We start from the raw sequence: 57,671 nt of genomic DNA, 5'->3' as shown, positions 1-57,671 counted from the left end.
ACAGATATTTTGGTTAGCGCTAAGCTATGTTCAAGGCATGGCAATCACCTACACACTGCTTGGATTGATTGTAGCGGCGGCGGGCCTACAATTTCAGGCCGCACTGCAACATCCGTATGTACTGATTGGCTTATCAGTCTTGTTTATTATGCTGGCACTGTCGATGTTCGGCCTCTATTCTCTGCAACTGCCTTCCTCTATTCAGACGCGCTTAGTCAACTGGAGCAACCAGCAAAAAAGCGGTTCACTCTTCGGTGTATTCGCTATGGGGGCATTAGCGGGATTAATTTGCTCCCCTTGTACTACCGCGCCGTTAAGCGCTATTTTGCTCTACATTGCTCAAAGTGGTAATACTGTGGCAGGCGGCCTAACCCTTTATCTTTACGCTTTGGGAATGGGATTACCTCTTATTGCCGTCACCCTATTTGGTCATAAACTCCTGCCACGTAGTGGGCCTTGGATGCAATATGTTAAAGAAGCTTTTGGCTTCATTATCCTCGCGTTACCCGTTTTCCTGCTGGAAAGGGTCATCGGTGATACCTGGGGAATACGATTATGGAGCCTGCTGGCAGTCAGTTTCCTGGGATGGGGATTTGCTCTGACGATTAGAAGCCAAAACGGTTGGGTACGAGTTATGCAACTGATATTGTTGATTCTAATGCTGATAGCTACCCGTCCATTGCAGGATTGGTTTTGGGGTACAACAGTTACACAACAGTCGCAACACAGCCTAAATTTCCGTCAGATAAATAACTGGCAAGAATTAGAACAAATAATGACACAAAACAGCCATAAAACCATTATGCTTGATTTCTATGCTGACTGGTGTACCGCTTGTAAAGAATTTGAAAAATATACATTCAGCGATCCACAAGTTCAGTCACAACTGCGGGATACCTTACTGTTACAGGCCAATGTCACGAATAACAACCCGCAACAGAAACAGCTGCTAGAAAAACTTAACGTTCGGGGATTACCGACTATTCTGTTTTTTGATTCTCAGGGAAAAGAGATCCCTGATTCACAGGTAAATGGTTTTATGGATGCAACCCGCTTTAACGAGCATTTGCAACATCTGCCAAAATGATTCAGAAGGAGAACACCGTGCAACGAGAACAAGTTCTTAGTCATGCCTTAAACTTACTGGAGCAACATGGCTTATCCATCACAACTGAGATACTTTTCGGCTCGCTTAACATGGATATCGAATATCTCAAGCAGTTCTGGCCTGATCGGGAAGCACTGCTTTATGACTGCCTACGTTATCACGGCCAACAAATTGAAGTCTGGCAGCGACAAATATTACTGGATGAAAACCTGACACCAGAAGTGAAACTATTGGCTCGTTATGCCGCCCTCGATGAAAAAGTAAAAGAGAAACGTTACCCAGGTTGCCTATTTATCGCGGCCTGTGGTGAATTCCCTGAATCTGACCACCCTATCCATCAATTAGCTGAATTACAAAAACAGAGCTCTTCCCGTTACACCACCGAGCTACTACATCAACTGGATATTGAAGATTGCAAACTCGTCGCTAAACAGATGGAACTGATTCTGGAAGGCTGCTTGAGTAAACTACTGATCAAACGGGATATTGATGATATCGCTACGGCAAAATTGCTGGCAGAAGATGTTTTAGCTATTGCCTTATGTCGCAAAAATGGAGCGTTAAGTTAACAAAAATCAACCTAAAATGAACAACCTCACAAATTCCGGGCAAAAAGAGAGCAAACAATCAGCTTTTTTCATTTTTTATCAGAAAGGCATTGACGACTTAGGCTGAATACGGTTTAATGCGCCCCGTTGCCCGGATAGCTCAGTCGGTAGAGCAGAGGATTGAAAATCCTCGTGTCGGTGGTTCGATTCCGCCTCCGGGCACCAATTCAAAATACGCTAGTTGAGGACAAACTCCAACTGGCGGCCAATAAAATAGCCTAAGTGTATAACTTTAATTAGCTTGGCTTTACAGTGTATAGATACCGGGTAGATGATAAAGGATACATAATAAATCATGTGTCACTTTTTCCTTTAACGAAATGCTTACAAGCTCTGTTTCGGCTATCAATCCCCAAAATCAGTAAATTAATTAACACGATATTGTTTATTGGTTATTCAGCTTTCTTATTACTAATCAAAATAGTGTTAGTTATAAAAAATTGTATCAGTTCAAAAAAATTCCCTATCTTGCAATCATTTGACCACAATCCTTCGGTGGGTTTGCTCATGATCTATTTCTACAGAAGAATGATTCAACCAAGCCCAAAGACAGTGAAAGCACCAATACCGCCTGTCAGCTCACCGGTTTTGCGGCAGGCTCTCGCGAACACCGTCTCCCCCGCTCAACTTAGCCAGGAACGCTCGGCCAACATCTCACCCATCATAGCGGTAGTTCTCGACCACCACGTACTGACCGTGTAGCTCGGGGTATCGACATATTCATTATGATACGCCAGCAAGGCCAGCTCAGTGAAATCAAACTGAGGATACGCGGACTCATTAGTGACTATAAGGGGGGAATGCATGATGGCAAGGATTGAACAGCTAAGGGAAGTACATTTGAGCCACGAAGAAACGCTGGCCTATCATGGGTTTTCGTCACGGTAACAAAGAACAAAGCCGGAAGATCACGAAAATCTTCCGGCTTTTTGATGTTTATTCTCTACTCAGAAGTAATTCCTTCCACTTCTCAAGATAACCTTTGAATTCATCTATGGTTGCAATCTGTAGGCTTTCTTCTGCGTATTCGTTAAAAATTTCGACACCATCCGGTTTGATGGTTACAGTATGGGCGTTACCTGTACCTTTCCACTGTGGTAATTCTCCATTTTTAACCGATTCACATAAATCAAGATACTCATTTACACCATATAAACTACCTTGAATATCATCTTTCAAAAACCATGCGATTAGATGATGCTCTGTCTCAGCTTCAGCACAAGAATAACCATGCTTATCAATATAGTATTTCATTTGTTATTTAACGCTCATAAACAGGGAATGCTGTATTAATATTTCCATTATTATCTAGGTAACCACCAATTGTTACACCACTTGGTGAAACCCCTTTCCATTTGGTTGTATGCAAGGTCAGGGATCTGACATATTATGCTGCGTAATTAGCTGATTTCTTTACCCTCTTATTCTTCATTCTTTGCTTTGCCAATTGGCTAGTCGAAGTACGATGTTGTGATGACACCGCTGCATTTTCTTGAGTGTGATTCAACTTAGATGCCACCGCATTTTCTAGTTTCGACACGGTGCTGTAGGTAAACATCATTGATATAGGAATATCATGATAGATACGCTGTTTGAGCCTTTCATTGATTTGAACGATATCCAATGATGTGGCACCCAGTGCAAAGAAGCTGCAATGTTCATCAATTTCAGAAAGCCCTAGCTGGTGTTGTACTTCTTCTGAAATTACCTGTTTAATCGAAATATTTTTTCCTACGATCTCACTTTTAGTCTCTGCCAAAGTATTGGCTTTTTCTCTATCCAGCGTATTGACTCTTTCCTCAATCGGTATTATAGAAACTAATAATCGTTGTTGCGTCACCTGTGAAAGTGCTTGTAGAAATACAGCTTCACCTTGCTGATTGGTTAACCCTGCTGTGGATGCGTCAATTTTCATATTTCTTGACGCCATGCCAACTTCCAGCCAGCGATCCCAAGCGAGAGAATAGATTTTGAATTTTAGATCTCGTCTATCAGCAATCGCATCGAGAAATGCATTAGCCGCAACATAAGCAGATTGCCCAGGGGCGCCACAGTAAGAGAGTAATGAAGAACATAAAATCATCGAATTTAGCGGTTTCCCTTCAAAGTACGATATCAGGTTCATTGCCCCTTCTACCTTAGCAGACATGATTTTGCGATGTGATGATATATCAGGTTGCATAATCAACGCCCCGGCATCCGAGCCTGCGCTATGGATCACCATGTTGATGGCCCCATAATTATTTTCCAGATACTGTAACGTGTCGAAAAGTTGGGGTTTATCTGTCACATCCAATTGTCGCAGTATCACTTCTCCACCGAGTTGTTCAATCTTCTCCACACACTCAATTTGTTTAATTAACGCCAATTGTTTCTCGTTTTCCTTGATACTTGCCCATTGTGAACGTTCAGGAATAGCTGTTCGAGAGGCAAGCACAATACGGGCCTTATAGTGTTGCGCCAAGCTTTGTGAGAGCTGCAAGGCGATTCCACCCAGTCCACCACTGATTAAGACTAAACATCTCTCATGCAACCCATTATATTGTTGATGAGTTTCAACGCTTTTATTCGGCAGTGCTTTGAACTCTGGCAACCAAATTTGGTTATGTCTTATTGCCACGCGATGATTAATATCAGAGCTGACTAAACGACGAAGTAAAGACTGGGTTGAATTATCCTGTGCTAATTCATCGAAAGAGATGTCAATTTGATAGCCATAGTGCTCTTGATGCTCGTGGTTAATTGACTGTATTAAGCCTTTCAGTAATGAGATAGCGGCATCGGTGATTTCATAGCCGAGCACATTCTCAATTTGAGGCGTTAACAGAATAAACCGAGAGGCCGCGAGTGACTTAATGGATAATATATTTTTGATACATGCGAGCCATTCAAGATAATGTGCTATTGGATCACAAACAAAGTCTTCTGCATTAGGCATTAATACAAACGAACAACAGCCCGTTAGATTTAACGAAGGTAATTTATCAACCTCCTCGACAAAGATAATATTTTGCATTGATAAAACGTTATCGACTAGCGCTCTATTGCGGTTAGCTCCACGATGTGTAGTTAGAGCATATACCTGCCCTTCATGTGCCATTTTCTTAATATCATCACATGAACTTCTATACCACACTGGTCGATACAAGATATTTTCTTTTATACCCGGTGATTTAATCTGTGGCGCTCGACCTTTTACCAACCTATCTCTGATCTTTGTGAACTCTTTTTCAGCAAACGCGTACACAGGTAAATGAATGAGACGACCAAATTGGCTATTCGGCACTTGCCAATTTCCTAATCCGACAATACACCACAACTTAGCAAGTTGGCTGTAGAAATAGGTGACATCACCCTCAGGTAAATTCGGATGCCTTAACATATTGGCAATATGTATTTGTTGATCTGGTTTTTGTTTAAAGAATTTCTGTACACAACTAGCAAGAGTGTTGCCAGGTCCTACTTCGATGAAAACAAGATGTTGCTGCGAAGAAAGCGTCTCTAAACACCCTAAAAAGTCAACTTTATCTCTTTGATGAGACAACCAATATGCCGGTCTTCTAATTTCATTATTATCATGCCAATCACCAGATAGGTTTGACAAAATTGGGATATTTACAGAATTAAACGCGACCGTTTGCAATGCCTGCTCATATTCATCCTGTATTTCATCGATGGTTTTAGAATGGAACGCGTGGGTAGTTTTTAGTTGACGCGAATGAATGCCCTGTAGTTGCAAATAAGATTTCAGGTTCTCGATATCTTCAATAGAACCAGACAATACTGTTGAATCTTTACCATTAACCGCCGCAATTTCTAAACTTCCCGCCAATAGTTCTACAACTTGCTCTTTTGACAAAGGTACACTCAACATGGCGCCTGGAGACATTTTCTCCATCAATTGCGCTCGTCTACCAACCAAAAATAGAGCATCTTTTAGCGCAAAAACCCCTGAAATAGTCGCCGCAACATATTCACCCAGACTATGACCTAATAATATATCAGGCTGAATACCCTTTGATTCCATTAATCGCGTTGTCGCGTATTCAACGATGAATATGGCAAGCTGTATGATTTCGGCAGGAAACGCATTAGAACTTTCCGGTTCCATTAAGTAATTTCTTATCTGTTCTCTTTTTTCATCGTTCAAAAGTGATAAACAGTGCTCTACTTGCTCTTTAAAAACCGATTCACGAAGATATAAACCTAGCCCCATAGTCTGATATTGCGAGCCTTGACCGGGATAGAGAAAAACAACACGTTTGTTTGCATGTTCACACCGACCACGAACAAAGTCGGCTGTAGAGTATGTCGCCCTGTCGTCTGAGCAAACCAATACAGATCGATAACCAAAATGCTCGCGACCATTTTGTAAGGTATGAGCGACGTCGGCTAATTTATTAGGATTAGAGGCTAACCACGCGATTAACCGGTTTTCCATTTCCCCCAAACTCCACTCAGATTTAGCCGACAGCGGGAGTAATTTTACTGCATCAGAAGTTTGATCATCGTGAGGTTCACAGACATATTCTTCCAGTATCACATGAGCATTGGTTCCCCCAATACCAAATGAGCTTACTCCTGCTCGCCTCACTGTTGCGCTATTCCAATCTTTACTGTCGGTATTTACATAAAAAGGTGAAGAAGAGAGTTTTGTTTTAGGATTCGGATTCGTAAAGTACCGATTAGCGCACAGCTTTTTGTGTTTTAACATCAGCGCCGTTTTTATTAACCCAGCCATTCCAGCCGCACTATCAAGGTGCCCAATAATCGACTTTACCGACCCAATAGCAATACTCTGCGGTAAGACGTTGGAGAAAACTTTATTCAGAGCGGTTATTTCTATTGGATCACCAAGCTTGGTCGCCGTGCCGTGGGCTTCAATATAAGAAATGGATTCAGCTTCAACCTTAGACATAGCCAAAGCCCCTTTAATCGCTTCGAATTGTCCATCAATGCTCGGCGCGGTGTAACCTACTTTTCTTGAACCATCGTTGCTAAGCGCTGATCCCTTAATCAAGGCCAAAATAGGCCGTCCTTGCTCCAATGCAATTTTGAGCGGCTGCAACACTATCGCACCAACGCCTTCGCCGCCGACAGTACCATTAGCCATTTCATCAAATGGTCGGCAAGTTCCATCTGGAGAGGTGATCATGCCATCTTGATATAAGTAACCTTGCTGATTGGGCGTCACTAAAGTCGCGGCGGCAACGAGAGCTGTCTGGCATTCACCTAATAACAAGGCTCTTGATGCCAGATGTATTGCGGTGAGAGATGAAGAGCACGCTGTCTGAATGGCAATTGCAGGCCCTGTTAAACCCAATTTGTACGCCAGTCGAGTTGCCGAAAAGTCTTTCTCTACTAAGTTAAATGCAGAAAAAAGACTGGCGCCATCTTGTTCACATTCGTCATAAGCGGCCATTTGCCAACCAAGTTGAGCGCTTGATGCTAAATAACAACCAACCGCCCCTTTGTATTCAGACGGAACAATACCGGCAGAACCTAACGCTTCAAAACCACATTCATGTAATTTACGAATTTGTGGTTCCAAAAACTCAGCTTCACGCTTGTTATAATCAAAAAAATCAGCATCAAACGTTAAAGGGTTATCAATAACACCCTTGGCGTTGACATAATTTTGGCTCTCATAATGCTGTTTAGGCACGCCATTTTTCGCCAATGTTTCATCAGAAAAACGAGAGATACAATCCTTGCCCTCTAGACAGTTTTTCCAAAAACTCTCTACTGTTTCACTATTAGGGAAGCGACAAGAAACACCGACAATAGCGATTTCTAGCCCCGTTAATTTTTGCCTGGTAAATTCGTGCATATGATTATCTTTTTTCATGATTTTCAATATTAGCAAGTGCTAAATTAGCCATTAAATTATTGAGAGACGTTTAATTAAAATATCAATATATTGCAATTGATATTTTTCAATTGATATTTTTAAAATGGATAAATTAACGAAATTAAGCTTAAAGACCGAATATCTTTAATGCTTCATCAAACTGTTCTGTTGAATTAGCGCCATTATCGGAACTGTCTAATGATTGTTCATTGCCATCTATATATTGTGCTTGTGACTGAATCGTAGTGTATTGAAATAAATCGACAATTTCTATTTCCCGCGCAAATACTTCACTTAATTTGAAACTAAGTTGCGCTAACTTAAATGATGAACCACCTAAATCAAAGAAGTTATCTGTTAAGCTGATATTCTCTTTCCGGGTAGTCAGTAAATCCGCCCAGATATCCAATATTTGCTGTTCCGTCTCGCTATTACATGCCACAATTTTTTTCTGCACCACGTCGCAACGAGGATCTGGTAATTTAGCGTTATCAATTTTACCACTACTATTTTGCGGGAATTTATCAACCGCAATGAAATATGCTGGTACCATATAATCAGGAAGATGGAACGCAATTTCCTTACGAATCGTACCAAAATCGATTTCTTCATTAGTACAAATATAAGCGATCAATAATTGATTACCAGACTCTTTATTTTTTACTGTCACATGGACGTCAACGACTGGTTTGATAGCATCCACGGAATATACTTTGAATATCACTTGTTGAATAACTTTCTCTGTTTCACCAAGCTCTATTCGATATCCATTTATTTTTACCTGGCTATCTATCCTTCCTAAATAAATCATACCGCCCTCGCCGATATATCTTGCCAGGTCACCCGTTCGATAATAACGCTTACCATTGATGAAAACGAAAGATTTTTGAGATAACTGAACATTATTAATATAGCCTTTTGCCAACCCTTTCCCAGATATAGCGATTTCTCCCACCGCCCCTTTAGGAAGAATTCGCATAAATTCATCAATCAGTACAATTTCCTCACCAGACATTGGCAGACCAATAGGAATCGTCTCAGTATTAATCTGGCTTGAAGCGTTAAATTCAAAAGAGAGTGATTGCACACAACATTCTGTAGGCCCATATGCGTTAGACGCGTTCGGAACCGACTCCCAGCAATCAGCGAAATTCAACCAATTTTGCCGATCTAATTTTTCGCCGCCAATCATCAGATGCTTTACCTGACAATCAATGGGCTGACCATGCATTTGTGACCTAATCATCCTTAAATGGGTTGGAGTGCAATCGGCAATATGGATTTCCCTGTCGCGCCAAAATTGACTGATTCTCCTGCCATCTTTTCTGATCTCGTCAGGAACGATATGAAGCGTATGGCCCAGTAAAAGCGCCGGATAAAGTTGCTGTACCGACGCGTCAAAACTGAGTGCCGACATCATTGAGACATTCAAATCCCACGGGTAATTGCAATAAACCTTTTGATATAACCCTTGGACTAAATTGACAACGGCACTGTGAGGAATTTCAACCCCTTTTGGATTACCCGTCGAGCCAGAGGTAAAAATAATGTAAGCGGAATCTTGACCATTAATTTCAGGCAGTTGAAGGTTTTGTTTTGCATCAAATCCATCTTGTTGCAGATTGTCATAGGTAATCTGGCGGTACTCTTCCAACGCCAACTGGGTATCAATTGACGATATCACTAATCGCATCTCTGCAATATCTAATACATATTTCTTTCTGCCAACAGGCCAATTTATATCGAAAGGACAATATTTTCCGCCGGCTTTAAGCACCGCGAACATTGCGACTATTGCTGAGCAAGATCGCGGCATATGTATACCAATCGTATCGCCTCTTTCGATACCTAACTCTATTAACCTGACGGCGCAGGTATCACTTAATTTATCCAGTTCAGCATAACTCAATTCCCCCACACTATCTGCGATAGCCGTTTTTCCCGGGTGCATACTGACTTGTCGCTTAAATAAAGCCAGTATCGACTGTTCAGTATCAATGCCATTTTCTGCTTCAACAGCATTTAAATAAAAGGGATTAGTGATTGGCAACTCAGAAATTTTACAATCAGAGCGTATTTTATTCGCCCAAGATTCTATTATATTCATCATAGTGATGACATAATCTGAACCGTATATCGAAGTCACTTCACAGGATATCAGCGCATCATCATGTTCAAAGAATAATTGCGATAAGGCGCGCTCAAAAAATTCATAAGACTCTTTTTGGCAATTTTTCAATATAACAGCTAAAGGGAAGGTAACTGTACTATCAAAAATATTTTGAAAAGATGCTACGGCATACGCAAACTTTTGCTGAATATTTGTTGAAGCCGCTACGATCACCTCTTTTAAGGTGCACTCACTATCGAAGTTAAACGGTAGGCATAATACCTTTGGTTCAGTTGAATCTTCGAGATAACTTCCAGTAACAACAGTCACCTCAGAACTCTTCAACATTATTGCCTGCGCATAAGCGGCCAAAGACACAAGCAATATGCTCAACCGTTTATTTGAACCATTTGCAATTGAGAGTAAGGTCTTTGAAGTTTCTTCAGAAAAGCTAAACTTTGTTGGTTTAGATGAGATATCTTTACAATAAGAAATCTCGTACTCTGGGCTACGATATTCAGATAAAAATCCCTTCCAATAACTTACCGTAGCTTCACTAATTACATTACTATTATCAACCATTTTAATATCTCATCTTTAAAGTTAATTAGCCATTCCACTTCATCGTAATTTCTAACTCACCAGTATGTTCATCCACACCTTCTTTTTCCTCGACAAAGCCATTCATTTTATAAAAATCTCTCGCCAGTTTATTTTTTGAATAAACGTTAAGAACCAAATCACTCCTTTTACCGAAGGCATCGAATAGTAATTTCTTTCCAATCCCTTTACCTTGAAAATCAGGATGCACAAATATTGACGCCAGAATGTTATCAACCAAACTGATAAATCCAACAATTTCATCATTATATTTGGCAACTACAGTTTCAGCGCCAGGAATATATATATTCATCATATCCTCCTTACATGAGTGCCAAAAACTCTCGCTAACAAAATGATGACACTTAATTGAAGCAAGATACCAAATATCTACAACTCTTCTTATCTCTTCCGCATCGCCATTCAACTCTGTTAAGACCACGTTTTTAATAGATTGTGAAGTCATTATTATTTATCTCCATATTTATTAATGAGTAAAACTGACTCTTTTCTTCATTTTTCCACGACGTTCCGCTAGTCGGTCTCGTCTCGACATAGCCTCTTCTTTATTGACCAAATTTATTTCCTGTTTTTCACCGGACTCAATATAGGAAATAAGAGTAGCCATATTCGTGTATGTGAAGAAATCGACAACTTTTAACGGGAAAGGCAAGAACTCATTCAAAACATTTGTGATTCTAAGCAGTTTTATTGAGTTAGCCCCCAAATCAAAGAAACTGGTTTTAAAGTCTATTTGATCTACCTCTAAAATTGAGGAGAATACCTCAAGTACTTTATCTTTATAGCTTGAACCCTCTAAATCAGCAATATTTTGGTTCGTTAAATCAAGATCAGGCAGGCTTGCTAAATCGACTTTCCCATTCGTTGTCAATTTAATTTCATCCACCGATTTAAATATGCCAGGCACCATGTAATTAGGAAGAGATTCAGATAAATAACGCCTCAGATTATTCTCTTCAATATTCTGACTAGAAACATAATAAGCAACTAGTTGATCTTCTCCATGAATCTTCTTAATAACCACAATGGCATTACGGCATGCGTCATATGACTTTATTTTTGTCGCTATTTCATCTAGCTCAATTCTATAGCCTCTCAATTTTATTTGATTGTCTACTCTACCGATATATTCAATGTCACCCTCAGTGTTAAAGAAAGCTAAATCACCGGTTTTATATAGTTTTGATTTATGATCAAAGGGACTATCAATAAATTTTTCAGCGGTTAAATCCGGCCGATTCAAATATCCTCTGGCAAGGACTCTTCCCCCGATATAAATCTCACCGGGAACACCTATTGGTTGCGGATGTAAATTTTTATCTAAGATATATATTTTCGCGTTATTTATCGGTCTACCTATGGGAACAACCGGGTTTTCTTGTCGATCTCGTTGATATCGATAGATCATACAACCAACGGTGGCTTCTGTCGGGCCATATTCGTTACAAATAGTTACGCCAGGTTTCAGTTTATCTGTTATCTCTTTACACAATTGACTTTCTAATTGTTCACCACCGAGAATAAACGTCTGTAATGAACTGTTATTATCACAGATTTGATTAAGTAGATTTAATTGCGAAGGTGTGATCTTGACATGACTTAGATTTTGGCTCTTAGCCACATCTTGCAACGCTTCAAATGACTCTTTATCGATAATTTCTATTTCTCCGCCAGAAATGAGCGGGCACCAAATAGAAGTCACGGTTAAGTCAAACGCAAGACTGGTAAACAAAGGATAAACCGAACGATAACCCTCTGAATGGTAGGCGCTAATAGCCCAGTAGATATAGTTCATAACCGTGTGGTGTTCTAGCATCACTCCCTTCGGTTCTCCGGTAGATCCTGAGGTAAATATAGTATATACAAGGTCATTTTCAGAGTATGCCAAATTTGGTCGTTGATTGCCACCTTCGTTTATCTTCGACAAACTGAGCAAATCATCATGATAAATAATATATTTAATACCATTAGATAAAATCTTGTTTACCCGTTCTTCCGGGGTAGATATATCGATTGGAACATAGGCAGCACCTAATTTATTTATCGCAATTAACAGCGCTATCGTATGAATGCTAGCACGACATTTAACTGCAACAAGCTCCTGATGCTTAACACCTTTTGAATAGAGATTGTTGGCAATTTGGTTAGATAGCTCATCAAGTTCCGCGTAAGTGACGCTAATACCTTGTTGTCTAATGGCGATATCATCTTGATATTTTTCTACCGCCGCCTGCCATGCGGAAGTTAAGTGAGCAGGCCCAGGTAATGGAACATCATTATTATTAAAATCAATAATTAACTGATTATACTCTTTCTCATCTAAGAAACAGAGTTCAGATAATGTCTTTTCTGCGTTATAAGCTATCGATTTTAATACTTTCGTGAACTGTTTCAGGATGCCATTAATAAAATATTGCTCGTATTTTTCGGAATTATAACTTAACTTCAAAATCGCTGAATCAAGTAAATTGACTTCTAAGCTCAGATTGAAATTTGTAGTTTCAGACGTTGTATAGGAAAGAATATCCAAACTGGTTGACATCTGTTGTAACCTTCTCGAAATTGGGTAATTTTCTATCACCACAATACTATCAAAAAGATTATGTTTTATTTTATTAACGCTTTGTATTTCAGATATTGGATACTCTTTATAAGCATCCCGCTCCAATATCGTGGTTTGTACGCTCTTCATGATGCTGAAAAGCGTCGTTTGACTGGAGAGATTATCAATTAACAAAGGCGGTGTTTGAATATATAAACCAATGCTATTTTCAATGCCAGAAATTAAATTATCTCTACCGGATACTGTGGTACCAAAGCAAATGGACTCAGAATCATTATACTTAGCTAAAATGATTGACCAAGCTGCGTATATTGCAATAGCCAGCGTAAATCCATTATTTTTACAATATAACTCGACTGCGTTTATTAGATTTTTATCTAATGTAGATTCAATTTTACCGATTCCTTTTGAGAGCAAGTTTTGTTTACTTGGTAAACTCATTGCCGCTCCCTGAGATATGACGCCAGTCCAGAACTCTCTGGCTTTATTACATTGCTTCACTTTATTTAAATGAATAATATAATCTTGATAATCAAAAATGTTGCCAACACATTTTAATTGAGGATGATCATAATAATCCCAAAGTTGGGTTATTAATAGTCCCAGACTCCAACCATCCATGCAAATGTGATGATATTGAACATGAAGTATATAATTATCTTCGCCTGCTTTATATAAGTTAATTTTGATTGGACAACGTTCTAAATCGATTTCAGTTTTCTGAGAGACTATTTGATTAATATTTTCTTGATCTGCCCTATAACTATTATTTTCAAATGTTCTGAAATCTATGTGAAGTGGTTTATTTTCAAAAATAACCTGAACAGGATGGCTCAATCCCCGCCAGCGATAAACCGTCCGTAATGCCTGATGTTCTGACACCACTCTGTTCCATGCAATTTCTAATTTCTTTTCATCAATCAAACCCGCAATGGTTAAGGTAAAGTTTGTCACGTAAACATCTTTGCCGCCCTCTTCAATGGAGTGATAAAGCATCCCTTCTTGCATTGGACTTAAAGCGACAATATTATAATTCACAGGCATTTTCTAATCCGTCCATTCCATTATATTTTATCTGACTTATATATTTCATGGGCATTTTCTATGCCCATTAATATATTGGAAATTTTCAAATACCCATCTGATATTACGGTTGTATTTCGCATATCCTGGAGCATACAGTAGTAATGTTCTAAGCTTTCCGTCTCAATAATAACAATATCTTGAAAATCAGCAGAAAACCCTTCCGAATCTACGGTTCTAAGACTAATAAAATCATGGTACTTCACCAGAATTTCAGGCAGCGATTCATTCTGTAATTGCTCTCTTTGAGAACGATTTAAAGCATTCCATTTATCACTAAAAACCAATGTCCAAATAATCACATATTTCATATAAATCACCGATTGAAATTCAGATCGCTTGCTATTTTATTTATCAAACTAGTTAGAAAACGATTAAGGTAGAAATGGTCCCCCTCAAAAGTACTATGAAGGAATTTACCATTTATATAATCTTGCCAAGAAGAGATCATTTGAGGAGTAACCGCAACGTCATACAGGCCGGAAAAACTATGCACTGCCGTTTTATCACTAATTTTCGCATCACTCATACGCCAGGATTCTATTATTCTAAAATCACTCCGCACAATATCTAACATCATTTTCATCACCACACGGTCTTCACAAAAGTCCTTCGAACCGCCCAATTTCTCAAGATATTCGGTTAACTGATCATCATTGAATGACGCACGAGATAAATTCTCTTTATTTTTTAAGTGCGGAGGTTTGAAAGCTGAAATACCTAACCAAACAGGGGATAGACCTAAATTCTGTAACCTTAGCGTTAATTCATACGCGATAAGGCCACCCATACTATGGCCGAAAATAGCAAATGGCTTATCCGTCTGAAGTTGATTCAGAAATAACTCGATAACCTGCTCCATCGATTCCGGGAGCGGCTCACCAAAACCCATGCCTCTTCCCGGTAACTCAAGAGCGATACACTTTATCCAGCCCGGCAATAAATGTGACCAAGGTCGATAAAGCATGTGCGAACCACCAGCATGGTGAATCAAATAGAGCCGAACATCAGCATTTTTACTATTATTAATATCTATAATATTTTTCATATTTTTAAAAACGTCAATAAAATGGAGCGGGTTTCACTCCATTATATCAATCCACTAAAAGTTAAATTCTAAAAGAGTCTCATCTTTAGGAATATCCAAATTCACTTCTGCATGTTTAACGTATTCAGAAACAGGAATATCCGGCTGATTTAAGAGATCATTGACCAAATCAATATATCGCTCTATGAAAAACTTAATCTTTTCACTGGTAAATAACGCACTCTTATACTCAAAGCTAAACTCGTATCCACCACCGACTTCTTTCACAAAGAACGCCAGATCAAATCTGGAACTTTCTTGTTCTATGTCATATCGGCTTAACTTCAAATTAGGCATTTCAAAATCAGCCATGCCAATATTCATATATGAAAATACGGTATCGAATATCGGCATTCTATTTTTCTTAGGTTTTATATTTATTGCTTTAACGATTTCTTCAAATTGAATATTAGCATTATCAAATGATGAGACAACAACATCAGCAACAGAGTTAACTAAATCTCTAAACGTCATCGTTTCATCAAAATTAAATGGAATTGGCAGAAGGTTGACAAACATACCTATGACATCTTGCAACTCACTTTGTGGCCTACCCAATATTGGCGTTCCAATACAGAATTTCGTCTGCTTTGTTAAATCAGCTAATAGCAAATAGTAGGTAGATATGAAGATCATGAAATTGGTCGCACCATCTCTACTGAACATATTAATTAGTCGTTCTGTAGTTTCATTTTCTAAATAAAAGTAAAGCCTCTCCCCACAATCATCAGTGATATGCTCCCTGTCAAAATCACAAGGGAGTTTAATTTCTGGTATGTTTTTCAGCTTTTCTAACCAAAAGTCTTTTTGCGCTAATACTCTACAATTATTTGCCATTTCACTTTGCCAAATAGTGTAATCTTTATACTGTATATTAAGAGGAGCTAATTCCACCCCCTGATAGATATCCAGAAAATCTCTCACAAAAATATCCTGAGACAAACCGTCAGATATAATGTGGTGAATATCCAAGAAAAATAGATATTCATATTGTTTTAATTCAATAAGAATTGGCCTAATTAACGCATCTTTATGTAAGTTGAATGGTTTTATTAACTGCTTTATCTGCTCTTTAACTTGCAGCGGATTTAATCCTGCTGTATTGAATTTAATATGCTTGAGTTCAACAGTGGGTTCTTTATGACACTTTTGTCTCGGCTCGCCATTAACTAATATTATCGAAGTTCTAAGAGATTCATGTCGTTGGATTAACTTCTGTAGCGTTTCACTGAATTTTACTATATCCAAGTGGCCGACAATATTAAAAACCGCGGTTTCATTATAAGCAACAGATCCTTTATCAAACATTTGTTGCAAATAGATACGTCTCTGACCGGGAGATAATGGATATGAATCCTGTTCAGCAACAGGTTGAATCGCCTGATATCCCGATGTTTCGGATTGATTTCCGGCAAATTCGGCAATTTCTTTGACCGTTGGATGTTTGAAGAAATAGGTCAATGGCACATCAATATTACAGCTCTTGTGTATCTGCGATAGTAAAGTGATCGCTTTAAGAGAGTTGCCGCCTAAATCGAAGAAATCATCTTCTATGCCTAGCGGCTTGATACGTAAAAACGCTTCCCATATTCCAATCAACTGAGTTTCAATTTCGTTACCAGCGGTAACAAAGTCACATTCAAGATCTGGCCTGCCTGAATACTCTTTATTGTTATTATCCTGCCCTTGTTCTTCAAGTTGGCTTGGTTTAGACCATTGTGCAATGCGGGCATTAATGTCAGCGGTCGAGATAATTAAAGCGTCTTTTTCTTGATAATTGAGTACATCAGCCAGTAGTAAAATACCTTCTTCTTTCGTTACCAATAAGTGTGACAAACTGGTGCCAATTTTTTCATTAATGTCACTCTTTACCGCGACCTCCCAACCATCCCAATTGATCAATGTCCAATTATTCTGGTTATATTGGTTGTGCTGAATGACAAACGCATCTAAATAAGCACTCGCGGCAGCGTAAGCATAGAAACCAAGTCCCCCCAAGATTGGGGCAAGTGATGAAATAACAACACAGAAATCATAATCAATTTCCGCTAACGCTTGCTCTAAGACTTCAATGCCTTTTTGTTTAGCTTCAAGATGCGCCTGAATATAAGCCTTATCAGTTTCAATAATAGATCTTAGCGACGCCTCTCCTGTAATTCCCGCCAGATAAAATACGCCATCTATCTTGCCATGATGTTTAATAACGTTTTGAACAAGCTCAGACATGGCATCCAACTCTTTCGCATCAGCTTGGATAAGCTGCAACGAAGAAGCCTGTTTATCTATTTGTTGCCAAGAATTATCCAAATAAGCACTAGAGCGCGACGTAATAATTAAATTAGCTTGATATTCTTTAGCGAGGTAATTTGAAAACGTTTTACCAATAAAGCCCGCGCCACCAATCAATAAATAAGTCCCTTCCTTTTTCAGACTGGCGTGATTTCGATCGGCTAAAGGCAAATAAGGAACGAAATCCTCACACCACCTTCTGTTATTGCGATACGCAACGGTCTCACTTCCACCATAGGCAATTTCAGCAAGTAACTTGGTCGCCCCGCAATCTGTTGCCATATTGCCAACATCTATCGCACGACAAGACAAATCTGGAAACTCTTGCCGGATCACGGTGCTGATTGCCATAACCGCCGCTGATGACGGATCAATGCTCTTTTCATTGCATACCACGACGGCATATTTCACCAGCAAAGTGATATTTTTAAGAGTACTGTTGGTTGTTTGCGCACGATATGACTTTAAGAGATGAAGAATTTGTGACAGCAATTCATCGACAGCCAGCGCTGAGTCAATGCAATCAATAACAATGTTCGATACAGAAACATGACTCTGTTCGAGCAACTTAAAGAATTGAGTAAAGTCTTCTTGGTTATCGAGTCTAATTTGGTTTTCGCCATCCAGATCAAACACCTTCTCGTTGCCCACATGAATCTTTATTAATTTCTTGTAGTAACGTTGTAAGCTACTCTCCATACAGTATGTTGGCGCCGATCGCTGTCCGAGTCGTAGCAAGAGCGTTGTTTCATCACTTGATAGCGCATTTGATGTGCTCAACGGCTGTTGTTTCCAGCCATGTTGATAAAACCAGTCAGACATCCGCCCTTTCCTTTCAACTTTTTTCTCTGCTTCTATTGCGCTTGGCGCGTTAGAGAAAATATTCAGGAAATTTGCTTCCCTGGGCCAAAAAACGCTTCTATCGAAGGCATATCCGGGCAATGGGATACGCCTGCAATTATCGGTAAATCGTACCTTATGCCAGTCAATCTGAATGCCTTGTTGCCACAGTTTACCTAACGCCCCCCAATATGAATAAGGCAGTTCTGGCGCTTTGATCTCTTCTGGAAGTAACTGGATCAGTACATTAGAACGATCCTCTTTAGAATCATCTTGAGAGAGATATCGCCGTGTGAGATTGATCAGATCGCGGCCAACACCCACTTCAATAAAAATAGAGGCTTTGTGTTTTTCAATCAGGTGCTCAAATCCCTTGACGAAGCAGACCGTGCGTTCAGCCTGTTCTGCCCAATATTCCGCTGACATTGCCTGCGAGGCGGTTAACGGCAGTCCCGTCACGGAAGAAATGAGCGGGATCTTTGGCGCACTGAGATTAAATTGAGCTATCACAGCCTGGAGTGCGCCATTAATTTGTTTCATCGCCGGCGAGTGCGCCGCATGTTTAGACTTGATTGGGGTGGTCAGAATACGTTTTTTCTTGAGTATCGCTGCAAATTCTTCGATGTTTGCTTCCGATCCCGATACGACACATGAGTCTTTATTGTCAATCGCCACAACTATCCCGGCAGGGCATATGGCGTTAACCTCTGCGACAGGCAACGGGATACTCAACATCGCCCCCGTCGGCAAATCTTGCATGAGTTTGCCACGAGCAATCACAAAATTAATGGCATCTTCCAAGGAAAACACCTCCGCAATCGTCGCGGCGACCAATTCACCAAAGCTGTAACCGAGTAAGCTTGAGGGTTGAACGCCAAGTTCCATCAAGCAACGAGCGAGCGCATATTCAACAATAAAAATGGCCGGTTGAGCATACTTCGTTTTCTGTAATTCATTTGCAACACTATCGGTAAACCATCTCTCTTTCAGAGATTCACCTAAATGGTGAGACGCTATCGCAAGGCAATGGTCAACAATATCCCGGAATTCTGTATGAGTGTCATACAAGGCACGCGCCATATTGGTATATTGCGCTCCCTGACCGGGCAGCAGAAACACAATTTGATGCTCTGTCCCAGAAGCTTTTGTCGGTTGGGAACTGGGTTTTCGCAGGGCTTTAATCAAATCGTCGCATGAGGAAGCAACCATTGATTTTCGATATTTATGATGTACTCGCCCCTCCTGCAATACATATGCAACGTCAGATAACCTGATGTCCTGCTTAGTCTGGAGCAAGTCAGCTAAATTATGTTGATTATTGGTGAGTGATTCAGGCGTTTCACCAGAAAGCAAGAACACATTCGGTAATATCTCGGCTTCTGTTTTCAGAACGGTCGATTCATCTGCTTCCGCTAAAATGATATGGGCATTTGTCCCGCCAATACCAAATGAACTGACGCCGGCAATACGTTTCTTATTTCCTGAAACTGCCCACTCCATTGGTCTATCTACAACTTTGAACGGCGTTTCTTCGATATGTAGCTTGTCGTTAGGCGCCTTATAGTGAAGGGTTGGCGCGAGTTGCTTATTTTTTAAAGACATCACCGTCTTTATGACACCGGCAACACCAGCCGCCTCATCCAGATGCCCGATATTACTTTTCACCGCACCAAGCATGCATAGATGATTCGAGTCGCCGAACACTTTAGACAGCGCCGATACCTCAATCGGATCACCTATCTCAGTAGCCGTACCATGACACTCGATATAGCTAATCTCCTCCGGTTCAACACCAGCCAACATTTGAGCGCTGGCTATCACTTCCGCCTGTCCTTGAACACTCGGAGCGGTAAATCCAACCTTGCGCTGACCATCATTGTTTATCGCGGAGCCTTTGATCACCGCATGAACATAGTCATTATCTTCGATGGCTCTATCCAAAGGCTTAAGCAACAAAATGCCGACCCCACTGCCGCCAACAGTCCCATTGGAGTTAATGTCGAAAGGTCGGCAGTGACCATCCGCTGAACGCACCATGCCTTGCTGATAAAGGTAGCCGGACTCTTGAGGCAGCGTTAAAGAAACCCCGCCAGCCAAAGCTAAGTCACAATCTCCACTCAAAATTGACTGACACGCCGTATGAATAGCAACCAGCGACGTTGAACAAGCGGTGTGGATAGCCACTACCGGTCCATTCAACCCCAGGCGATATCCGGTTCTTGTAATGATGGACTCAGGTAAATTCCAATTCACCACATCGAATGTTTCAGAGGGAGTGAGCTTGCTCTTTAATAAACTCGATATCCAAGGAATGTTTGAAGCCGCCCCGGCAAATAGACCTATTCTTTCATCACTATTTTGGCCTATATAAGCAGCGTCCTCCAATGCGTGCCAACAGCATTCGTGTAATAATCGACACTGCGGGTCCATCTTATCAACTTCGTCTTTTAAATATCCGAAAAGATGATTATCAAAGGATTTATAATCTGCAAGCGTCGCTTTAGCCGCTACAAAGTTGGGATTATTGATATCTTCTGCTTTATATCCATTAGCAAGGAGTTCATCTTGCGTGAATCTTTTAATGCTTTCTTTTCCTGATATTAAATTTTGCCAAAACTCCTCTGGGTTTTTAGCATCTGGAAATCGGCATGCCATGCCAACGATGGCAATATCAAATGAATCTGTCATAAGTTAATAACCCAAATTTAAATTGAAAGCAGAGATAATTCAGAGATCAGTTGTTCAAGTTCAGTACTTGATAATGAAATGGTAGGAAAATCACTGGGTATATAAAAGTCCTTGAAATCATAATTATTTAAATCGATAAGTTCCTTGAGCTTACTCTCCATGATATTAATGATATTTTCAATTTTAGGAATATCTATCAACTGCTCAATGTAACTCACACTCACTTTACACCCTTGCTCCCAATAAATATTGAAATCAAAAGCCTCCGTATAGATATTATCCACACTGGAAATCGCATGAGGGTAGATTGACTTGATGTTCACAGCCCCCTGATGAACCGATCCGGAAAAATCACCTAAATAATTGAACTTCGGTACGTTGAGAATATGGCCTAAGTGCTTTTCTGTCGAGCAATGGCGAATGGATTGATAGGCCATACCATTATCATTAACCCGACGCATGGCTATTTTTGTCTTTTTTACATGGGAAGATATATTATCTTCACAGTGGCATATGAGTGGATAGATTGACGTGAACCAACCGATATTATGACTTAAATCCACTTCACTCTGTTGTGAACTTCTTCCGATACCCTCAAGCTCAACGGTAAAATTATTCTTATTGAAAGTTTTAAATAATGAATAGGTAAACAGTGAGAAAAATAATTCATTGGGCTTGAGTTTCAATATTCCACATAATTTAGTAAATCTGTCAAAGTTAACACCGGCTATTTCACTGGTTAGCAAACCCACCGTTAATTTACGATTATATAAGTCTTGATACGTAAATAAAGAAGCGCCACTGATTTGCTGTTGCCAAAAATTGATCTCATCCTCGCTGACTGTTTTTGCATAATGTTCAGTAAAATCAATCCATCTGGCGTAATTGTTATTTTGTTGGCGTAATTTGAGCGGCTGATGATTTAAATGCTGCTCAACCAGTGTATTTAAGTCTGTTATCAAAATATGCCAAGACACACCATCAATAATCAAATGATGGGCAATTAGCAGTAATTCGGTCTCGTTACCATCATCAAGGATAATCGCCTGAAATAACTCAGATTCAGGCCAGCTTGACGCCTCCAGATACGTTCTCGCCACATATTCCCGTTGCTCAACCCCCGTCACATTCACTCTGCGTGTTTTAACATGCCTCATCTCCTCCCGTACTTGTAAAGTAAAGTGTTTATCTTTTACATAGCTATTCAGGATCGGATGAAATGCTACCAGCGCATCCAAGATCTTATCCAATTCGGTTTGAGCTAAACATGATGGGAAAGATAAAGAGAGCATTTGGTGGTATATCTCTTTCTTTCCTAACAACAGGCCGCTAAACCATTTCATAATTGGCGTGGGCGAGAAAGTCGATATCTTGACAGCTTCTTCTTGCTCTATAAATGTCGCCCGACTGTCAATATGGCGACACAATAATTTTGGCGTTGGTAACTGGAGCACTTCCTTCGCGACTACGCTAATGCCTTTTTTCTGGAGCAATGTGACCAATTGGATAGCTTTTATCGAATCACCGCCAGATTGATAAAAGTCACTGTGTATAGATAGCTCTGTGCAACCCAATACCCGTCTAAACTCTTCGAGCACCGATATTTCTAAGGCGCTCATTTTCTCATTATCATTAGTACCTATTTTATCATCTTCAAGCTCAAGCAATTTGGCGCTATCAACTTTACCGTTAAAGGTTAAAGGAATTTCACGAATACATTTAATCAATTGTGGAACCATATAGTGGAGTAAATGACTCGATAAATACTGTTTTAATTCTTCTCCACTGACAGCCGATCCCTCCGACAAAACAACAAACGCTTTTAAGATTGAGGCATCAGAATTCGCTTCATCGATCAATATAGCGACGTCCTGAACATCCTTATGTTCAAGTAATTTTGTCTCGATCTCTTCGATCTCAATCCGGTGTCCCCTGATCTTGACCTGTTTGTCGATACGGCCTAAATAAGTGACTTGCCCATATTCGTTGCGATAGGCGAGATCACCGGATAAATAGGCTCGTTGTCTTGGATAAAATCGATCAGTAATAAATCTGTTCTGAGTCAACTCCGAACGATTCCAATAACCGGCGGACACGCCATTTCCAGCAATAACCATTTCACCTTTCATGTAAGGAATACAATGGCGTCCATAACTATCGACAATATATATCTGCGTATTGTCGATAGGCTCGCCAATCGGCACGGAAACATCGCTATCTTTGGCGGGATCAAACTGGTGAATCATACAGCCAACCACGGTTTCTGTTGGTCCATATTCATTAAAAATGTCAGCTTTACCGCCAAATTGAAGGTATGTGTGATTTGCAACGCTGACTTTTAAGTTTTCTCCACCAACAATAAAGCGCTTAATTGTGCAGTGAGGGCCGATAATTTCATGTTGAATAGCGCGTAAATGTGACGGTGTACATTTCACGACGGTCGCCACGCCATCGTGAATAATATCGCTCAGGATAAAGTTTGATGTTTCTGTATATACCTTAATAGCCGAGCCGGAAATCAGCGCCGGGAACAGTGAAGTCACCGTTAAGTCAAAAGTCAGCGGTGTATAATATGCCGCGACATCAGATTTTTCAGGGTAATAAACCTGGGCGGCCCACCGGCAATAATTCACAAGCTCTGGTTGACGAATAATTGTCCCTTTCGGTAAACCTGTGGAACCAGAAGTATATATTAAATACGCCTCACTTGTAGGCTCACATCTGGCTAGTAATGGCAATAAGTCATCTTGTGGCAAAGTTTCAGATAAAGCCGCACTATCGCAATAAGCAACACCTGCCGGCAATAATGATGCCCAATCAGGGTTTGTAATAACTAATGCACATTCGCTATCAGCCAAAATATATTTTATTCTTTCTTTCGGTAAATCCTTTTCAAGTGGAATGTATGTCGCGCCAACGGTCATAATAGCCAGTAAAGTTGCGATTTGCTCCGCGCTTTTAGGAAGTAAAATAGCCACTCGAGATCCGCCAGAAACCCCGCGATTTAAAAGATTAATACTGATTGTGTTAACTAAGATCCGAAGCTCTTGGAAAGTCAGTGATCTATTTTCTTCAATGATTGCCAGCCGATCTTTATTACTTTCCACACTCTGTTCAAATAACGATATCACCGTTGCAGCGGTCGGTTCGGCATTGTTAGCCCCCGTTTCAATCAGTTTAAGATTATCTTCTCTTAATGGCGCAACCATCAGCAATTGGCGATGTGGATCAACACTAACTTCATCCAGAATCTCAATTAATAAATTGATTACTGCATCAATCTGCGGCGGCGTATATTCTTCTACTTTGTAGTCACAATATATTTTTGTCGTTCCCTCATTCAATAACTCTTTAAAAAGGAATTGAATTGAATATTGCTGTTCACCGGGGAATATATCCTCGACAATCAATGGGTATTCACCGAGAACCAACTCATATTTAGTGTTAGCATAGTTGTAGCTAACATCAAATAAATCATTAACCGATGCCCCGGCTCTCGTCTCTTTAACCAACTCGGTGTAATCATATTTTTGGTGTCGGTATATCCGATTATTATTCTCTAAAGCTGAGTTAATTAAACTGGAGAAATCGGTGTATTCATCCACGGCTATTTGTGTCGGCACAGTAGATACCGTCATTGAATTCCGCACAAGGTTGGTCTTTTTCCTACCATGAAGTGGTACACCAAAAGAGACTTGTTGACTTCCTGAAAGCCGGGATAACAAAAGAGCAATAACAGCATAGTAAAATACGTTTTCTGTGCATCCTAATGTTGCGCAGACATGCTTTATCCTCTTTGATACCTGACGAGGAATATCATAAATTTTCCGTATGGCTTTGGTTGAAAGCGTTCTATTGCCCAAAATAAAGTTGCTGTTTTCTCCTTTGCCAGCCAGAAAATCACGCCAAAATAACTTGTCCTTATCATATTGACGACTAGATGAATATTTCTCTTCTAATGCTAAAAAGTAACTTTGATCATCGCTAAACTCACAATGCACAATATCATTCAATGGATTATTATAACACTCACAAACCCTGGCGATAATATTTTGCATCGTCACGCCATCACAAACTAAGTGATGTATTTTGATTAAAAATCCACATTTTGAATCAGACTCTTTATACAAACAAAAATAATATAAGCATGTCCCTAAATCCATTTTCCGAGACATACACTCTTCGCGCCATTGTTCAAATTCTCTTTGTGGACTTTCTCTATTACGAAAATCAATAAAATCGATATTATTTTCCACTCGGCTATCTAAAATAAGTTTCGGTGGAATCTCATCATTTAAAGTGAAATTTAGACTTTGGGTTTCTTTAATAACTCTCTGTATCGCATTAGTTAACCTTGTGAAATCCAATTCCGTTTCAACACTACAAGTACCACCAATATTAAACATACTGGTCCCTTGGTGTTTCAACTCAGTTACCCAAACGCCTTTTTGAATCCCTGTCATTTCATATGATTTGTGACTAATAGACATAATTAAATCCGTATAAATTTAAATTCTGAACATTTTAAAACAATCAAACCTCTATCAAACTCAATGCACTGAGCGGCGACGATATAAAACCTGAGAGAACAGAGAGAGACAAAGGAGCAAAAGAAGCACAAGAGAACAATACAAAACCCAAAAGCTATTAGGCATCCAAACCATAAATGTCGCCCAAGACAATCCAAGCAACAAATTTGGCAAGGTCAATACGACCAACAGAGCAATAATGAATAAAGCAGATAATATTGTCGCTTTCACAACGCCAAAGTTTGCAAGCCAACTTATATTTTTTCCTTTTAAATTTAAATAGATTAACAAGAGGCAAGCCAAAATCACAAATATACTGACAATGAGAAAAGTTCTATCAAAAGTATCAAATAACTCAAGCTCTTTAACGGTACTTAGCCCGGTAAAATCACCGCCTTGAGCAAGCTGTTCCATTGCTTGCTTGCCAAGTTCAAAAGTAATATTGCTATTAACATTTGCCATCACAGCAACCGCAGCGCCAGAATCCAGATCAACGGCAACGTAACTAGAGAATGTTGGGTTCATTCCTGTATGAAATATCCGATTCCCCTGTTTATACCATCCCAAGGTATATAGCGTTTTTTCACTTTCGTTGGTATCAACACCCAACTTGCCTGAAAAGATCATTTTTTTGGCATTAAGGAGAGTTGAATCCGTATTGCTGCCTAGAAATCTCAACCAATTAAGCATATCGGATGCATTAGTTTGTATATATCCGGCGGGTACATTAGCCAAGACAAATGGCGCATCATATGGTCTGGCTTGCAAAAAACTGATTTGATGGCCGATTGCCTTTTTCGCCGCGTCTGGAAGAACGGAAGTCCCATTCATCTGTAGCGGCGCCAAAATATAGGTTCGCAGTAGCTGTTGATAAGAGCGCCCTGAAACTTTCTCCATCATTCTGGCTGCAATATCGTAATTAAGTGTGGCGTATGCATGTTGCTGCCCCGGCATCGTTTGCAGGTTAATTAACTTAATCTCATCGATAACTTGCAAAAGCCCTTTTTGAGGCTGGGAATAGAGCATATCAATGGTTTTAAAAGGCAGGCCCGATGTATGGTTGAGCAATTGCAAAAATGTCACATCAACGCTTTTACCATCGTAAATCGTTTTTATCGATGGCAATATTGATGAAACTGTGGTTTGAGGCAAGATTTTGCCTTCCTCTATCATTCTGGCAGCAATTAAACCGGTAAAAGATTTACTTACCGATGCCAGCTCAAAAATAGTCTCTTCATTTAGATTTTGCGTACCGTTTCTATTCTCATTTGTTAACAATATTATATTTGATTTTTTATTCTTGTCGACTGTCACCATAACTAATTCAGGTATCTTGCCAAACTCCATATATTGCAAAATTTGACTTTTCAAACTCTCATCTGCCGAACTCACGCAGGAAAATAACAGCAGGAAAACCATAATAAAACACTTCATAACAGCCCCATTCACATTTAAGATTCCATTTCACTTCACACCGGATATTTCCAATCGAATAATTAATGCCACTTTCACAGTCTATCTAAACATGCTCGTTTAGAAACTAAATTTCCTAGCGCGATGAGAGAAAGTACAACAGCCAGAATAAATACCAGTAAGTCCACCGAAAATAGAATCAGAGGAAAGCATTCAACACCAAACAAAAAAGACAATGAAAAAGTTAAAGCAACCTGCAAAAAAAGTTTAAGGAAAACCAATAACATCGAATACTTCTCTTTTTTTACGCTTTGGAGAAAACCGATAAATACCAGCAACCCACCAAGGAAGAACAAACCTAAAAAAATAAAAAAGGAAATATTCAAAACCGTTAATAACAGACTTTTATCATCAGTGAATAAGCCATATAGATGTTCCGGCAACGCAATAACCAGTAAAGTCATTGATATTGAATAAAATGCAGCATATAACAATGCCACCTTTAATGACTTTATACAGCGATGATATTTTTCCGCGCCAAAGTTATAACTTGATAAAGTTTGCAACGCCGACATCATGGCTATCAACGGTAAGACGACAAAGCTTAATACCCGGAAAACCAAGCCGAAAGCACTAATCATATCACCTGAGTTTTCAACTCCACTCGCTTTGATGAGATAATTGATAGTGAAAATAAGTATTCCATATGACAAATTGCCAATCAGTGTCGGCAATCCGATAAGCACTATATCCTGGCACTCTTTTATTTCTATCGTGAAATAAGTCGGTGAGAGAGTCAGGCGAGTACGATCACTATGAAAGAGCACGGCTGCACATATTAGTGCGACAGTATTTGCCAGTATTGTGGCAACCGCGGCGCCAAACATTCCCATGTCGAATATAACAATAAAGATAGCGTCAAAAGCAATATTAAGAATAGACGCACAGAGCATGATTGAGAACATGGCATTGGTTTTACCTTCTGCTCGTAACAGATCACCCAAAATAGTCGCTATCATGATAATAGGCGCGCATAAAGCCAATGGCATGGCATAATCCAAAGCATAATTAATTATGCTTTCCGTCGCCCCAAGAAATAATAAAATCTCTCGCGCCCATGTTAGAAATAATATGCCAAAACAGATAGCACATACTCCCGCCATAAATATAGCTTGTGTCGCAACTCGATTCGCCAAAGCAGGTTTATTCGCGCCTAGAAATCTCGCTACTAAAACGGCAGCACCCGCTCCCAACATAACCCCGACCGCACCGACTAATAGCAGGATAGGGAAAAATATTGAAAAGCCTGCCATAGCATCTTTGCCAATATATTTAGTAATAAAGATAGCGTCAATTATTCCATAAAGCCCCTGAATTGACATACCAAAAAAAACCGGAATTGATAATTTTAAATATGCAAAGGGCACAGAATCATTTGCCATGAAATCGGTATTTTTCAATGACATCTCCAATACAAAATGAATATATTTAAATATTGCTATATAGCGTGCGAGTGAAATTTTCCAACTTAAATTAATATCGCGTCAGAGCTCTCATAACAAGAGCTCTGACCGCAAATATCACTTTAGTTTTTCAATCACGAGTTTTTCAATCACGAGTTTGCCAATCACGCTCTCAAGCAATTGTTTAAATAACGTCATTGTGCCGGTGACGTCGTTGGCATTGAGATTTTGATTATCAATGGCAATCAGTTTCCGAAGAGTTTCGGTCATACCCGCCACATTGTCCGCCCACCATTGCGCATGATCCGGTATTACCATCGCAAGGAAACGATGAAGAAGCTCCAACTGTGACAACCACCGTTTTACAAACTGTTCCAATTCACCGGATGTCATCGCCAATAACAACTCAGGGCTTTCCATCAATTTATTAACCGCACTTATACCAACATAATGGTGTATTGGCGTGTTTCCGTTCGTAATAGCCGTGTGAGTCTGTAATCCCGACAGAGTTTTATCTAGCGTCCCGCGTAATAGATGGTCAGTAGATAAAAACGCTCCAGTTTGAACAACCGATATAGCAAGATAAGGACGAGATTTATGATACACCTCGTGAGATTTCATAAACTCAAGTCCTTTGAAACCGATAACAGTTTGCGCGAACTCATGATCACTTATTTCACCAAAGTAATTAAAGCTCCCGTCATAAACTTGATAGCCTCCTGACGTGCGCCCAACCAAAACAAACGCATGTGGAATAACCTCTTCTTCATCAATTTCCAGATTATCAAATAGAGGCCGCAGTAAATATTCACTATCACTCAAGCCGTAAGAAGGAGAAAACGGTAAGTGGTAATCTGAACCGGTGATAATAACCAGTTTTCCTTTCTCCAATTCCTCTATGCAATACGCGGTGTAAGATGCCAAATCGTCAAAAAATTGCTTGTGATAGGAAAACGAGAAACTTTCCTGCAACTGAGGCCAATCCAATAATGCACCATAATTCTGATAGTCATTCAGGATATTGCCTTGCGAGTCTGAGGGTTGCACGCTAAAACCAAACAACAAGCTTCCATCCGATGCTCGCATTAAGCTATTTGGACAATTCAAGCCATAATCATGCTTTAGTTTCTCTCTCACTGCCGAATACATACAGCTCACGTCATTGCCATAAAACTCAGGCTTGAACTGTGTATTGTACTGCCAGCCGCTCGAGATAGATGGACGAGGCGTATCGATCAAATGGATGATCTCATTCAGGCTCTTTCGCGATAGCAGCATATTCATATCAACGGGAATTTTTACAGACTTCGCTTTCGCGACGACTTGCACTGCGGATAGTGAATTACCCCCTAATGTGATGAAATCATCTTCCCCGTTCACCTCACTGACACCCAGTATATCTTTCCAAATAACCTTAAGTTCTTCTGCCATACTCTTTGGCTGCGTAACGTCAGAAACTTGGCTTCTCGCTACACTTTGTGTAGACAATTGGGTTACGTCAGAACCGGCTTGACCCGAGAAAATGGCTTGTAGCCTTTTCACATCTTTAGGATATTCTTTACCTCGAATCGGCATAGGAGGAAGGTTTACCGAAGGTGCAACTGTCTCGTTCAATTCATGCTGCCAATCGACATTGACGTTCAACAGTGACAACATGCCCAGACTTTCCATGATGCAAGGCTCCTCTTCTTTGCCACGACTAATAAGAGAAAGAGAGACATGCTTTGCATTGAAATCTTGATGGTGTTTAATCAGGGACGACAAACCATTTCCAGGCCCCACCTCGACGAAAATAGCATCACCGCTTGCCAGTAATTCCTCCAGTCCTTGAGTAAAGCGCACCGGTTCACGAATTTGGCGAACCCAATAGTGTGGTTCCACCATCAGATTTTTAGTACTCAATTCTCCGGTCACATTAGAGATGATAGGAAGTTTGGGTTCTGAGAGTTTCACGTCACCGATAACTCGCTCATAATCAGCCAAAATTGGCTCCATATAACGGGAATGGAAAGCACGGCTGACTTTAAGACGCTTCGTCTTGATTGATCGGGATTCGCAGAGTTGCTCAAACGCGGTGATTTCCTCGTCTGAACCAGAGAGCACACAAAGTTCGCTGCTATTATCGAGCGCGATTTCCAAGCGACCAAACAACATGGTTTGAGCCACTGTTGCCGAACACATAACAGATAGCATAGCGGCGGCTTCAGTGGACTGCATCAAACGGCCTCTGGCACAAACCATCCTAATAGCATCCGCGAACGAGAATATTTCAGCAACCGCCGCCGCAACATATTCACCTAAGCTATGACCCAACATCGCAGCCGGTTTAACGCCATAAGACGCGAGAACCTGCACCAGTGAATATTCAATAATAAACATTAACGGCTGGGCAAACTCGGTATTATACAATTTCTCATCATCTTCCCCTGAGAGGAAAAGCTGCTTTAAATCGATCGCACAATATTCGCTGGCTATTTCAAATCCTCGATCACACCATGTTTTGAACAGATCATTTGTGTGATAGAGCGAAAGTCCCATCGCTGCATATTGCATACCTTGTCCCGGGAACAAATAGACCACTTTTCTCTCTGACGTCATGCTGTTGTAAAGATAATCAGAAGATGGCGACGACAGTCGCTGCAATAAACCTTCACGATCCCGGCTATAAGCAACAAACAGATAAGGCATAACGTCTCTTTGCATTAGACTCAATGCCATCTCATTGAGGTGACTATCAACTACGTTGCTTTGGATCGCTCGCTTCAACTGCTTCTTATAGCTGTCTAACGACTTTTCATCAGGGGCCGATAATACGATAGGCAGAACAACTGACCGCTCTTTGGTCAGTGTTTGTCGATTGACACATGGCGCTTGTTCAAGCACCACGTGCGCGTTCGTACCACCGATACCAAACGAGCTAACGCCGGCTCTTAGCAGTCCCTGAGAATCATCAAGTCGACTGTATTGATTGCTGATAATGAATGGGCTGTTGACAATATCGATTTCCGGGTTGATTCTGGCAAAATTGATTGTCGGCGGCAGCTCTTTATATTTAAGCGCCATTGCTGCTTTTATCAGTCCGGCAATACCCGCGGCCGAGTTCAAGTGTCCGATATTAGATTTTACACTGCCTAATTTGCAGAAGTTCTTCTTATCAGTAGCAAAGGCGTGTTTAAGCGCTTTAAATTCAATAGGGTCCCCCAGATGGGTGCCTGTACCATGCGCTTCAACAAAGCTTAACGTGTCTGCGGAGACATTCGCATCTTTCAGTGCGGTTTGAATCACGTCAATTTGCCCCTGATAACTTGGCGCGGTGTATCCAACCTTTCTGCCGCCATCATTATTAATCGCGGTGCCTATGATGGTCGCATAGATATTGTCGTTGTCTTTCAGTGCTTGCTGAAGTGGCTTTAATACCACAACGCCAACGCCATCACCAAAAACCGTCCCACTGGCTTGGATATCAAACGGGCGACACTTCCCATCTTTTGCATGGATCATTCCCTCTTCGGAGAGATAACCGGCTTTTGTCGGTAAAGTAATGGAGACGCCGCCAGCAAGCGCGACATCACATTCTCCAGCCCTCAGGGATTTGATTGCCTCATTGACGGCAACCAGAGACGATGAGCAAGCGGTTGACAAAACCATACTTGGGCCTGTCAAATTCAATTTATAGGAGACAATGGTCGCCATATAATCCTTATCCGCCACTGTCATTGCACTATATTGGCCCGCACTTCCCTCAGCGGTCGCCATCGCCTGAGCTAACCACTGCAAATTGCCTGACGCTGCCGCATAAAGACCAATTTTGTCTCTACTTTCTTTGGGCTTAATTCCAGCGTCTTGCAATGCCTGCCAGCAACACGTATGGAAGGCGCGAACTTGCGGGTCCATTTGCCTTGCTTCGTAAGGTGTATAGCCAAAAAAGGTCGCATCAAACTCACCCGCGTTAGGAAACACCCCTTTCGCTCTAATGTAGTTGGGATTATTTAATAGCGCCTGATCTATCCCCTCTTCAAGCAGCTCTTCTTTGCTGAATATCGATATGGATTCTTTACCGTAAGTGAGGTTCTGCCAAAAGTCGTAAATGTTTTCGGCTTCTGGGAATGTCGCAGCAATACCAACAATGGCGATTTTTTTACTGATATCAGCATCGTGATCTTGGCTCCGTTGACTATTCAATGGAGTATCAAATTCTGCTGCCTTACTATTTTCAACCGCAGCTACTGATATTTCCCCCACCATCATGGCGTTTTGCTCAATAATAAAACCCGCAAGTAATTCTGATGTCGGATAACTGAACATATCCACCACGGACAAATCAATATAAAGCGCTTCAGTAATACGCTTATTGACCTGAACCAGATCTAGTGAATTTGCCCCCAATTCAAAGAAGTTATCACCACTATTAATCGAATGGATTTTTAAGAAGTCTTGCCAAATATCCATAATAGTGTCGACGATCTGTTGTTTTGAAAATATCTGCTTTGAGAATGTCTGCCTTGAATGTGCTGAATGGGATTGATTAGTAAAAGGTCTAATATGGGTGCCGACCCATTGTTCAAATCGCTTATTCAGATCCCCGGTAGAAACAATTAACTGCGCCTTAAGAGGTGACTGTAAAACACGCTCTAAAATATAAAGACCTTCATCCGGCTCAATTAATAGCTGCTCTAATGAAGAACCTATAGCATCATCAGCATTTTTACGCTCAAATACCCAACCATCCCAGTTGATACTAACCCAAGGTTTACCCTGTTGATTTTGTTGTTTCGCAAATGCATCAGCAAAAGAACTCACTGAACTGTAAGCCGAGAAGCTTAATCCCCCCAAAATAGCCGCGATGGAGGAACATAAAATACAGAAATCAATTTGTCTGTGTTCTAATAGTTCTGCAAGCAACTGGTAAGAGTAAACTTTTGTATCAAACTGGGGCTGACAGTTCTCCATAGTAATATGGTTAATGCCTTGGAAAGAATCTCCCCGCGTCACACCGGCCGCACAGATCACCCCATTTAACTGACCATATTGTGCTTCAATGTTACCAATAAGCGCTTCCATCTCCTGACGATCACAAACGTCCGCCGCGTAGTAATCAATATCCCCTTCATTAATCAGAGATAATTGATGTATTCGATCAATAATTTCTGACTGAGGATGGGCTTTTACTTCAACATCACCCCACTGCGCTTTTTGAGGTAAATCCCTACGCCCCGATAAAATCACCTTAGCGCCATATCTCGTCACTAAGTGTTCTGCAAACAGCAAACCCAGATCACCCAATCCACCGGTAATCAGATAAACACCCTGTTTTTTGAAAAGCTGTTTTTTGGCAATAACGTCGGTAATCGGTTCATTATTCTCAAGCTGTTGGTAACGCTTTTCAAATCGCGCTTGTTGAGACCGTTTGACAATAAAACGCATATCGCTTGCTGTTAATTCTTGAGCAAGAATATCGCATGCTGCCTCAATAGATTCAGCCGTATCTAATTCAATAATTCGAGGATGGCATTTCGTGACTTCTTGAGCGATAACATTAATTAAGCCGTTGAGCAGACTGTGTTCCGGTAGTGCTGTAGTCGCCAATAATAAACGAAACTCAGATAAACGACCCGATTTCGCCCACGATTGCAGTAATAAGATGACAGAAAACCAAGATGTCGTTATGTCTTTGGTACCGGAAAGCGGCCAGGCAAAAATAATTGAGTCCGGCAAGAAACTCGAATTGACTAGCTCAGTCATTAAGTTATCAAAACTATTTTTATCTCCCGGTGTAACGCCGATTACTTGGCCATCAACATAATACGCCGGCGACGGAATAACGAATTTAAGTTTTTGTCCCTCTTGGCTAAAACGCTCAGTAAAAGCATCACACCACGCTAAACTCGGCACAAAACAGACGATATTATTTGCCTGTCCGGTGTTTCCGGCCGGTAATTCGACAGGTTGCCACTGTTCGGTATACAACCACTGCGTTAATTCTTTTTTAGTTATTTTGGTTTCAGATGTCCGACCGGTCGTGGTAGAGGAAATATGATACTCACTTAAACTTGGCTCTCTGATGAATTGATAGCCCGGAAGACTAATACGCCCCGGAGAGACATTTTGGTATAAGGCAGTCCAATCGATAGAAATCCCCAAAGACCAAAGCGCTCCTAATACCTTAAGCAGGCAGGCTCGGTCACTCTCTTCCTCTAGTGGATGACGTAATAGATTAAACACGGAAATATTCGCGTGACTATCCGCTATTTGTTTCACAAAGGTTGAAAGAGTGCGTCCCGGACCGACTTCTAAAAATACGTTTAGCGCCGGCTCTTGCAGGCAAGTTTCAATGCCTTGTTGGAATTCGACGGCTTGGCATAAGTGCTTGATCCAATAGTCGGCTGAACACGCCTCTTCCGGTTGTATCCACTGGCCTGTGACGTTTGATAAGAACGCCGCTTTTGGCGCTTTAAAATCCACTTTATCCAGTTCCGCTCGGAACTTATCGACGCCGGGCAACATCATCGCCGTATGAAATGCATGCGATGTCTTCAATAATCGACAACGGTAATTCTCTTGTGACAATCGCGCTTGTACCGCTTTAACCTCTTCCAAAGGACCCGCGATAACACACGAATTAGGCGAGTTAATCGTAGCCAGTGTCACTGAATCCGTCAGAAATGGCGCAACTTTTTCTCTGCTCGAAGCGACACTGAGCATGGCTCCCGGTTCACACTCCTGCATAATGAGACCACGTGAAGCAACCAATTTAAGCGCCTCTTCCAAGGTCATCACTTCTGCCAATGTCGCGGCGACATACTCTCCCACACTGTGACCAATCATTGCACTGGCCCGGATACCGAAACTTTCCAGACACTTCGCCAGTGCATAAGAGATAACAAAGATAACCGGTTGGGTGATACGGGTATTTTGCAGTTCAATACTGCGTTCTTCCGCGTCCTCTCCATCGCTGTACAGAAGCGACAGCAGATCAATATCAAATTGCTCACGTAGCAGTTGATGGCATTCATCCACTCTAGTTTTGAAGATGTCTAGCTCGTGGTATAAACCCTTCGCCATCTCGACATATTGCGCTCCCTGCCCTGGGAACATAAAGACAAGACCGGGCGCATTGTCTGAAATCTCACGCCCCTCGGATTTACCAGCGGCCAAACGAGACAACATGGCGTTCAATGTTTCAATGCTATCCACAACCGCTGACGAACGGACATCAAACTCACCTCGCCCTAATTGCAACGTGTAAGCCAAATCGGTCAGATTGGGTTCTTGATCTGCATGCTGGATATGGTCATGCAGTTTACTCGCTATTTTAGCTAAACCTTGCTGGCTCTTGCTTGACAGAACGACGAGTTCTGAACGCTCATTATCCCTCTTTACCGACTGCGCTATCGATTTAACCGTCAAGTGCACATTGGTTCCACCAATACCAAAAGAGCTGACTCCGGCGGTTCTAATTTCATTGTCACACTTCCAATGCCTTGATTGATCGATCAAAGTGAATCGAGTGTTAGACAATGAGTCAGGGTTCGTTTCCGTAACATGGCATGACATCGGCAATATTTGGTGTTTAAGCGCCAATATCGCTTTAATAAAGCTTGCTACGCCTGCCGCTGTGTTGGTATGACCGATGTTGGATTTCACACTCCCCAAGACACAATTTCTGTCGCCTGCCCCAAGCGCTTCTTTGATGCCCTCAATTTCAATTTCGTCACCAACCAAGGTTGCGGTGCCATGCGCCTCCAGAAATTCAATCTCGTCTGGTTTAACACCGGCCATATTTAAGGATTGGCGAATACAATTTGCTTGTCCATTCGCATTAGGAGCGGTGTATCCCGTTTTGTCATGACCATCATTGTTGACGCCAAAACCCGCGATCACACCATAGATGTTGTCATTATCCCTCAGTGCATCCTCTAACCTTTTGAGCGCCACCATCCCCAAGCCATCACTAAATACCGTGCCACTCGCTTCTTTGGTAAATGGGCGGCAGTGACCATCAGAACTGTTGACCATCCCTCGCGCATAGACGTAACCGCTCTTAACCGGTGTGGTAATCGATACCCCGCCAGCTAATGCAAGATCACATTGATGAGAGTATAAACTCTGACAGGCTAAGGTGATAGCCAACGCGGAACTGGAACAGGCGCTTTGAACCGTCACAGCCGGTCCGGTTAGATTTAGTTTGTAAGCAACACGAGTTGTCAAAAACTCTCGGTCATTCAAAAGCGCAACACCAAACTGCTCCGTTGAATCCGTCACCTCTTTTTTTAATCGCTCTAACCATTGATGATTCGAGCCACAAGAGGCAAAAAGCCCGGTTATCGGTCTGTATTTTTGATTGCCATATCCGGCATCATCGAGTACCTGCCATGTCGCTTCATGTAACAACCTGAATTGAGGGTCCATATACTGAGCTTCACGAGCCGTATACGCAAATGCCTCTGGATCAAAATCAAACGAACTCGATAACACACCCTTGGCTTTGATGTAATTGTCCAACTGCAAAACAGCCGCAGGAACACCTGCTTCGAGTAACTCCTCATCTGAAAAAAAGCGGATACCTTCATGACCTTCTAGCAGATTTTGCCAATATTCTTGAATGTTCTCACTGCCCGGAAAGCGCCCGCTCATGCCCACAACAGCAACCGCGTGTTGAGGGTAATGGTGCCTAGTCTCTTCGCTTGAAACGGATATTAGCGATGTATTCTGAGGTGTGCGTTTACTCTTTGGTAACGTTTGGCTATTACCTAGCGAGCAAATATGCTGAGCTAATTTCTCACAGTTGCTATAACGATAGTAATCACTGATTTTTAGGCTCAAGCCATACTCGGCATTAACCTTATCATGTAATTGCGCAATATCGAGTGAACTCGCACCCGCATCAAAAAAGTTGTCTTTAAGGGTAATCGCATCTTTTGCAAAATGCGTTTTCAGCATTTCAAGTAGCGCTGTTTGTAAACTGGCTTTATCAAATGAATAGGGTCGCGCTTGGTGTACTTCTGCAACCTTGGCATGCTGAACCCTTTCTTTTTGGACATTCGCGACAGGTTTAAACTCAAGGCGATTCGGCAACGATTGATATTGTAGATCCGCCAACGCAGGCTGCGCCCTATTCTCATATTCCTGCAAAATGATGTGCGCATTGGTTCCACCCACGCCAAACGCACTCAACCCTGCCAATCGCACGTCACCATCATCGACTTCCCACGGCTTAGTTTCGGTGTTGATATAAAAAGGCGTGTTGTCCAAATCCAGTTTTGGATTAGCTTTTTTAAAGTGCAACGTAGGCACTAATGTTCTGAAATAGGTGCAAAGCGCTACCTTGATAAAAGCCAAAACTCCGGCGGCTGCGTCACAGTGACCAACATTAGACTTTACCGAGCCTAACGCACATGAGCCATTCCCCGGAAAAACGCTTTTTAACGCGGATAACTCAATAGGATCGCCAAGTAAAGTACCGGTTCCATGCGCTTCGATATAACTAATTTGTTCCGCATCTACTTCCGAATACTCAAGCGCGTCCTGAATCACACTCTTCTGCCCCAATTCGCTGGGCGCGGTAAAGCTGATTTTGTCACTGCCATCATTGTTTACCGCACTGCCTTTAACGATGGCAAAAACTCTATCGCCACTCTGGACAGCATCCTCAAGGCGCTTTAACGCAACAACGCCCACCCCGTTACTGAATACGGTACCGCATGCATTCTCATCGAATACGCGAGTTTTGCCGTCGGGGCTGTTAATCATCCCTTCTTGATATAGATAACCACTTTTATGAGGATGGGTAACACTCACCCCGCCAGCTAATGCAACGTCACACTCACCGGCTTGTAACGCCTGACATGCCATATGTATCGCTACTAAGGATGTCGAACATGCAGTTTGAATAGTGACCGATGGCCCTCTTAGGTTCAGTAAATAGGAGATCCGCGTACAAAACGAGGGATCATTTAAAGTAGCAACATGGAACTGTTCAGCCGCTGAACTAAATTGTGTATTAAGCTCTTTAAACCAAGACCATTGGCTGCTTGCTCCGGCAAAAACACCCACTTTTCCTTGGTATGTTTTAGAGTCGATATTGGCATGATTTAAAGCTTGCCAGCAGTTTTCTATCATTAAACGGATCTGCGGGTCCATCCTTACGGCATCAGAATGGTTAATACCAAAGTAATCCGCGGCAAATTTGAATGGATGATTAATTATTCCCTTTGCCGAAATATAGTTTTCTCTCGAATACTCTTCTTTTGAAATTCCATTGACTTTAAGTTCGTTTTCAGTAAATGAGCTGATACCATCTATACCGCCTCGCAACATTTCCCAGAATTCACTTACGTTATCAGCGCCAGGAAATTGCCCGGCCATGCCGACTACAGCAATTTCAAGTCCAGTAAAACTATTTTCCATAATTAACCTTTGTTTTCGTTGTTACACAGGCGAGTAATAGCAGGATATCAATGCTCATACGGAGCTTCGTTATTGTTCAACGTACACTCCAAACCTGGAGCCAATAGAGCTGATCCTAATAGTCATGATTGAGCATCTCAGAAATAATATTTACTTTTCGAATAAATAGACGTCCAAGATACTCAAGACATCATCATCACCAAATAAAAATAATATTTGGCATGATGGTTTTGATATATCCTGATTTTAAAGAACGGATTCTTTACGATAAAACTGTCTTAATGCATGTTGTGCAATTAAAACTTGCTGGATTTGGCTGGTGCCTTCGATAATTTCCAGTACCTTAGCTTCTCGATATAACCGCTCCACAGGATAGTGATTACACAGGCCATTACCCCCTAAAACCTGTACAGCGTTATTTGCAACTTGAATAGCGGCTAACGAACTCTGATATTTAGCAATATTGGTTTCCATTATTGCATCATGGCTACCTTGGTTTCTTAATTCGCCAATCTTCTCGCATAAGGCTTTTGCCGCATAAAAAACCGTTGTTGAATCGGTAATTAGACCTTGAATTAATTGGTGCTGGGCAATTTTTTTACCGAACTGCACTCTTTTGCGGGCATAGGTAATCATTTCCTCCAGAGCCGCATGAGCAATTGCCACCCCAGCCCAAGCGATACTGTATCGGCCATAAAAGAGCGCGGTATTCGCCACAAAACTTAACCCTGCACCTTCTCGTCCTATCAGACTATCTTTAGGGATCTCTACGTTATCAAAGCTCAACTCGGATAGATAAGCACCACGACTAGCCAACAGTCCTGTCATGAGTGTCCGACTCAATCCAACTGCTTCTTTCTCGACCATAAAGGCGCTGATTTTGTCGCCATTCTTGGCAAAGACCAAAAACAAATCCGCAATTCCCGAGTAGGTGATCCACTTTTTATTACCATTGATGCGATAACCTGAATCTGTCTCTTCATACGTTGTCTGAATTGAGCCAGCATCTGTCCCGGCATTAGGCTCAGACAGTGCAAAACAGGCAATTTTCTCACCTTTACACATTGCCGGCAGATACTTTTCTTTTTGTTCCGCGTTGGCAAGTCTCACTAACGTTTCACCCACCAAACTGGTGTGGACCGTAAGCAATGCCCTTGCCGAATTGCAGCCTTTACCGATTTCTTCCGTTAAATAGCCGTATGACAATGGATCAATGCCACTACCGCCATATTCTCGCGGTAGAATAGATCCCAGAAATCCTAAATCGGCCATTTGAGTAATAACTTCTCTTGGTACGCCGCCTTGTTGGTCAAATACACCGGCTTGAGGCCGAAGTACTTCATTTGAAAACGCTTTCGCTAATTTAACCAGCCGGTCTATTTTATTATTCATAAATAAAATCTAACCTTTTATTTTTTGGACAAGTTGTTGCATTTTTTCAATCGAAACAAAATTCTCTCTTTCAATATATTCATCTGGAATTGAGACCGAAAACTTATCTTCGATAAAGCATAGCAGTCTCATAGAAAATAAAGAGTTAACCAGACCGCTTTCAAAAATATTCGTGTCGTCCTTTAACTCTATTTCATCATCGAAATTGGTAATATTACTTTCAATAAAATCACGAATTTCTGCTGATACAACACATGAATCTTTCACACACTCATCCTTTAATTAATTTCAATTTTGACATAACGCGGAAAATCAGGAACTTGGCTCAGATCGTGAGAGAAGATTATTGTATCATCTGAGAGTTCTTGACATTTTTTAAAACCAGAAAATTGATAGGTGACATACATTTGTCTATTACGCTGTGTCCGTTTAAACTCAGCATGCAAATTATGTGATTTTTCTTTAGCTTGCTTCATAATATAAGTCAGAGCGATACTGCCAACACCTCTGGACAAGGTTCTACATGACATCAGCAAAAGCTTGATATAATCCGTGTCACCTTTATATTGAACCAGAGCAAGACCTATTTTTCCGTAAGAACCATATTTATCGACTAGCTCAAATACAAACAGGTCATGATCATCAGAAGCCATAAGCTCGGATAATTCATCACGATTGTAAGTAATGCCGGTAGAATTAAGTTGATTGGTGCGTTGAGTTAACTCTTCCGCTCGCAGCAAATCTTCCTCTTCGGCTTTAGCGATATAGAATTTCATATCTAATTGACTGAGGAAATCTTCGGGCGTGCCGACAAATTGCTCTTCCTCATTTTTCCTGAGAATATCATCTTGATAACGACTCCTTCTCAGCTTTGCATCATCAGATATTTCCATGTTCGCAATTCGCGGTAAGTCCAGAATTGTCTTATATTCTAAAGCGTCAATACAAACAACTTCGGGATGTTTTGAATTAACCTCATCCCTCTCCATTATTTGGTCATCAACAAAAATAAAAGTATCGGTTGAAATATTCAGGCTCTTCTGAATTCTTTCTATCGATAAAGACTTTGGTCCCCAATTGATTTGCGGATAAATAAAATATTCATCCAGTTCAAATTCGCGAAGTTTAGCCATCGCATCACTGGCATCATTTCTACTGGAAATAGATTGCAAAATGCCCATATTATCCAGTTTTTTGATAATCTGGGCAATATTTTCTTTGAGTTTCACCTCATCCTGCTCAGATAAAACCCCCTCCCAAATCGTATTATCCAAGTCCCAAATCACACATTTGACGGGTTTATTTGTTACTTCAACTTGTGTGTCAATATTATTCATTTTCACACTTCCCTAATTATTTGTATTTAAAGAAACCCATACCACTTTTTTTACCCAAATGCCCGGCATCGACCATTTTCTTAAGCAGTGGACAGCATCGATATTTTGGATCTTGATAGCTGTCATAAAGGACACGTAATGAATTCACCACAGTATCCAGCCCAATCAGATCGGCGGTTTCCAAAGGCCCCATCGCATGGCCATATCCATCTTTAAAAATCTTGTCTATATCCTTTGGCGTCGCAACGCCATCCTGCACCAAAAAAGCAGCTTCATTCATAAATAGGTGAGATAATCGGTTTGAAACGAAGCCGGGGTAGTCTTCCACCACCACCGCACTCTTATTAATACTTTGCAGCAAGGCTTGAGAAGCCTCTAACGTTTTATCGCTAGTATGGAAACCTTTAATCACTTCTACACATTTCTTAAGCGCGACAGGATTCATAAAATGCAGGCCAATAACTTGCTCCGGGTAAGGTAAGCATGAGCCAATCTTAGTAATTGAAATACAGCTAGTATTTGCAGCGACGAAGGTCTTCTCATTAATGATAGAAGACAGCCGTTCATATACATTTTGTTTTGCGGCCAGATCTTCTTTCACATTTTCAATGACCCAATCACTCCCTTCAATTTCTTGATAGTCACTGACTACTTTTACTCGTTCAATCAGCTCATTGATATTCACGGATTTAAGTGAAGGTTCAAGCATTTGATAGAGCCTAAACTCCTTTTTTATCCGGGAAGGAATATTCTCAAGTACTGTTGGATCAATATCTAAAATGACGACATCGTGACCAAAAGCGGCGCACACCATCGCGGTGTCTAACCCCATAACACCCGCACCAACAATCGATATTTTCAAAGCAAATCTCCTTTTTAAAATTGTAACAACAGACTAGAAACTGACATACCTTGAAGTATGTACAACTTTGATGATTGAAATTGAGCTAATAATTGAAATTAAGCTAATAGTTGAAGGGATTTTCAATTTGCCTTTCAGCTCTTGAATATCTTGGCAATGCAATTTTTAAACTGATGAACGTATCGTTGTCTTCCCTCTCCAGCAGCGAGAGTGTTCCATACGTTTTATTTTCTTATTATTTTCTTATAGCTGATGGCAGGTTTAGTACGCTACCGCCCCTCGCCGTGACCGATGCGCATAAGGTGTGGTTGCTATTTTATGGGACGCTTTGCCGAGCACCCGCCCCCGCAGACGCTCGGCAAAACGCAGCAGACAGTTAATCCTTCTTCTGCCGAATTGCGCCGTAACACAACACGTTCCAAAAATCGGAATGAAGTCAATTTAAGTGATTTTTTCGTAGCACAACTCAACCTGTTTCAGGTGATTGTGCTTATCTTTGGTCGGGTCTTTAATGTTGTATGTAACAGATTGGCCTTCACCGCCTTACACAGGTCATTGTTCGGCGTCGGCACTTTCAGAATGGTTTCTTGTTCTTTACAGAACATAGCGTTGTCTAGCAGATTGGATTTCAGATCGCGGAAAGTCAGAGTGATATTTTCTTTACCGCCATTAGCAGATAGGAGATGAGTTGTCCGCCCATAACTAAAATCGCTCAAGAATAGCAATCTTAGCGGCCACTCAACTTTTTTCTGTACACTACCAGTATGGAAGCTCCGTTTAATATTAACGTGTACTTTCGGCACTTCGTTCATCAAGCTTTCAAACATAGTATTTATCCTAAACAGTAGCTCATGAGAAGGAAGTCAGCCATGCGACATTGACGGGATGTATTTTGCTTCTGCTTTACAGAAAGACAGAGCAATAATGCCTATGCATAAATTTACATTAACAATAACGCACAACAAACTATTTCACTAAAGTAAATTCCTTATATATAAAAATGCATTATCAATTTATTTAGCTTTTTATCTCAAATTAGCCAATCCTTATAAATTTAATAAAACACTTTAGAAAAACTAATAATAATCATACTCAATAAATATTGATCATTCAAATAATTAATCATTCTAATAATATTACTAAAAAGTAAACTTCTGTGTACGGGATAACATTAAAGCCGTGACGCTAACGTTACAAAAACTGTCTATGGGTTATATGCACAGGCTTGACTGGTGCCTTGGAGAACATGAGATAACTCCCAAGGCAATATCCATAGTGAGAAATAGCGATAAAATCAATTATGATTCAGAGGGTAAGGATGAGTATGAGTGTAAAAGATAAACAGAGATAGCAGCGCTTATCCGCAGAGTGTTAAACAGGCGACCTGGAAATTCACCGCCCGTAAAATAACAACTGTACAAAATTTTAAACAAGGTCTTCTGGAGGATGAGATAAGGTTGATGAAGTAGATGCACGCGCGTTAAGGGCATCACTCACAATTGCCGAAAATTTATTGATCTCTATCGACAAAGGCTCATATCGCAACCACCCCAAGGTACAATCGAATATCGCTTCCAGTCGTACCACAAATTCAATCGCATCACGGGCAGGGATCTCTAGCCGTCCGCGCTCGATTAATTCCTCCGCGCTATCACCTGTCGTGTCGCAGGCAACTTTGATGATCAATCGCCGAATGTAATTCTCTGATAGTGACATGATGTCTCCTTGAAAAATCATACGCAAGCCTCCGTACTTATAGCTCGAATAATAGCAATAGGATCAACTTCAGCCAGTTTAAAACGACCTTTCCCCTCTACTGCGATGTGAGTCAAAGCACGTTGAATGTAGGTTTCAATTTCCTCAGTTCTGCCATAAGGCACCAGCCCAAGTTGTTTGATCAATTGTTGGCATTGGCTATCAGAGAGTACATTAGAATAGTGGGCGACCAGGTATTCCTTGCAGCGCTTAAACTTTCTTTGCCAGACTACAACTTCATTTGCGATTGTAGCGGCAGAGTCTGCATTTACAGCAATTTCAGGCACATGGTGTAACACCAAATCGCGCAAAGCTGCATTTTCTGGCTCTGCAATTAGCTGTTGCAATGTGAGAGTCAGGTCACGACGGTGCAACAGACTGACGCCTATTCGCTCTGCGGCAATAGGTGATAGCGGCGCTTGTACCATCCGCATTAGTATCTGTTGCGGCCACATCGCTGAAAGCAGTAATCCCAGTTGCCCTGCTGTGGTGTAAAGGAGCTCCCACTGGTTTTGGTCAGCGTCTGCCCTCTCCAATTTTTCAACCATACAATGAAAGGCTTTCCAGGCACCTTCAAAACCAGCAATGTAAGCTCCAGTTACCTCATCACGTACAGACTGGTTCAGGCAGAGTGCTGCCAGCGTTGTAGCAAAAGGCAATGAATAGACGGTGATACGTTGGATAGAAAAATCAACCGCTTCTCGGTAAGCGGCATAAGCGCGAAACAACTCATGCCAGGGAGAATGACCAACCATTTCATACACATGTGAAACTTCATCGTTAGGAACATACGAGAAGTCGTAAGCTGTATCGAACATCACCCGTAGCCAGAGCACCAATTGATGGAGATCCTCAACTTGCCAACGGGCGCCATCAGTACGCTGCATACGCAAGAAGAGTGTCCAAGTACCTAACTGACAAACTCGATTCAGTGATACTCGCCATATAGGTTGCCATTCGACAATACGCAATGCCAACGCTTCGAATACATGTAAACGGCCAATATCCTCTTCCGGCGCATTTGGCAGTTCGGCAAATTCAACGATCAATTCTTTCTCATTGAAGAGAAAACTGGCTTTGTGTACCACAAACGGTAGTGAAATCTCCAGAATGTTCCGTGTTAACCTCAACAGACAAGAACGTGCATCACCAAAGCCATCCGCGATATTTATCAGTTTACGTAAGGATGCAGATAGTTCAGAACCAACTCCAGTTCGGAAGCGAGCCAGCATCCATTGATGCAAGAGATTGTGTAGTTGATGAGCATTTTCTATAGGCAGTTGATCAGGCTCCATATTGCCAGCAATGGGTATTAAAACTTGCCAGCGTAAGAAGTCGTCGCCCAAACGTTCCGCAATATTCTCTTTTAACTCGAGCAAAAAATTATCTGGCATAGATTGATAGCGAGCACGATCTATCCATCTCAGGAAAGAGCGTAATGCGGCCTTTTCCGTGGCAGAAAGCGTCGACAGTTGAGCAAATGCGATCCAACCACTCAACAGATCCAGGTAACGCTGATGTGTGATGGGATCACGTCGATCGACCACTTCGGTTAACACCGCCTTAAGCGCCTGATCATATGTATCCACCAGATCAATGCGACAAAGGCCCTGCAATGCCGGTAAGTTTGCTTGATGTAGCGTCTCCATTAGGCTGGCGGCGGCTTGCAGTAAATCGGCTGCTTCTCTAGCTCCAGCTAATGCACCGGCAGCCTTAAAACATTTCAACGGAGTCAAAAACGCAAGATAGGCAGCAAACGCTTTTGGGGCACATACCAAGCTAGCGAGCGCAGTCGGCGCTAGTTGGCCGTGATGTATTATCTCTAATAGAGAGGCCGGAGAAAGCGTGGACTCTGCCGCACCGACCAGAGAATGTACGATATTTAACCGCTCAGTATCTTCGTAAATGGGCAGAATTTCTGTATCTGCAAGTACGTGGAGTATACATTCTAGCAATAGGCGTGCGTCGCTATACGGTGCGGTTATTGCAGCATCGACCAATGACGTTAATTGGACGGACGGCAATTTTTCAATCCATGCTTCGGTTTTAATTAATTGCATAATTAGGCGCAGATCATTGAGTTGGACGAACCTATCTGCAAGTGTTGGAATAGCTTTGCATAAGCGCGGTAACACAGATTGCGGATTGCTTTTAGCGGTGAGAGCACAGAGATAATCTGCCATTGCGTCCGTTGTCGGCCAATCAAAGGGTAAAAACTCAGTCGCTCTCTCTCCTGCCTGTGCAAGGAGCCAACCTGTTAAACTGGGGCTTCGGACAGCATTACCATTTTGCAGCCAGGTGTCGGTTGGGAAGATCGTGCGCTGTTTAAGTGTGGTATAGCTCTTTTTCGCTAACATCGGTAAGCCAGTTAACGCATTTTGCAGAATATCGGTAACATGTTGAGATGTAAGTTCCGTTATTAGCAGGGGTTCACTGTCGTCAAACACACGTTGTACTGAGACAGGCAAATTAACCGCTTCGGCTGTTTCCGTTTTCAGTTCGATAAGCGGCTTTTGTGCACTAAAGTAGGCCAATTCCCCCATACTATCAATAGCTACCCAGGAAACAGCGGGTATATCCGTTAGTTGGATAAGAAAAACCGGCAAATTTTGTTGGCGGAACATGATGCCGGAGTGTTCACTAGCTACTCCAGATTCAACGAAGATAGCAGTAAGCGCCGCTTGCACAGATGGGGAGAGACGCAGGTAACGAGACCAGGCATCATCCAATGTCGATGCACAAAGGAAGCTGCCTAAAGAAGGTGCCGAAGGAGGCAGTAGTGCTGTCGCCGGTACTGCTCGCATACAATGCGCCAGCTCGGTTCGTACTTCGGCGGTTAACCGTTGAACACGGCGTTCAAGCGTGTAACCGGGTGCCGGGCGCACCTGCACTAACCAAAGTTTATCTACATGTACCTGACGTAATTGTGTGCCATACCACAAGGGAGCGGTTAATGTCGGCCAATGATAGGCGACTGAGTTTACCCTTGATCCGGGTGATTGTGCTGCCGCAAAGCCAAAACCAAACGCCAGTTCTCCCCGGACGCCATCAGAAGCGGCCAAAGTCAGTCCAGTGGCCGATACCAAGCCATGATCTGTTTCCAATACCCACTCAGTATCCAACGCAATTTCAGAAAAATGTTGATGCAACTGACTGATAATTTTATACAAACTACGACATGCATCGGCTGTCAGATAGGGAGCCTGTAAAGGTTCCACTCTGGGTGGAGTACCTTCAATCAACCGTTGAACGAAACAGGTGATTGGCTGTGGTTGATAATCAGGATTGATTAATCGTTGTTGTGCGATAGCTTGAGATTCAAACCCACTAAAGGCAACCTCCGCAACAGTATCGGCAAAATCTGCTGTACGACGGCAAATTACACTCGCATAGCCGCCTGCATTAACGAAAACTGCACCATCTTCCAAACCTGCACTACGAACAATCCAAGGAGGCGGGCCACATACTTCTTCTACTTGTTTTATCCAATCCTGATGCTCCGTAATATGTTTGTTGTAGATGGTGCGTAGCAAAGCAACATCAACATGTGGAGAAGCCTCCGTGATGGCAAGCGCCTCATCAGCAGGAAGCGCCAGCAAAGGGGGAATAAGAGCCGAAAAGTCGACGTGTCTGGCGAGCTGTTGTAATCGTTCAAATTTTGCAGTCATAGGTTTTACTTTCTTACCGTTAGAGTCAAAATCCCAAGTGAGTTTTCGCGTTAAATAAGTACGAGTCGCGACTTTCATACCAACCCTAATGCTCTACCTGATATCTCTATTATTGATATCAGGTTTTTCTAGGTAAGTTTTTGCATTTTACGGTGGATCAAAACAGTTAAATAGGAAGGTAATTCTCTTAAATGCTCTACTATTTTGGTGCGGTTATTTAGAGTGCTTCCTAAAAAATAGCGATATAACGCCCATGTCTAAACACAGCAAGAGGAATATAAGAGAGCTAGGTATATCTCTCTGATAAGCAATTCTGTATTTCCTCCTAATCAACACTCAAAATATAAAAAAAGAATATTTCATCACAAAAAAGTTTTAAAAATATTATAGACCTCCCTGTCAGTTATCGAATATTTATACGAAGGTTTATCAAATTAATCTAGCGTAAGTCTTCTTCCATTCATCGTCCGAACAAATCTGGCACGTTTCTTTCGTTGATAACCTTTAAATGCCTATGTCAACGGAAGAGGACGATCCTGGATAACGGTTTTCATGACGAGGGTTGATATTAGGCGCTGAACGCCGGGCATGCTAGACAACCGTTCGTCATAGAGCTTCTGAAAAGCGGGCAGATCATGAGTAACGACGTGCATGAGATAGTCAGGATCACCGAAAAGCCTTTGCGCCAAGATAATCTGCGGTATTTCCGTAACGGCGTCTTCAAATGACCTGATTGCCAACCTGTCTCCTTCACGCAGGGTTACGAACACAATCGCGGAAAAGTTAAAACCAAGGCTGCTGGGATCAAGGTGGGCACGATAGCCTCTGATAATCCCCGATTGTTCCAGTGACCGTACCCGGCGATGACATGGTGAAAGGCTAAGTCCTACCCGTTCAGCAAGGTCGGTCACGGAAAGACGACCGTCCGCCTGTAGCTCAGCAAGAATCTTGCGATCAATCTTGTCCATTTGGAAGGATCTCTCTTTTATTCGCATCAAAATAACCAAAGTTGGAAGCACATTTTAACGATAGAAGGATATTCTTTCCACTGATGTAAACAGCCCGGATGTACTCATATTTTTCATCAAAATGGTAATTCGGAAATGAGAATAATAAGGTGGAAATAATATGCGTATTTACTCATGTTGCAAGAATCTTTCAGACTGGAAGACGTTACAACTTGTGACTGTAGAAGCAGTAACCCTGCAATCTGATTGGGGAATAAAACTATGGAGTTAAGTCTGTTCGCTGCATTCTGGGTTGTCTCCGTTCTGCTTATCATCACTCCAGGAGCAGACTGGGCTTACGCCATCTCTGCGGGTATGCACGGTCGTGTGGTACTTCCTGCGGTCACAGGACTACTATGCGGGCACCTCATTGCGACAATTGTTGTGGCAGCCGGTGTGGGAGCACTGGTTGCTGGTACCCCAGTCGCTCTGACAGTATTAACAGTAGCCGGAGCGGGTTACCTGCTGTGGCTCGGCATTAACATGATCCGTCATCCTTCCGCACCTACAACAAGCGATGAGCGGGAGGTAGGTTCCAGGTCCCAATGGGCGATAAAGGGACTCTGTGTCAGTGGCCTGAACCCGAAAGTCTCCCTGCTATTCCTGGCACTGTTGCCGCAGTTCACCGATCCGACAGCCGGCTGGCCGATCCCGGCACAAATTATGGCACTGGGTCTGCTTCACATTTTAAGTTGTGGTGTAATTTATCTGATAGTCGGATACGGTTCCCGGGCAATCCTAAAAACCCGCCCACAGGCCGCGCATATTGTCAGCCGGGTATCCGGCGCTGTAATGATTATCATCGCGGTACTCTTATTGGCGGAACAATTCATCTGAGAATGTAACAAATGTCTGATATCACAGAAAAGTTCGACTAATTCGTGCATGCCTGTTCCTGATTTAGCAAAAACCGCCGTAAACCCTTGCCCAGTGCCGGCGGGGAGCAGTCACATCATTTTTTTCTTGGTCGAAAGTTCTGATCTTGGAACAGGCGCTTAATTTAATTTTTTATCCAGAATTCAAGTTAGTTACAAGCTCATGCAATAATTCCCATCAATTTTTTTAGCCTTTTTAATTATGTTTAGCGCCAAACCCTTGGGAACGGATCAACTGATTCATTACTTTTAGATCGACCAATAGATCGTCGATATCATTGTCTAATAGACGCTGGTGCATTTCGCTAAATACCACACTCATTTCTTGTATCCCTTGGTAAGTCAGAGATCTCACCTCTTCGAATTGGGCGCTATCAGCATTTTGCTCCTCTAACAAAACACAACGTTCCAATGCCTTGACAATCATTGGTAAATAACGGTTGAGAAATAACTTACCGGGAGTGACATCCCTGGCATCAGCCTGCATACAGCCAATGATCGCCTGCGTTTTCTCCTCAATCAGGCTAACCAGTTCCTGCATCTCATGCGCCATGCCAGACTTATAACGCTTGATCTGAGCCAATTGCTCATAGTATTCAGCAAACTCTGCCTGTGTCTCATCTTGCCGACGCCGCTCCTCTGCCTGTTGACGAGCAACCATCTGTTGTTGCTGTCGCAGCGCTTTCTGCCGTCGAAAATTATTCCAAGGCTCAATCAACACCGTTACCAGCACGACAACAAAAAATGCGACACCAAACCAAACAGGAATCGCATGGGCATCAATTCTAAACAACGCGGCAATAGTACTCGCTATTATCAGTAATAACGGGAACCGGCTTACCTCTAGTTTACGTTGTCTGATAATCGTGATGAACAAAGCCGCTAACCCGCCAAATAACAGGGCGACGGCCCATAGCCCCGCCAGCGGACTCAACACCACCACTAACCAACCGGCCAAAGTCGCCGGCCTATATGGACGTGACGGATAGAGAGACAACAATCCGATATAGACTGATAACACCACTATGGTGGAAATATGACCATTACCCGCAGGCAAGGCCAAAAAAGACCAAGGAGTATACAGGACAATACAAGCCAGTATAAAAGCGAGGATAAAGACTTTGATATGAAACAGTACACGTGACAGAGACCGCTTGACGCTACCGAACAGGGACATGACTTCCTGTTCCTGCTGCTGTGCCGCATCACGGTCAGACGATGATTGAGGTGTAGGCATAGGGTATTTTACTCTTCTTAATATCTATTACTGTCAGGAAAGCACCTGATAAGATGACTAATATTGTGCATTAGCCGCCTCAGTTAAACGCTGGCGTAAATTACCTTCCATTGAGGAGAGTTCTTTCTCAATCTCAGTCCGCTTAATACGCGCTTCTGACGCAATGCGCATTGTATCCTCAATCGTATTGACTAAACGGCTCTGCACATCACGCAAGGTTTCAATGTCAACGATAGAACGTTCCACTTCAGTAGCCGTTGCAATGCTGCTCTGTTGCAGGATTTCAGCATTTTTGCGTAATAATTCGTTGGTCGTATCGGCCACCTCTTTTTGCAATTTAGCCGCTCTACTCTGAGCTTTCAGTGACAGATTGAGTACCATCTGACTTTTCCAGATTGGCAATGTAGAAAGGATGCTACTCTGGATCTTTTCCGCCAGTTGCTGGTTATTATTTTGTACAATCCGGATCTGCGGAGCTGTCTGTATAGCAATGGTTTTTGACAGTTCCAGGTCGTGAAGACGGCGTTCAAAGCGATTGATATTTTCCAGCAGATCTTTAACACTCTGCGCATCCATCATATCTTGAGACGTTTCAGCCTTTCTCTGTAATGAGGGCAACTCCACCGTTTTAATCTGTTGTAACTTCTGTTTGCCCGCTTCAACATAGAGCGATATCTCTTTATAGAAACCCAGATTGCGATCGTAGAGTTGATCTAACACCGTGATATCACGCAGCAAGTTAAGCATTGCACTATCCAGATGAGTGGCGATGGTATCGACCTGTTGTGTTAGCGTCTTTTGATCAATCATAGTGCGTTCAGCTTTCTTAAAAATCCCGCCGATCAACGGTAATTTTCTCAGAAAGCGACTACTTTTCTCTTCTGGGGACAGCGCATCATGTTCACGAATAAACATGACCAAATCCGAGAGTTTTTGGCCTACTTCATCAGCTTCCTTGGTTTTTACATTCTCCAATAACGTATCAGCAAAACGGGCAATCCCTCCCATAGGTTGAGCACCATAGCTGATCACCGCCGCAGGTTGCGAAATATCGATCTTTTCTATCAGCGTGTTGATGTGCTCCTGATCAATCAGAACAGTTGACTCATTGAGGGCCATATCACGACCAAATGATGGGATAGGTATAACTTTGGTACTCATAAAATAATCCTGTTAGCTGAATTTGTATGGAAAATAAGAAGTTATTATATGGCGTCTAAGACGTGTTTAAAACAAGTTCTATTTTCTGATCCGCTTGTAAATATTAAACATCGGCGCAAAATACCTGCATAAACCCGCGTTGTAAGCTAATTAGGTAAGCTTTATTGTACTGAATACGTAACGCACCCTAACCAGACAGGAATTATTCAACAACGATATTTTTGTCAAACTCATCTAATGAACAGATTTCAGCGGATTTCCTGCATTAACATAGAAGAAAAACTTAAATTATCTAATTCGCATTGTTATCGGTATTATTGCAATAATTGCTCATAAACTAATTTTTGATTATAGTAAATAAAAACATGTCAATAAAACCAATGTGTATAATTAAATAATGGCATGAATGGTAAGTTTCAATATATTGACATTTACTTTTAAATACGATTTTAAATATCAAGCCAATCACTAATTAATTGAAAATCAACCTCTATATAGATTGGTAAAATTAATTCATTTATTCATTTATTCATTTATTCATTTATTCATTTATTCATTTATTCATTTATTCATTTATTCATTTATTCATTTATTCAGTGTGATATATTACTAATAATTACAAAGTGCTAATTTTTTGGTTAGCACTCTGCATAATAACGGCTCATTATAAAAGACGATTTGACCACAATATTAACTCCTCTACAATTCTGTCATCCCAATATATACGATTTTCCCATTCATTATTCTACCAATACCGCTATCAATTTCAGATTTTCTCGTGATGTAATTGTTCACCACGGCTAAACGGTGGCTTCACCGTGGCAATAAAACCGTAACGAATGGTAAAACACCGGTGATGAAGAAGAACGGGTATCTATTTCTTGAAGTATTTTTATAAAAATCAAAGATAGCTCACAACCATTTTACTCAACAGGTCATTTCTCATGTCAAGCAATCATATTACTGATATATAATACATTATTATAGATAATTTCTTGTTTTATGCCGTATTATGCTATTATTATATGCAGTAATTTTGCATCTCTCTAAAGGGGGAGTTATGACAGCTTACGAAAAAATAAAACAAAAATTAAACAGATCAAGACGTTACGTTTTTGAACGCAAAGATTTTGCTGATATCGCCAGTTATGATCAAACTGGCCGGGCACTTAAACAACTCACACAGAAAGGGCTACTCATTAAAATTGGTCATGGGCTATATACAAAAGCCAGACCGAGCACTATATCAGGCAAACCTATCCCAGCAAAACCTGGCGGTGTAGATGCCATTGTATCCGAGGTGCTAAAACTCAAAAAAATTGATTTTACTTTTGATGATTTAACACTCAAATTTATGAACGGTGAAATAACCCAAATCCCGGCATCAATTAAGTTCAAATTTGATAATCGGAAATTTAGCACTCGCTTACAAATAGGCAGAAAAATAATAAATGAAAAAGATAGATCAACTGAGAAAAGAGTTTAATGATGTTGCATTTGAACTAGGCATAGATAACCCTGCAATCATTGAAAAAGACTTCTGGATAGTCCATTTACTTACTTTAATTGCAAAGGTTGAATCTGACGTATTTACCATTATTTTTGGTGGTGGTACTGCTCTGGCTAAATCACACGTTAAAATTATGCGAATGTCTGAGGATATTGATCTTAAAATTATTCCGCGTAGCAACTGGCAATCTTTTAGCCGTTCGGAACGTAAGAGAATTCGGAAGATTTTTCAAGAACAGTTATTTACTACCATTATTACTGATGATGCTTTCAAAATTACTGAAAAACCGATAAAACGTGATGAATACCGGTATGTAGAAATTGAAATTAGATATCCTCAACAATATCAGATTGCCCCTTGTTTAAGACCTATTATTAAACTTGAGTTAATGGAAACAACTTTATTTGAAAAGCCAGATCCCCGGGCTATTTCATCGCTTGTAGCTGAACTATATAGACGTGATACCGAGGTAAAAGAGTTTTTATGTGTTAACATCGAATCGACATTTGTTGAAAAAATAGTATCTATGTTAAGACGTACAGCATTATCTGAGCGTAATCCAGAAAAGGATGATGAAACTTTAATAAGGCATATCTACGATGTACATCTGATAGCCACCAACTACAAGCTGGATTTAGCTAATGTATTTTCAATATTTATCAAAGTTGTTTCCGAAGATATTGCTAAATATGGCCGTAAACATCCTGAGTTTACTAATAACCCATTTGACGAGATGAGATATGCATTGTTACAGCTAAAAAATAATAAAAAGTACGCTCAACGCTTTGAGGATTATGTAGCTCCTATGGTTTACAATCAACAACCCCACGACTTTAAAACCTGTTTTGCAACCTTTGAAAAGATCTCAAACGATATATTGGATCAGGTAAGTTTCTCGTCAGTTTTCTAACTATATTATACCCTATGGATTTCAATACGCATCGCGGCAGCAAGGGAGCGAATCCCCGGGAGCATAGAGAACTATGTGACCGGGGTGAATGAGTGCAGCCAACAAAGAAGCAACTTGAAAGATGACGGGCATATCGAGATCATTACGTGGACAAAGAAATTCCACCTTAAATTGAGATTGAAATCATGAAAAATTTGTTTGTTATTATGTTACTTCTCTCTGTAATAACAGGGTGCTCCGGTAAAAATATCCCAAACAGACAAACACAAGCAGAAGAGGGATTGGAATTTGCGTTTTCATCCGGTGGCAATTTTATCTTAACTCACGTTTGTACAGATAAAATCGATTATTTAGGGCCAGATGAAGGGGGGAATGACCAGATAGAAATAGCGATAAAAAACGATAAACAATGCTTTCCTCATTTTGATGCTTTAATCCATAAAAATATCGGCACCCGAATGGCAATATCATTTAAAGGTACTCATCTTGTCACAGCGACTATTCAAACTTCTTTAAACCCTTCATTCAGAATGGGGGTAAAAGATAAAGAGCAAGCCATGAGTATTATGAAAGCACTAAAAAATTAAATAAATTGTGATTACTTTTAATATTGATGATGATACAGAGCTAGCTTCTATCATTAGTATTTTCTGCCAGACGATTTAAAATCTGGTGTGTCGATCTGTCATCATCGAATATCTCCGCCCAATGTTGGACGGAGATTGCCGGTAATGTTTATTACAACATATTGACTACAAAGAAAAAACTCGTCGTGCGGCTCCCACAGCACTGGTGCCATAGTCTATCGCGTTAGCGATCCCGGTGGTGGTCAGGACCCTGCCTCTGATCTGATTACCAATCATGCCAGCGACATGATCTATACCGCCGCCGATAGCACTTAGCGCTCTGGAAATCCAACTCTCTCTTCCCATCACTCTGTGCAGGCCAGTTCCAATGCCGCCAGCAAGCCCGCCGAGAACACTAAATATCGGCTCAAAAACAGGTCTGGCGACACTGAAATGTACTAATTGTCTGGCTAAACCGGCGGCATATGGGCTGACAACTCGGCCTAAGATCCTCCCCAAAAATCCGCCTCCTATTACTCTGTTGACAGCCATTTCAGCCCCCAAACCAGCGGCATAACCCACCGCGTAATTCGCTAAATGCCCGGCAGGGTTACTGGCGACATCTAAACCAAAACCAATCCAGGAGCCATAATAGGTGCCAATACCGGCATGGACCCCTGCCCGAGTACTCCCTTGCGTACCGGTGATCATCCCACCAACCGCCCCACCCGCCGCGGCCCCGATTTCATGGGTAAGGGTGGAGGAGGTCCCTAACATGGTGTCGATGGTGCCTACCGCACTCCCGGCCCCAATAGCGCCACCTATCCCCCGGTCAGCATTATTTATCCATGATCCCACAGCCCCAGTTACCGCCCCGGCGGCCGATGCAACACCAACGCCTTGTGCCCGTGCGCCATAAACCGCGGCTGAACTCGCCCCGGCAGCCGCGCCAGCCGCCGATTGTACTAATGTCGATTTTCCCTGTACGAGTCGAGCAAGTAATGCCCCGCCTTTTTCCAGCAAGCTACCGACGTTATATCCCATCAACGCGCCAATCCCCGCGCCTACGGCCGCAACCCCCAGAATGACGGGGATAGCCGCGCCAGCCGTAGCGGCAATGGTAGCGGCAAGACCGCCAATCGCAATCCCTCCGGCAATGGCTCTGCCAATTTTTTGTCCCCGTCTCATTGACGCAGACATTCCCTCATCAGGTTTACGAAACAGAAACGAGGCAAACCAAAATGTGTTCCGATTTCGGTTCGGAGATGGTGCTAATCCGTCATGGTCAGTCAATGTGATGGGGTTATTTCTCACCATCCGGTACAAATTCAGCCCATCCACGGTTCCCGCCGGATCAGCACTCAACCATCGACCCACCCAAGGTTGATAATAACGGTAGCCGTAATAATACAATCCAGTGGCATCCCGTTCTTTACCGGAGTAACGAACAAATTTGTAGCTGGTTTCCGTCTGATTTCTCGCCGCCCATATCGCCGTGCCGCCATACGGATAATACTCTTCCTGACTGAGAATCTGCCCTTCGCTGTCCAATTCAAGCTGGCTGGAGCCGAGAAGATTATCGTAGTTGTAGCGCACCTGATTGTTGTCAATATCTGTCGGCTTACCACTTTCCCAGTGCAATACCCTTACCTGCGCGCGACCCGCTTCACCTACCGTCATCACCTGCAAATTTTCGGTTGTTTTATCTGCAACCCCAGTTGTGCGTAGCTCTAATCCCGGCAGATAAGTCACCCGTTGTACTTGAGTACTGTTACCGGTCTGCTGTTCACTCACTTTTAGCAGCCGCATACCATCACTGCTATAGCGATACCATTCACTGTCACTGCTATTTTCGCGGTTCACCGGTGTAACTCGTTGCAATTCACCCCGGAGATTCCAATCCAGATTTTGCCCTGGCATTAACATCTTCTGATGACCGCCGGAATCAAATAGCGTATCCACCTGGGTTGGATCTGTCGTTAATGTACTCAATACCGCCCGGTTACTGCGGCTTGAAACGGTGATATCTGTGGTGTAACCATTTTGAGTCGCGGGTGAACTGTGTCGGATTTGAACTAAATTACCGCCACGGTCATAAATATAGGTACGAAGGTAATTGGTATAGGTGCTGTCATCGGCAGGAACAGGTATAACGGGTGAGGGAAGTTGATTGCTTTGTCGGCCGATATTGGCCATTTCACGCCCTGTCGCACTCATAAGCTGATACAGAGAATCATAAACATAGCGATTCTCCGGCTCCACTTTCTGATTACGCCAAAAGCGGGTAGCTTCGGCATCATTATGGATACTGATGACATTCCCCACCGGATCATACTCATAGCGTAGATCCTGCAATACTCTGCTTCCTGATTGACTCCCTTCGGCGCGTCGGGTGGCGATACCCATCAGACGTTGAGTTTCCGGTTCATAACTGTACTCCGTAATCACGCCGTTACCGTGCTCTTCACGCAGCTTATGACCTGCGGCCGACCAGCTCAGAGACTTAACAATCACCTGTTCACTCTGGCCTTTCACCGTCAACCAACTCCCTTTTAACTGACCGGCAATGTCATAAGCCAGACGCTGAATATTGCCTTTCGCATCGGTTTGGGTCAGTAAAGTCCCTATGGCATTGGTGGTACTGTGTGTCGTATAAACTTCACTCGCCAGCATTCCCTGCCAGACAATTTCGTCGTCACCGCTCCAGTTAACCTCCTGCCCTTCTGCCAGC

General features: G+C 41.8%; 29 protein-coding genes and 1 tRNA gene (1 of these 30 cut by a window edge). 7 read left to right on the top strand and 23 right to left on the bottom strand.

Going from position 1 to position 57,671, the window contains the following annotated elements:
* From Phpb_RS18595 to Phpb_RS18585, 3 genes are all read left to right on the top strand, one after another.
* Positions 1-1,087: the 3' portion of a protein-disulfide reductase DsbD gene (locus Phpb_RS18595; protein ID WP_065391655.1), read on the top strand. Its footprint begins 641 nt before the window's first position; 1,087 of the gene's 1,728 nt are visible here — the last part of the coding sequence; the start codon falls outside the window, past its left edge; its stop codon occupies positions 1,085-1,087.
* Between the two features lie 17 nt (positions 1,088-1,104).
* Complete coding sequence (dicD, locus tag Phpb_RS18590; RefSeq protein WP_065391654.1) at positions 1,105-1,677, top strand: division control transcriptional repressor DicD; 573 nt, start codon at positions 1,105-1,107, stop codon at positions 1,675-1,677.
* A 128-nt stretch (positions 1,678-1,805) separates the two neighbouring features.
* Positions 1,806-1,881 (top strand) — tRNA-Phe (locus Phpb_RS18585).
* Between the two features lie 771 nt (positions 1,882-2,652).
* Here the strand turns inward: Phpb_RS18585 and Phpb_RS18580 are convergent.
* The 20 genes from Phpb_RS18580 to Phpb_RS18485 form a co-directional block, all read right to left on the bottom strand.
* A complete protein-coding gene (locus Phpb_RS18580) occupies positions 2,653-2,970 on the bottom strand; it encodes a YacL family protein (protein ID WP_065391653.1) in 318 nt (105 codons plus the stop codon).
* A gap of 133 nt (positions 2,971-3,103) precedes the next feature.
* On the bottom strand, positions 3,104-7,546 hold the full coding sequence (locus Phpb_RS18575) for a type I polyketide synthase (RefSeq protein ID WP_240492609.1): 4,443 nt from the start codon (positions 7,544-7,546) through the stop codon (positions 3,104-3,106).
* Between the two features lie 148 nt (positions 7,547-7,694).
* Positions 7,695-10,025: a non-ribosomal peptide synthetase gene (locus tag Phpb_RS18570; protein ID WP_240492608.1), complete on the bottom strand. Its 2,331-nt coding sequence runs from the start codon at positions 10,023-10,025 to the stop codon at positions 7,695-7,697.
* A gap of 259 nt (positions 10,026-10,284) precedes the next feature.
* On the bottom strand, positions 10,285-10,743 hold the full coding sequence (locus Phpb_RS18565) for a GNAT family N-acetyltransferase (RefSeq protein WP_046395321.1): 459 nt from the start codon (positions 10,741-10,743) through the stop codon (positions 10,285-10,287).
* A gap of 21 nt (positions 10,744-10,764) precedes the next feature.
* Positions 10,765-13,905: a non-ribosomal peptide synthetase gene (locus Phpb_RS18560; RefSeq protein ID WP_065391650.1), complete on the bottom strand. Its 3,141-nt coding sequence runs from the start codon at positions 13,903-13,905 to the stop codon at positions 10,765-10,767.
* A 20-nt stretch (positions 13,906-13,925) separates the two neighbouring features.
* On the bottom strand, positions 13,926-14,255 hold the full coding sequence (locus Phpb_RS18555) for a darcynin family protein (protein WP_065391649.1): 330 nt from the start codon (positions 14,253-14,255) through the stop codon (positions 13,926-13,928).
* A 5-nt stretch (positions 14,256-14,260) separates the two neighbouring features.
* On the bottom strand, positions 14,261-14,992 hold the full coding sequence (locus Phpb_RS18550; protein WP_065391648.1) for a thioesterase II family protein: 732 nt from the start codon (positions 14,990-14,992) through the stop codon (positions 14,261-14,263).
* Positions 14,993-15,046: 54 nt separating this feature from the next.
* Positions 15,047-20,848, bottom strand: a complete 5,802-nt coding sequence (locus Phpb_RS18545) for a type I polyketide synthase (RefSeq protein ID WP_065391647.1) — start codon at positions 20,846-20,848, stop codon at positions 15,047-15,049.
* Between the two features lie 17 nt (positions 20,849-20,865).
* Positions 20,866-25,338: a non-ribosomal peptide synthetase gene (locus Phpb_RS18540; RefSeq protein ID WP_065391646.1), complete on the bottom strand. Its 4,473-nt coding sequence runs from the start codon at positions 25,336-25,338 to the stop codon at positions 20,866-20,868.
* 60 nt (positions 25,339-25,398) lie between these two features.
* The gene (locus Phpb_RS18535) at positions 25,399-26,811 is read right to left on the bottom strand and encodes a serine hydrolase domain-containing protein (RefSeq protein WP_065391704.1); all 1,413 of its coding nucleotides are present in this window, start codon (positions 26,809-26,811) and stop codon (positions 25,399-25,401) included.
* Between the two features lie 74 nt (positions 26,812-26,885).
* Entirely contained in the window at positions 26,886-28,250 is a 1,365-nt protein-coding gene (locus tag Phpb_RS18530; protein ID WP_165603317.1) for an MATE family efflux transporter, read from the bottom strand.
* A gap of 120 nt (positions 28,251-28,370) precedes the next feature.
* Positions 28,371-38,660 (bottom strand): type I polyketide synthase, encoded by a 10,290-nt coding sequence (locus Phpb_RS18525; protein WP_065391644.1) that lies wholly within the window; start codon positions 38,658-38,660, stop codon positions 28,371-28,373.
* Positions 38,661-38,906: 246 nt separating this feature from the next.
* The gene (locus tag Phpb_RS18520) at positions 38,907-40,052 is read right to left on the bottom strand and encodes an acyl-CoA dehydrogenase family protein (protein WP_065391643.1); all 1,146 of its coding nucleotides are present in this window, start codon (positions 40,050-40,052) and stop codon (positions 38,907-38,909) included.
* Positions 40,053-40,061: 9 nt separating this feature from the next.
* Positions 40,062-40,319: a phosphopantetheine-binding protein gene (locus tag Phpb_RS18515; RefSeq protein WP_065391642.1), complete on the bottom strand. Its 258-nt coding sequence runs from the start codon at positions 40,317-40,319 to the stop codon at positions 40,062-40,064.
* Between the two features lie 11 nt (positions 40,320-40,330).
* Entirely contained in the window at positions 40,331-41,389 is a 1,059-nt protein-coding gene (locus tag Phpb_RS18510) for an HAD-IIIC family phosphatase (protein ID WP_065391641.1), read from the bottom strand.
* 16 nt (positions 41,390-41,405) lie between these two features.
* Positions 41,406-42,251 (bottom strand): 3-hydroxyacyl-CoA dehydrogenase family protein, encoded by an 846-nt coding sequence (locus Phpb_RS18505; protein WP_065391640.1) that lies wholly within the window; start codon positions 42,249-42,251, stop codon positions 41,406-41,408.
* Between the two features lie 476 nt (positions 42,252-42,727).
* Positions 42,728-43,078, bottom strand: coding sequence for a type VI secretion system contractile sheath small subunit (locus Phpb_RS18500; RefSeq protein WP_065391639.1), 351 nt, complete (start codon positions 43,076-43,078; stop codon positions 42,728-42,730).
* 598 nt (positions 43,079-43,676) lie between these two features.
* Positions 43,677-43,967 (bottom strand): DUF6137 domain-containing protein, encoded by a 291-nt coding sequence (locus Phpb_RS18495; protein ID WP_065391638.1) that lies wholly within the window; start codon positions 43,965-43,967, stop codon positions 43,677-43,679.
* Positions 43,968-43,984: 17 nt separating this feature from the next.
* Entirely contained in the window at positions 43,985-47,752 is a 3,768-nt protein-coding gene (locus tag Phpb_RS18490; RefSeq protein ID WP_065391637.1) for a hypothetical protein, read from the bottom strand.
* Between the two features lie 434 nt (positions 47,753-48,186).
* On the bottom strand, positions 48,187-48,642 hold the full coding sequence (locus tag Phpb_RS18485) for an Lrp/AsnC family transcriptional regulator (RefSeq protein ID WP_036778185.1): 456 nt from the start codon (positions 48,640-48,642) through the stop codon (positions 48,187-48,189).
* Between the two features lie 261 nt (positions 48,643-48,903).
* On the opposite strand from Phpb_RS18485, the gene Phpb_RS18480 reads away from it, so the two are divergent.
* Entirely contained in the window at positions 48,904-49,518 is a 615-nt protein-coding gene (locus Phpb_RS18480) for a LysE family translocator (protein ID WP_065391636.1), read from the top strand.
* A 234-nt stretch (positions 49,519-49,752) separates the two neighbouring features.
* Here Phpb_RS18480 and Phpb_RS18475 read toward each other — a convergent pair whose 3' ends face one another.
* Together Phpb_RS18475 and Phpb_RS18470 are read right to left on the bottom strand one after the other, a co-directional pair.
* A complete protein-coding gene (locus tag Phpb_RS18475) occupies positions 49,753-50,793 on the bottom strand; it encodes a 5-bromo-4-chloroindolyl phosphate hydrolysis family protein (RefSeq protein ID WP_065391635.1) in 1,041 nt (346 codons plus the stop codon).
* Positions 50,794-50,850: 57 nt separating this feature from the next.
* Positions 50,851-51,954 carry a toxic anion resistance protein gene (locus Phpb_RS18470; RefSeq protein ID WP_065391634.1) on the bottom strand — a complete coding sequence of 368 codons (1,104 nt, stop codon included), beginning with the start codon at positions 51,952-51,954 and terminating at the stop codon, positions 50,851-50,853.
* Positions 51,955-53,014: 1,060 nt separating this feature from the next.
* Here Phpb_RS18470 and Phpb_RS18465 point away from each other — a divergent pair.
* From Phpb_RS18465 to Phpb_RS18455, 3 genes are all read left to right on the top strand, one after another.
* Positions 53,015-53,440: a type IV toxin-antitoxin system AbiEi family antitoxin domain-containing protein gene (locus Phpb_RS18465; RefSeq protein ID WP_065391633.1), complete on the top strand. Its 426-nt coding sequence runs from the start codon at positions 53,015-53,017 to the stop codon at positions 53,438-53,440.
* On the top strand, positions 53,406-54,374 hold the full coding sequence (locus Phpb_RS18460) for a nucleotidyl transferase AbiEii/AbiGii toxin family protein (RefSeq protein WP_205634806.1): 969 nt from the start codon (positions 53,406-53,408) through the stop codon (positions 54,372-54,374). The genes Phpb_RS18465 and Phpb_RS18460 overlap by 35 nt, the downstream gene beginning before the upstream one ends.
* A gap of 185 nt (positions 54,375-54,559) precedes the next feature.
* Positions 54,560-54,961: a hypothetical protein gene (locus Phpb_RS18455; protein ID WP_065391632.1), complete on the top strand. Its 402-nt coding sequence runs from the start codon at positions 54,560-54,562 to the stop codon at positions 54,959-54,961.
* 165 nt (positions 54,962-55,126) lie between these two features.
* Here Phpb_RS18455 and tccC read toward each other — a convergent pair.
* Positions 55,127-57,671 (bottom strand): insecticidal toxin complex protein TccC (tccC, locus tag Phpb_RS18450; protein ID WP_240492607.1); only part of this gene is annotated, 2,545 nt, incomplete at its 5' end.

It is taken from the genome of Photorhabdus namnaonensis, assembly GCF_001684335.1.
Taxonomy (GTDB): domain Bacteria; phylum Pseudomonadota; class Gammaproteobacteria; order Enterobacterales; family Enterobacteriaceae; genus Photorhabdus; species Photorhabdus namnaonensis.
The sequence above is the reverse complement of the archived record's forward strand: the minus strand, read 5'-3'. Positions and strand labels throughout refer to the sequence as shown.

Bases quoted from the DNA above. Each gene is read 5' to 3' on its own strand.
- Phpb_RS18580 (WP_065391653.1), bottom strand. From the start codon at position 2,970: ATGAAATACTATATTGATAAGCATGGTTATTCTTGTGCTGAAGCTGAG.
- Phpb_RS18575 (WP_240492609.1), bottom strand. From the start codon at position 7,546: ATGCACGAATTTACCAGGCAAAAATTAACGGGGCTAGAAATCGCTATT.
- Phpb_RS18570 (WP_240492608.1), bottom strand. From the start codon at position 10,025: ATGTTGAAGAGTTCTGAGGTGACTGTTGTTACTGGAAGTTATCTCGAA.
- Phpb_RS18565 (WP_046395321.1), bottom strand. From the start codon at position 10,743: ATGACTTCACAATCTATTAAAAACGTGGTCTTAACAGAGTTGAATGGC.
- Phpb_RS18560 (WP_065391650.1), bottom strand. From the start codon at position 13,905: ATGCCTGTGAATTATAATATTGTCGCTTTAAGTCCAATGCAAGAAGGG.
- Phpb_RS18555 (WP_065391649.1), bottom strand. From the start codon at position 14,255: ATGAAATATGTGATTATTTGGACATTGGTTTTTAGTGATAAATGGAAT.
- Phpb_RS18550 (WP_065391648.1), bottom strand. From the start codon at position 14,992: ATGAAAAATATTATAGATATTAATAATAGTAAAAATGCTGATGTTCGG.
- Phpb_RS18545 (WP_065391647.1), bottom strand. From the start codon at position 20,848: ATGACAGATTCATTTGATATTGCCATCGTTGGCATGGCATGCCGATTT.
- Phpb_RS18540 (WP_065391646.1), bottom strand. From the start codon at position 25,338: ATGTCTATTAGTCACAAATCATATGAAATGACAGGGATTCAAAAAGGC.
- Phpb_RS18535 (WP_065391704.1), bottom strand. From the start codon at position 26,811: ATGAAGTGTTTTATTATGGTTTTCCTGCTGTTATTTTCCTGCGTGAGT.
- Phpb_RS18525 (WP_065391644.1), bottom strand. From the start codon at position 38,660: ATGGAAAATAGTTTTACTGGACTTGAAATTGCTGTAGTCGGCATGGCC.
- Phpb_RS18520 (WP_065391643.1), bottom strand. From the start codon at position 40,052: ATGAATAATAAAATAGACCGGCTGGTTAAATTAGCGAAAGCGTTTTCA.
- Phpb_RS18510 (WP_065391641.1), bottom strand. From the start codon at position 41,389: ATGAATAATATTGACACACAAGTTGAAGTAACAAATAAACCCGTCAAA.
- Phpb_RS18500 (WP_065391639.1), bottom strand. From the start codon at position 43,078: ATGTTTGAAAGCTTGATGAACGAAGTGCCGAAAGTACACGTTAATATT.
- Phpb_RS18495 (WP_065391638.1), bottom strand. From the start codon at position 43,967: ATGTCACTATCAGAGAATTACATTCGGCGATTGATCATCAAAGTTGCC.
- Phpb_RS18490 (WP_065391637.1), bottom strand. From the start codon at position 47,752: ATGAAAGTCGCGACTCGTACTTATTTAACGCGAAAACTCACTTGGGAT.
- Phpb_RS18485 (WP_036778185.1), bottom strand. From the start codon at position 48,642: ATGGACAAGATTGATCGCAAGATTCTTGCTGAGCTACAGGCGGACGGT.
- Phpb_RS18480 (WP_065391636.1), top strand. From the start codon at position 48,904: ATGGAGTTAAGTCTGTTCGCTGCATTCTGGGTTGTCTCCGTTCTGCTT.
- Phpb_RS18475 (WP_065391635.1), bottom strand. From the start codon at position 50,793: ATGCCTACACCTCAATCATCGTCTGACCGTGATGCGGCACAGCAGCAG.
- Phpb_RS18470 (WP_065391634.1), bottom strand. From the start codon at position 51,954: ATGAGTACCAAAGTTATACCTATCCCATCATTTGGTCGTGATATGGCC.
- Phpb_RS18465 (WP_065391633.1), top strand. From the start codon at position 53,015: ATGACAGCTTACGAAAAAATAAAACAAAAATTAAACAGATCAAGACGT.
- Phpb_RS18460 (WP_205634806.1), top strand. From the start codon at position 53,406: ATGAAAAAGATAGATCAACTGAGAAAAGAGTTTAATGATGTTGCATTT.
- Phpb_RS18455 (WP_065391632.1), top strand. From the start codon at position 54,560: ATGAAAAATTTGTTTGTTATTATGTTACTTCTCTCTGTAATAACAGGG.